Genomic DNA, 40,460 nt, shown 5'->3' with positions numbered 1-40,460 from the left:
CCCGCTAGTTGCTGCCCCCCACACAAAACGGACCCCCGCCCCCTCGTAAGCCCCCACGACCAGCAGGCTACAAAGAACGGCGTACGCCAATACTCAGAGCACCATAGCCGCCAACCACCCAAAGGCGAGCAACGGCAGGTTGTAGTGCAGGAACGTCGGCACCACCGTATCCCAGATGTGGTTGTGCTGGCCGTCGACGTTCAGGCCGGCGGTGGGGCCGAGGGTGGAGTCGGAGGCCGGGGAGCCGGCGTCGCCCAGGGCGCCGGCGGTGCCGACCATAGCTACGATGGCCAGGGGGCTGAAGCCCATTTGCAGGGCCAGCGGCACGTACAGGGCTGCGATGATGGGAATGGTGGAGAAGGATGAGCCGATACCCATGGTGATTAGCAGGCCTACCGCCAGCATCAGGATGGCGGCCAGGGGTTTGTTCTCTCCGATGGCGGCAACGGACCCTTCCACCAGGTTGGCGATGTCGCCGGTTTCCCGCATCACTTCCGCAAAGCCGTTGGCGGCGATCATGATGAAGCCGATCATGGCGAGCATTTTCATGCCCTCGGTGAACAGATCATCGGCTTCTTTCCACTTCACCACTCCCGACAGGTTGAACAGCACGAAGCCGGCCAGGGCGCCCAGGATCATGGAGCCCAGCCAGAGCTGGACCACGAAGGCGACCACGATGGCCGCCAGGGCCATGATCAGCGTGCGGGGGCTGTAGGACACGTTGACCCGCTCGGTCTTTGCGATCGCTTCCATGTTGTACTTGCGGTCTCCGCGGTAGCTGAAGAACACCGCGATCAGCAGGCCCACCAGCATGCCCAGGGCCGGCAGGGCCATGGCGGACATGACGTTCAGCTCACTGGCGTCGACCCCGTTGTCGGCCACGTTGGCCAGCAGGATTTCGTTCAGGTAGATGCCGCCGAAACCTATCGGCAGGAACATGTACGGGGTGATCAGGCCGAAGGTCAGCACGCAGGCGACGAGCCGGCGGTCCATGTTGAGTTTTGCCATCACGTACAGCAGCGGCGGTACCACCAGCGGGATGAACGCGATGTGGATCGGCAGGATGTTCTGCGAGGAAATGGCAATGGCCAGCAGCAGCCCGACAATCAGGAAACGGATGCCGGTGGCCGCCGTGCCGTCATCCTGTCGGCCCACGAGGGCCAGGGCACGGTCGGCCAGGGCGTGGGCGAGGCCGGATTTGCCGATGGCGACGGCGAAGGCGCCCAGAGTGGCGTAGGATAGCGCGACGGTGGCACCACTGCCCAATCCGCTATTGAAGGCTTCGATGGTGGCGTCCAGGGACATGCCGGCGATCAGGCCGCCGGAGATGGCACCTACAATCAGGGCAACGACAACGTGGATACGGCACAGGCTCAGTACGAGCATGATCAGCACCGCGGCAACAACGGCATTCATGGCAAACTCCGGGTAGGAATCATGGGTTGCTCTGGCCCCTTGTGGGGGCCGGCGTCATGAAAAGCGCGCTAATGTGCAGGAAATAACCGCCCGAGTCAAAACGGGATTCCCGAACTCAGTCGTCCATGCGGGCAAAGCGGGGAACCTGTTCGCCGGCGACTTCCACGGTCTCCCGGAACATGGCGAGGGGGCGCACCCAGAGGCTGTAGTCGCCGTACAGGCAGCGGTAGACCACCAGGGGCTCTTCGGTTTCACTGTGCCGGGCCACGCCGATCACTTCATAATCCTGGCCCTTGTAATGCCGGTAACGCCCGGGGCTTATGGTCGGTTTCTTGTCAGTCATGGTCAGCCCTTTCAGTTCTTGAGCTTGTACCTGCCGGGTCCGAGGAAGACCACGGCGACGGCGGTGAACAGGAAGAACAGCTGGAGTTCCAGCGCCAGCCCGCCGTTGCGGCCCAGAGCCAGCAGTTCATGGGCATGGACCAGGACGATGGCCACGACCATGTTGAACACGATAAGCATCGCACCGATTCGGGTCTGGTAACCCAGGATCACCATCAGCGGCGCAATCAGCTCGCCGATGAACACGCCAAAGGCCAGAAAAGCGGGCAGCCCGTGGCTGGCCAGCTCTGCTTCGATAAAACCGATGCCGTTGAGCAGTTTGGCGATGCCGTGAAACAGCATCAGTCCGCCCAAAGTCAGGCGCAGAATGAGTTTACCCAGATCGGCGTTTTCCAGCATGACGTCTCCTGTGGCTGATTGAAGTCTTGGAAAGCCGCCAAGGATACCGTCTAAACCAGACCTCCGCCCAGTGAAAACCGGATATGGTTCCGGATCAGCAGGTTTTCCCAGTACTGGCGCATCCAGTTCCAGGCCGCGTTGTTCACCTGCTCGACGAACGGATCCAGGTTCAGGTCGTAATAGTCCGGTGTGCCGGCGATCTGCAGTACTGTGACCGTGACCGAATCATCCAGCTCGTTGGCGAAGGGCTCGCCAATCAGCTCGTGAACCAGCAGGTTGGCCCGGGTGGCCTCGATGTCCACCAGTTCGCTCTGCCGGATTGAACGGTTGTTCTCGTGCATTTCTTCCATCAGCCGATGGCACAGGTAGGCGCGGATCAGCAGGCCGTCGAGCCCGTCGTAGCGGACCAGGAGTATTGAAGGCTGGGTAAAGTAACGGATGGCGGCGTCCACGAAGGGCCGGAACAGATCGGCTTTGCCCGCCTCACGGGCACAGGCTTCCACGCATTCGATCAGTCGTGGCGCCATCTCGATGTATTCAATGGCGAACTGGAACAGCGCAGTGGCCGGCTGGTAACCCTCGATCACCACGGACGACGGCAACCGCTCTGCCTTCTCGCGAAGCTGGCGGAGAAAGGTCCCGGATCGGGCTTCCTTGCGCCGGGCGTCGTCAATGATTTCGAGCACTACCTGTGGTGTCATGTGAGGAGATGCCAGTGTCTGTGCTAGTTGAGGTCGCAAGGCGCCTCCCGTTGTCTGCAACGAGTCAATCAGTGCAGCAGGAAGCGGTGCACTGTACCAACCCGCCTGCTGTTTCTGACTAGTGTAGTCGACATTTGTCCGCTTGCCGGTCCGTTGCCTGCAAATTACGACGCCGGCAAATTACCGTCCGGACAGGCCGGGGTCAGGACGGTTCGAACCAGCGGCCGGCCCGGGTGTGGGACCAGCTCAGCCAGCCCATCGTGATGGCCCGGGCGAGCATCAGGCAGATCAGGGAGAACCACAGACCGTGATTGCCCCAGCCGGTGGTCAGCCACCACACCGGCAGGAACACGCCCAGGGCGGAGAACAACATGGTGTTCTGCATGTCCCGGGTGCGGGTGGCGCCGATGAACACCCCATCCAGCAGGAAACCCCACACCGAGGCGAACGGCAGCAGCCACAGCCACGGCAGGTATTCCCACGCGGTCACCCGGACCGACTCGATGCCGGTCAGCAGTGCGATCAGATGCCGCCCACCGATAACAAAGACGATGGTCAGCAGTAGGGCGCCCCACAGGGACCATCGCAGGGCGCTGCGGAACACCACGCGGAACCGGCGCCGGCTGTCCTTGCCAATGGCCTCGCCGATCAGTGCCTCGGCGGCGTTGGCGAAGCCGTCCAGGGCGTTGGAGATCACCAGCAGGAAGGTGATGAGCACGGCATTGGCGGCGAGGATGGTATCGCCCTGGCGGGCACCCTGGGCGGTAAAGAAGGCCAGCACCAGTAACAGGGCGATAGTCCGCACCATGATGTAGCGGTTGACCCGCAGGATTTTCAGGTAGTCGGACACCTGCCCGAAGAGTTCCCGGGTCAGGCGCTGCCCTTCCGGCAGGCGGGTCAGCACAATGGCGAAGCCGATGGCGGCGGCACCGTATTCGGCAATCACCGTGGCGATGGCCACACCCCGGCTGTTCCAGCCCAGGCCGGTCACAAACAGCACATCCAGCACGATGTTGAGGCCGTTGGCGACGATCAGCATGATCATCGGCCCCCGGGGAAACTGCATGCCGATCAGCCAGCCCACCAGGGTGTACTGGCAAAGTACCGCTGGCGCACTCCAGATCCGGATGGCCGCGTATTCGGCCGCCAGTCCGGTCACATCCGGGCTTGGATTCATCAGCGCCAGGCCGATGCGGATCAAAGGTTGGTGAAACAGGATCAGCGACAGGCCGATGCCCACGGCAAGCAGCACCGAGCGCAATAGCAACGCCACCTGGCCAAAACTGTCCCGTTTGCCCCATGCCTGGGCCGCCAGGCCGGTGGTGCCCATGCGCATGAAACCGAAGGTCCAGTACAGGATGCTGAACAGGTTGGCGCCGACGGCGACCGCTCCGAGGTATTCCGGGCTCTCCAGATGGCCCAGTACGGCGGTGTCCACCAGGCCGAGCAGGGGCACGGTCAGGTTGGTGAGCATCAGGGGCCAGGCCAGTGCCCAGAGTCGCCGGTCGGTGGTGGCCAGTTGAAAAGTCATATTCGTTCTGATTCTTAAAAATCCCGGGTTAGCAGGTTTAGATTTAGCCGATTCTTTAGTGTTTTTTTGATCTGTGTCTATACTCGAATTTGGAGTATCCGTAAGCAGGCTTCCACTCTGGTTTGGCTGGTGTTTCTGCGAGTGCCGTCAAAACAGAGGGATAACGCAAAATCCGACAAGAATAATACTCTGTGGAGACACAGTATGCGCGTGCACGCTAAGCGGGCAGGTGCCCTGTTGGGTGGTCTTGTGTTCCCGACCTGGTCCATGGCGGACTGGACGATGAACATGACGCCCGGGGTAACCGGCACCAGTAATGATATTTTCAGCCTTCACATGACCATTCTGTGGATCTGCGTCGTTATCGGCGTGGTGGTCTTCGGGGTCATGTTCTGGTCCATCTTCGCCCACCGCAAATCCCAGGGCCACAAACCGGCGAATTTCCACGAGAACACGATGGTGGAGATTCTCTGGACCATCATACCGTTTGTCATCCTGGTGGTCATGGCGATCCCGGCTACGGCCACGCTGGTCGACATGTACGACACCACCGAGTCCGAGGTGGATATTAAGGTCACGGGTTACCAGTGGAAGTGGCAATACGAATATGTCGATCAGGACTTCGGCTACTTCTCCAACCTTGCGACACCCCGCGATCAGATTGAAAACCGGCAGGACAAGGGCGAAAACTACCTGCTGGAGGTGGATAACCCACTGATTGTTCCGGTCGGCAAGAAGGTTCGGCTGTTGCTGACCGCCAACGATGTCATTCATTCCTGGTGGGTGCCGGAATTCGGCGTAAAAAAGGATGCCATTCCGGGGTTCATCAACGAAACCTGGTTCCGGGTGGACGAGCCGGGTACCTATCGCGGCCAGTGCACCGAACTGTGCGGCAAGGACCACGGTTTCATGCCGGTGGTGGTCGAAGCCGTCCCGGAAGAGGAATTCAATGTCTGGCTGGCGGAGCAGAAAGACGCTGCCGCCAAAGAGCGTGAGCTGACCGAGAAGGACTGGACCATGGACGAACTCATGGCCCGGGGTGAGAAAGCCTACCAGACCGCCTGTGCCGCCTGTCACCAGCCTGATGGCAGCGGTGCGCCTCCGGCTTTCCCGGCACTCAAGGGCAGCCCGATTGCGACCGGGGACATGACCGCGCACATCGATGTTGTGGTCAACGGGGTTTCTGGTACGGCCATGCAGGCCTTCGGCAACCAGTTGAGCGAGGTGGACCTGGCGGCAGTGATTACCTACGAGCGGAACGCCTGGGGTAACAACACCGATGACATGGTCACGCCCAAGGAAATACTGGATTACAAGAACCAGCAGTAATCGACGCCAGATAATAACGATCACCAGCCACAATTAACGGCGGTAACGGGGGTTTTCATGAGTGCGGTTGCAGATACCCACGCCCAGGAACATCATCACGGCCCGGCCAAAGGCATCAGCCGCTGGCTGCTGACCACCAACCACAAGGACATCGGGACCATGTACCTGGTGTTCAGTTTCGCCATGTTCCTCCTCGGGGGAACCATGGCCATGGTCATCCGGGCAGAACTCTTCCAGCCCGGCCTGCAGATCGTGCAGCCGGAATTCTTCAACCAGATGACCACCATGCACGGTCTGATCATGGTGTTCGGCGCGGTCATGCCGGCGTTTGTCGGGCTGGCCAACTGGATGTTGCCGTTGATGATCGGCGCACCGGACATGGCTCTGCCACGGATGAACAACTGGAGTTTCTGGCTGCTGCCGTGCGCGTTCCTGATCCTGGTATCCACCCTGTTCATGGAGGGCGGCGCACCCAACTTCGGCTGGACCTTCTACGCGCCCCTGTCGACCACCTACGGGCCGCCAAGCACCACCTTCTTCATCTTTGCCGTCCATATCATGGGGATCTCCTCCATCATGGGCGCCATCAACGTGATCGCCACCATCCTGAACCTGCGTGCCCCGGGCATGACCCTGATGAAGATGCCCCTGTTCGTGTGGACCTGGCTGATTACCGCATTCCTGCTCATAGCAGTCATGCCGGTACTGGCCGGCGTGGTCACCATGATGCTGATGGACATCAACTTCGGCACCAGCTTCTTTGATGCCTCCGGCGGTGGTGACCCGGTGCTGTTCCAGCATGTGTTCTGGTTCTTCGGACACCCAGAGGTCTACATCATGATCCTGCCGGCCTTCGGTGCCGTGTCGCACATCATCCCGGCCTTCTCCCGAAAACCGCTGTTCGGCTATGCCTCGATGGTGTACGCGGTCGGCGCTATTGCCCTGCTGTCCTTCATCGTCTGGGCACACCACATGTTCACCGTGGGCGTGCCGCTGGCGGGGCAGCTGTTCTTCATGTACGCCACCATGCTGATTGCCGTGCCCACCGGGGTGAAGGTGTTCAACTGGGTGGCCACCATGTTCCGGGGTTCCCTGACCTTCGAGGCGCCCATGCTGTTTGCGGTGGCCTTCGTGATCCTGTTCACCATCGGCGGCTTCTCCGGCCTGATGCTGGCCATCGCCCCGGCGGACTTCCAGTATCACGACACCTACTTCGTGGTGGCTCACTTCCACTACGTACTGGTGCCCGGCGCCATCTTCGGCATCTTCGCCTCAGCCTATTTCTGGTTGCCCAAGTGGACCGGTCACATGTACGACGAGACCCTGGCCAAGACCCACTTCTGGCTGTCCTTCATCGGCATGAACCTGGCTTTCTTCCCCATGCACTTCCTGGGACTGGCCGGTATGCCGCGCCGGATTCCGGATTACGCCCTGCAGTTTGCCGACTTCAACATGGTCTCCAGTATCGGCGCGTTCATGTTCGGTGCGACCCAGCTACTGTTCCTGCTGATCGTGGTCAAGTGCATCAAGGGTGGCAAGGAGGCCGCGGCCAACCCCTGGGATGGTGCCGAAGGCCTGGAATGGACCGTACCTTCGCCGGCGCCCTATCACACCTTCGCCACGCCGCCGGAGGTGAAATAAGCCCCCGGCGGGGCCTGTGAAGGGGATAACAAAAACAAACGAAAACGGCTAAGCCATCGGAGACTGTTATGGCGGAAAACCAGACCTACTACGTTCCGGAACAGAGCAAATGGCCAATCGTTGCGACGGTCGGCCTCGGCGTCACCCTGTACGGTGTTGCCTCGATCATGGTGAACAGCAATCAGGGTGAGAGCACCACGGGTTCCTGGGTGATGTTCTTCATAGGTGCCCTGATCATGGCCTACATGCTGTTCGGCTGGTTTGGCAACGTGATCAAAGAAAGCCGGGCAGGCCTTTACAGCGACCAGATGGACCGTTCGTTCCGCTGGGGCATGAGTTGGTTCATCTTCTCGGAAGTGATGTTCTTTGCCGCTTTCTTCGGTGCCCTGTTCTATGTCCGGGTATTTGTCGTGCCCTGGCTGGGTGGTGAGGGGGACAAGGGCTCCTCCGCCATGTTATGGGAGGGCTTCAGCTCGGCATGGCCACTGGTCCAGAACCCCAATCCCGAGGCTTATCCGGGGCCCAGCGAGGTTATCGGTCCCTGGGGACTACCGCTGATGAACACCATGCTGCTGGTCACCTCGTCTTTCACGATCACCATAGCCCACCACGCCCTCAAGGCAGGTAACCGGGCCAAGACCAAACTCTGGCTGGGCGCCACCATTGCCCTGGCGGTCGTATTCCTGTTCGTCCAGGGTTACGAGTACATGCATGCCTACCAGGACCTGGACCTGACTCTGCAATCCGGCATCTACGGCAGCACCTTCTTCATGCTCACCGGTTTCCACGGCGCTCACGTGCTGCTGGGATCGCTGATGCTGACGGTCATGCTGGTGCGCATCTTCAAGGGCCACTTCACCGCCGATAACCATTTCGGGTTCGAGGCGGCTGCCTGGTACTGGCACTTTGTCGATGTGGTCTGGCTCGGCCTGTTCGTGTTTGTCTACATCATCTGACCGGTTGCGTGGTCAGGGCGTCGGATTCAGCGTCAGGCTGCCCTGCCACAAGGCAATCAGGATAACCAGCAGGAGCAGTATGCTGAGGGCGACCCGGACAGCAAGCGAATTGACAACCCGGTTGGTTTTGCCGCCATCCCGAATCAGGAAGAACAGCCCACTGAACAGGCTGGCGACAACGGCGAGCATCAGTACAACGATGACGGCCTTGAGCATGGGAATCCCTGTTGTTATAGGTTTCGGGGGTATCCGGAAACCGGAAGTTTGCGGTGCCGGTGGAGTCACTATAGCAAAGCATGGCTGATCCGCAGGTATCAAAACGAAAATGGCACTTTGACTGGCGTTTGATGCTGTTCAGCGGGTTCTTCCTGCCGGTGCTCATTGGTCTGGGCATCTGGCAGCTGGATAGGGCCGGCCAGAAGCAGGCCATGCTGGACAGCTGGCAGCAGCAGGCGGAAACCCTTCCCTGGCAGCAACTGATCGAAGGCGAAGTGCGTTCTGGCAAGCCGGTCCGGGTGACCGGGATGTACGGCGACCACAGCTGGTTGCTCGATAACCGGACCCGCGACGGTATTCCCGGATACGAAGTGATCACGGATTTCTATCCCCTGGAGGGGCCGCCGGTACTGGTGAATCGTGGCTGGATTCAGGCGCCTCGGAGGCGGGATCGTCTGCCCCGAATCGACACGCCGGATGGCCTGTTCACCCTGTCTGGCCGGCTGGCGGACTACCCGATGCCACCGGTGCTTACCGAACGGGACCAGGAAGAACAAGGGTGGCCGCGAAGGGTTCAGCGTCTCCCGAGAGAAGCGGCCGCGAACGAGGTGGAAGGATTACCGGCGCTGATGATCCGTCTCGATAGTGGCCAACAGCCCGGAGCGTTCCGGACCGACTGGGCGCCGGACCTGATGGGACCGGGAACCCATTATGGCTATGCAGCTCAATGGTTTGCGCTCGCGGTGGCACTGACTATATTGACTGTAGCGGCGAGTTATCGAAAGACAGGAGCCAATAATGACAATGACAATGGCTGACAAGGGTACCCAGCACCACGAGTCTGACCAACCGACAACTGAACAGGTTCGCCGGGGGCGTCGGACGGCCTTTCTGCTGTTTACCCTTGGCTTCGGCCCGATGATTGTGGCCACCGTGATGTTCTACACCGGCTGGCTCAATCCGGCGGGACACACCAACAATGGCACTCTGGTTCAGCCGGTGGTTCCAGTCCAGGCGCTGCATCTCCAGACAGAGGCAGGTGAACCCCTTGAAGCACGATTCGGGCCTGATAAGGTCGACCCGGCGTGGCTGCTGATGGTGGTCGCCGGTGATTGCGGCAGCAACTGCCAGGAACTGCTGTATCTTGCCCGGCAGGTCAACATTGCCCTGGGCAAGAATGCCAACCGGGTATCCCGGGCCGCGGCTCTGGGTTCAGTGCCTTCGAATCTGTCTGCCAAATGGTCACAGGAATACAACCTGATGGAACGGCTGGTGCCGGCAGAGGGCACAACCCCGGCCTGGCCGACCGGCATCAATCCCGCCAGTGAGTCCCGGATCCTGCTGGTGGACCCCTTCGGCAACGTGATGATGCATTACGGTTCGGAGCACAGTGGCAAGGACATGCTTGAGGATCTCAAGCACCTTCTCAAACTGTCCCAGATTGGCTGAGGCCGGAGGTGGTGCCAGTGAATCAGTCCGTTCGCCCCGAGGTTTCGACCGCCGGTGTGCACCGCACCATGGCGCGCTGGGCAACCATTGCCGCCTGCCTCGCCGTTGTTGTGATCATGCTGGGCGCCTGGACGCGGCTGGTACACGCCGGCCTGGGGTGCCCGGACTGGCCGGGCTGTTACGGTTTCCTGACCGTGCCCCAGAGCGAGTCCAGCATTGCCATCGCCAATGCCCGCTTCCCGGAAACTCCGGTGGATGTGGAAAAGGGCTGGCCGGAAATGATTCACCGGTACGCCGCCGGAACCCTGGGCCTGGTGGTCTTCGGGTTGGCCGCCTTTGGACTCCGGCATCGCAGGATTGGCGTGCCGGTCAAGTTGCCCCTGTTCATCGCCGGATTCATCGTTCTCCAGGGCGCGTTCGGCATGTGGACCGTCACCCTGAAACTCTGGCCCCAGGTGGTCGCACTGCATTTGCTGGGCGGCTTCACCACCCTGAGCCTGTTGACCCTGCTGAGCCTGCGCCTGTGGCGAAGGGCCAAAGCGGCACCCAGACCTCCGGCCGCTCCGGGTCTCGCCCGGTTCCGGCTCTGGCTCTATGGCGGAGTGTTGCTGGTGGTCCTGCAGATCGCCCTGGGTGCCTGGACGGCCGCGAACTATGCCGCCGTGGCCTGCACCGACCTGCCCACCTGTCAGGGCCAGTGGTGGCCGGAGGGCATGGACTTCCGCCACGGCTTTGACGTCGCCCAGCACGTGGGTCCGAACTACCTGGGTGGCCAGCTCACAGCCGACGGCCGGGTGGCCATTCACGTGACCCACCGCCTCGGAGCGATGGTCGTGCTGGCGTACTTCACCGTCTTGCTGGCCCTGATGTGGCGGCGGAGGGAAGCCAGCGGCCTGGACGGCTCGATTCAGCTGGTGGCCGTGGTTCTGGCCGCGCAGATTGCCCTGGGGCTGGCCAACGTCATTCTGCACATTCCCCTGTCCATAGCGGTGGCCCATAACGCCATGGGTGCCGGACTGCTGCTGTCCGTGATTCATCTGGTCTGGCGTCATCACCTTCTGCTCCGGACCCAGACCGCAAGCGCAACCCACACTACAACGATAAAACGAGAGGTAACGGCATGAGCGAGCAAGTGAAGGCGCTGCCGGCCCGGAATACTGCGAGTGTTTCCGGCAAGACCATTTCCTGGCGGGATTACCTGGAGCTGACCAAGCCCCGGGTGGTCGCGCTGATGATCCTTACCTCCGTGATCGGCATGTTGCTGGCGGCCCCGGGTGTGCCCGGCTGGAGCGTACTGCTGTTCGGTAACCTTGGCATCGCCCTGCTGGCCGGTGCCGCCGCCGTGGTCAACCACGTGGTGGACCAGAAGATCGACACCGTCATGGCCCGCACCCGCAAGCGGCCGGTGGCCACCGGCAAGATTTCCCCGGTGGATGCCATCGTATTTGCGACCCTGCTGGCCTGCGTCGGCATGGCCATCCTGATGTTGATGGTCAATCACCTGACCGCCTGGCTCACGCTTGCCTCTCTGGTCGGTTATGCCGGCGTCTACACCCTGTTCCTCAAGCGTGCCACGCCCCAGAACATCACCATCGGCGGCCTCGCCGGCGCGATGCCCCCGCTGCTGGGTTGGACAGCCGTGACCGGCCAGGTAGAAGGCCACGCCTTGCTGTTGGTCCTGATTATCTTCGCCTGGACCCCGCCCCATTTCTGGGCCCTGGCCATCCATCGCAAGGAAGAGTACGCCAAGGCCGGCATCCCCATGCTCCCGGTCACCCACGGCAACAAATACACCGAGCTGCATATCCTGCTGTACACCCTGATGCTGCTTGCCGTGAGCCTGCTACCTTTTGTCACAGGCATGTCCGGCGGCATCTACCTCATCGGCGCCCTGGCCCTTGGTCTGCGCTTCCTGCAGTACGCCATCCGGCTCCTGAAGGGCGATGATCGCCGAGTTGCCCTCAATACCTTCAAGTATTCCATCACTTACCTAATGGCTCTGTTTGTGGTACTCCTTGTAGATCATTTCGTTTTCTTTTAACCCGAGGCACACAGTCTGAAGGAGTGGGCGGGGGTATCTTTTCTGGCGGGAACAATTGTCTGAGCGCAGCGAGTTTTTTGTTCCCAGAAGAAAAGATACCCCCCCCCGCTCCCAGCCCCGGAGTTCGGCATTGGAGTACTGATGAATCGGTCTGTGCGGATTACGCTCGTTGCGTTGCTGTTGATTGTTCTTCTGATTTTCGGGCTGGTGGTTGCCCGTCAGGTGTATCTGGTTGGCGGGGATCCTCAGCCGGCGCCGGATCTCTCCGAGTTCAATACCTACGTTTATGATCAGGCGAAACCGCTCGCCGAGTTTACCCTCACCAACGAGAATGGTGAGATGGTCACACAGGAAGATCTGAAGGGACGCTGGACCTTTGCCTTTGTCGGCTACACGAACTGCCCGGATATCTGCCCGGCGGCGATGGCCAATCTGCGTCAGCTGGATCAGCGGCTGCCCCCGGAATTGCCGCAGCCGGATTACCTGTTGATCAGTGCTGATCCAGAGCATGACACGCCGCAGAAGCTGAAAGATTACACCGGTTTCTTTGGCGAACACTTCCACGGTTTGACCGGGGACCTGGAAACCACCCGTGCACTGGCCAAGAGTCTTAGTGCGGTGTTCGTTCACCGTGAGGTGGACGGGGAACTGCTGGTGGACCACAGTGGTCATTTTGCCCTGCTGAACCCGGAGGGGCAGCTGCAGGCACTGATCCAGCCACCGCACCGGCCGGAGGAACTTGCGCAGGCCTTCGAGCGGATTTATCAGTGGGCCAAAGCCAATCGGGAACGGACAAGCTCCTGATTGATTGGTGGTTTTGGCCAAGGTCCAAAAGACATCCGGGCAGGGGTGGCTTAGACTGTTGGGCTGATTAACTGACCGCCGGACTGTTTGCCGATGCCAACCCAGACTTCAACGCCGCCAAAAGAACTGTTTTCCGTCCTTGCCGCCGGTGCAGTGGTGTTGCTGGTGGTTCACGGTCTCGGCCGGTTCATCTATACCCCGCTTTTACCCTACCTGGTGGAGGATGGCCAGTTCAGTGCCGCCAACGGCGCGGCGGTGGCCACCTGGAATTACCTCGGTTACCTGATGGGCGCGATGCTGGCAATTCGCTGGCATCGGATTGACCAGATCCGCACACTCCTGCCTGTGTCCCTGGTCTTGCATGTGATCACGACCCTTGCGATTACCCAGACCGATAACCTCACCCTCATTTCTGCCATCCGTACGCTGAACGGTGTGGCCAATGGCATGGTCTTTGTCCATGCCCCGGCCTTGATCCTGGAATGGCTTGTATTGCGCAACCGGGCGTCAATCAGTGGTCTTGTGTATTTTGGTGTGGGTATCGGGCTGCTGTTATCCAGCGGTCTGGTGACAGGCACGGCAGATTGGCTGCAAGGTGCCCAACGGTGGTGGCCCGCGGCGCTGTTGTCAATTCCCCTGGCCTGGTGGGGGGCGGTTCGGTTGATTCGTCTTGATATTCCGTTCGCCAGTCATGACGACTCGGGCAAGGTCGTTAAACCAACGCCACTGCTGGACCGGGCCAGCATCCCGCTCTTTCTGTCGTACGCCGGCGCGGGACTGGGCTACATCCTGCCCATGACCTTCCTGCCACTGCTGGCCAAGATCGAACTGCCGTCCGGCCACTGGTTGCTGGATGGTGCCTGGGTCATCGTGGCGTTGTGCACCATCCCCGCCGCCTGGATCTGGAACCGTGTGGGCGGGACAATCGGCGATCTGCCTGCATTGAGGCTCAATTTCCTGATCCAGCTGCTGGGTGTTCTGGTAGCGGTGGTATGGCCGGGCGATGTCGGCCTGTTTCTGTGCGCTGTCCTGGTGGGCAGCACGTTCCTGGGTACCGTGCTGCTGACCCAGCGTATCGGTCGTGCCCTGCATCCGCACCAGGGGCCCAGGCTGTCGGCCGCCATGGTCGCGCTTTACGGCTTCACCCAGATGGTCGGGCCGTGGCTGACCAAGCAGTGGCTTGATGCCGGAGGCACCCTGGTTTCGGCGTTCGGAATTGGTGTCGGAGCTCTGGCATTCGGGCTGTTTTTCGCATTCTTCGTGCCCCGGCCGGAACTCTGGCATGCGCGTGAATCCTGAACTCGACGCCAACACCATGTTACCCATAGACCGGATCCTCCCGGACCTGAAAACGACCCTGGAGACCAACACCACCGCCCTGTTACAGGCCCCTCCGGGCGCCGGTAAGACCACCCGGGTACCCCTGGCCCTGCTGGACGCTCCCTGGTGCCAGTACCGCAAGATCCTGATGCTGGAGCCGAGGCGGCTGGCGGCACGATCGGCGGCACGGTTCATGGCCCGACAGCTGGGAGAAAAACCGGGCCAGACGGTGGGCTATCGGACCCGGCTGGATACCCGGGTTTCCGGCACCACCCGGATCGAGGTGGTCACCGAGGGCATCCTGACGCGGTTGATCCAGAGCGATCCCATGCTGGAGGACTATGCCGCTGTTTTGTTCGATGAATTCCATGAACGCTCCCTCCAGGCGGACCTGGGTCTGGCCCTGGTCCGGGAGTCCCAGCAGGCCCTGCGGGAAGACCTGCGCCTGCTGGTGATGTCGGCCACGCTGGAAACGGCGCCGATCGCCCGGGTACTCGGGGATGTGCCGGTGATCAGCAGCGAGGGGCGGGCGTTCCCGGTGGAGGTGCTGTATCGGCCTTTGCCGCGGAACACACGGATAGTCGACCAGGTGGTGGCGGTGGTGCAGGAAGCTCTTCGCGACCAGACCGGTTCCCTGCTGGTATTCCTGCCCGGTGCCGGCGAAATCCGCCGGGTGGCGCAGCAGCTGCAGGGACAGATACCGGATCAGGTCATCCTGGCGCCCCTGTACGGCAACCTGAGCGGTGAAGACCAGGACCGGGCCATTGCGCCGGCGACAGACGGTACCCGCAAGGTGGTGCTGGCGACTGCCATAGCGGAGACCAGTCTGACCATCGAGGGGGTGCGGGTGGTCATCGATGCCGGTCAGCAGCGCCGGGCCGTGTTTGATGCCAACAGCGGTATGACCCGGTTGGTGACCGGCCGGATGTCCAAGGCCTCGGCGGAACAACGCAAGGGCCGGGCCGGGCGGGTGGAGCCCGGGGTGTGCTACCGGCTCTGGAGTGAATCGGAACAGTTTGGCCTGGCGGAGTTCACGCCTCCGGAAATCCGGGAGGCGGATCTGGCGCCACTGGTACTGGAGCTGGCCCAGTGGGGTGCCCGCTCGCCAGACCAGGTGGACTGGATTGACGCTCCTCCCCGGCCTCACTGGCACCAGGCGGTGGCCCTGTTGCAATGGCTTGATCTGCTCGATGACGACGGCGGCATCACCGACCACGGCAAGGCCGCGCGGGATCTGGGTATCCACCCTCGCCTGGCCCATATGGTGATTCGGGGGCGGGTGCTGGGTTTCGGCGGGCTGGCGGCGGAACTGGCCGCCCTGCTGGGGGAACGGGATCTGCTGGGACCCGGCGAAGGTGCGGACCTGCACCAGCGGGTGCGCCTGCTGCGTGGTGAGATGGGCGACCGGCGTGTGGATCCGGCCCGGCTGAAAGCCGTGCGGCAGGCGGCGAAACGACTGGATGCCGGGGCGCTGCAGGGTCCGGAACCCGGAGAGGCCCTGGTTGGCCGGCTGCTGGCCCAGGCGTATCCGGATCGGATTGCCCGCCGGCGTCCCGGATCGGCGCCGCGTTATCAGCTGAGCAACGGCAAGGGGGCGGTGTTGCGCGAGGGGGACCCGCTCGCCCGCCACGACTGGCTGGTGGCTGCTGATCTGGATGGCAAGGCCCGGGAGGCGACCATTTACCTGGCGGCACCAGTGGATCTGCCGGATCTGGAACAGGATCTGGCCGACCACATCATCGAACAGGATGAGGCCATCTGGGACGACCGGCGGGGTACCGTGATTGCCCGCAAGGTCCGGAAACTCGGGGAGCTGGTGCTGGCCGAACAGGCGCTGCGCCAGGTGGATCCCGCCCTGATCCAGCAAGGCCTGCTGGATGCAGTGCGAACCAAAGGCCTGGACAGTCTGCCCTGGACACCCGAGGCCCGGCAGTGGTGTGCCCGGGTGGGCCTTTTGGCGGAACAGTACCACGGCGACTGGCCTGACACCGGGCATGAGGCTCTGCTGGCGAGCCTGGACACCTGGCTCGGCCCGTTCCTTGCCGGCCTGCAACGCTGGTCCGATCTCGCCAGGCTCAATCTGCTCCAGGCCCTGACCTCACTCCTGGATTACCAACAGCAGCACCAGCTGGAGACCCTGGCACCCAGGTCCCTGACCATTCCCACCGGACAGAAAGTCACCCTGGACTACACCCCGGATCATGGTCCGGTGCTGGCGGCCAAGCTCCAGGCCCTGTTCGGATGGACCGAAACCCCGAAGGTGGCCGGCGGCCAGGTGCCGGTGGTGATCCATCTGCTGTCCCCGGCCCGGCGGCCCCTGGCGGTTACTTCGGACCTGGCCAGTTTCTGGCGCAATGCCTATCCGGAAGTGCGCAAGGACATGCGGGGCCGATATCCCAAGCACCCCTGGCCGGAAGACCCGTTCACCGCCGAGGCTCAGCAGGGAACGAAAAAACGCCCTGATCGCTGACCCGTCCGGTGACCAGATGCACGGGTATGGTTTCAAAGTAGATATTGCGGGTCCGGATATGGGCACCGGTGGGACCACCGAGCTCATCCGGCGCCATTTCCTCCAGTACCACCGACTGACACGTGCCCGGGCTGTCCTTGAAGCTGTCGGCCAGTACCCAGAGGGGTTTGCCCTGGTCCCGGGCGGCGAGGGCGAGCAGATAGGTGCCGCTCTTGTTCACGAAGTGCTGGTCCGAAAGCCAGGTGTCGCAGCCACTGAAGACGATATCCGCCTCGGCCATGAACCGTCCGGTCTGGGCATCGGTGATCAGGGTCACGGGAACGTCCAGTTGGTCCAGTTCCCGGGCCAGCGTAAACCCTTCGTTGCCGGGACTGCTCTGGGTGCAGATGACCGAGAAAGGTTGCTGCCGTTCAGCCAGCAACCGGAACAGGGCCACCACCTGGGAGCTTCGGCTGTGGGTCAGGATGGTCGCCTGTTCCGGCACCAGTTCAAAGGCGCTGAGGGCAACCCGCTCGTTGGCCCGGGCCAGTTGTTCCAGTACCGAGCGGACCACCGGGGCAGCCTGCTCCGAGACATTGCTGCTGTCCCGCCAGGGGCCGAACAGCTCCTGGCAGCGCGCTATGGCGTTGGCCAGGGGCACCATGCTCGGGCGGGCCCGGGTCAGTTCATCCAGCACCCGGTCCAGCAGGCTGGCGGGCACCGTGCCTGAGGTTAGCCAGTCCCGGACCGCCGCAAGCGCGCTCGCTGCCAACTGGGCGGCGCCGGCCTTTTGGTCCTCCCTGACGGTCTCAACGATAGCGCGGGCCCTTGCATCCACTTCCATCCCTCCGCTTCATTGCTGTTGTATGATGTAACAGAGGGTAGCAGGGTTTTCCCTGGCATGGTTCCGGTGCCACCTGCTCCGGCTGACGGAAAATACCCCTTGCCAGATGCCGGAAGCTGAATAAAATGCGTTCAGTTTTCCATCAGGCCGTTACCATGCACCTTGTTTCCTTCAACGCGTTCCGCACCCTCGGTTTTCCCGATACCACCGTGCTCAAGCCCGAGCACTACCTGCAGCAGAAGGCGTTGCTGCAGGAGGCAGACTGGGTGCTGTTTCCGGAGTACTGGCAACTGAACGCCCTGGTCCACGGCCTCAAGTGCCGGGTTTTCCCGAGCATTGCCAGCTACCGGATCGGCCATGACAAGGTCGAGATGACCCGCGCCTTTCAGACCGTGGCGCCGGAGCATACGCCCTGGACCATGATCGAGGCCAACGGGCCACTGGAACGGGACATGATCTGGGATGCCATGAGCCTGCCCTTCGTGGCCAAGCTGCCCAAGGCGAGTATGGGCGAGGGCGTGTGGCTGATTGAGACCCGGGAGGACTGGCGCCGTTACTATGAGCGCACCGAGGTGCTCTATGCCCAGGAATACCTGCCCATCGACCGGGATGTCCGGGTGGTGGTAATCGGTGACGAGATACTGACAGCATACTGGCGGACCCAGGCTGACCAGGGCTTCTACAATAATGTGGCCCGGGGTGGTCAAATCGATAACAGCCCGGTGCCCAAGGCGGCAACCGACCTGGCCCTGCGGCTTGCCCGGGAGCTGGGAGTGGATCATGCCGGGTTCGACATCGTCCTGGTGGAGGGCTACCCCTACGTTCTGGAATTCAACCGGCTGTTTGGCAACAAGGGCCTGGACCAGGGTACCGACCTGCAGCAGGCCATTCTCCGCTACCTGAGGCGACAGACCGAACCCCGGGATCCGGATGGTCCCACCGGGCCACCGCTGTGGCCGGTGGCGATCTGAGCGCGCGCCTTCGCGCCAATTTCCGTGCCATAAGCCACCGGCCCTGCCTGTTTTACTCATGGGTAGATATGCGCATTTGCGGTGATCTGAGAAAAGCCCGATGATCGCGCCATCTTACGGGTGCTGCAGCGTTGCTGTAGCGCCTTTTTTTATGCCTGTTTGCCCTGTGGAGGGATACACCACCCATGACCGAAGCCGTTAACGCCAACATCGCCGACTACTACGATGCCGAGACCTTCAAGCGGATCAAGAATTTTGCCGACACCAAGGAAACCCCGTTCGTGGTGATCGATACCAAAACCATCGACCGCCAGTACAACGAGTTGGTGGAAGGTTTCCCCTACGCCAAGGTCTACTACGCGGTGAAGGCGAACCCGGCGCCCCAAATCCTTACCATGCTGCGGGACAAGGGTGCCAACTTCGACATTGCGTCGGTGTATGAACTGGATAAAGTGCTGGCCCTGGGTGTGACAGGAGACCGGATCAGTTACGGCAACACCATCAAGAAGGCGAAGAACATTCGCACTTTCTATGAGAAAGGTGTCCGGATGTTTGCCACCGACTCCGAAGCGGATCTGCGCAACATCGCCAAGGCCGCTCCGGGCTCGAAGGTATACGTGCGTATCCTGACCGAGGGCACGCTAACTGCCGACTGGCCGTTGTCCCGCAAGTTCGGCTGTCAGACCGACATGGCCATGGATCTGCTGATCCTGGCCCGTGACCTGGGCCTGGTGCCCTACGGCGTGTCTTTCCATGTAGGTTCCCAGCAGCGGGAAATCGGTGCCTGGGATGCGGCGTTGAACAAGGTGAAGGTGATCTTTGAGCGTCTGATGGAAGAGGACGGCATCGAGCTCAAGATGATCAACATGGGCGGTGGCTTCCCGGCCAACTACATCACCCGTACCAATGAGCTGGGGGTGTACGCTGAGGAGATTGCCCGTTTCCTGCGCGAGGATTTCGGTGAGGAGTTGCCGGAGATTATCATCGAGCCGGGGCGGTCACTGATTTCCAATGCCGGGGTGTTGGTGAGCGAGGTGGTGCTGATTTCCCGGAAGTCCCGTACCGCCCTGCACCGCTGGGTCTATACCGATGTGGGCAAGTTCTCGGGGCTGATCGAGACGCTGGATGAGGCGATCAAGTTTCCGATCTGGACGGAGAAGTCCGGTGAGGGCGAGGACTGTGTGATTGCGGGGCCGACCTGTGACAGTGCCGATATCATGTATGAGCACCACAAGTATCCGCTGCCGCTGAATCTGGCCATCGGGGATCGGATGTACTGGCTTTCTACGGGAGCCTATACGACCACTTACAGTGCTATTGAGTTTAATGGGTTTCCTCCGCTTGAGGATTACTACATCTGATTGGCGGAGTCTGGCTGAGTGACATGGGGGGCTGGCCGAGGCAAGGGGTGCTTGTCCTTCGGGCACAAAGAACTCGCTTCGCTCAGACAATTGTGCCCTGCGGAAAAGCACCCCTAGCCTCGGCCTTTCGGCCATTGGTGGGGATTCCGCTGGGGGATTGCTCTGCCTCTTCGGGGTCTGAAGAAAGCCTTCTTCTGACCCCATCTTGGATGCTCTTTCACCCGATTTCCCGTCCCGCTCAGGGGTCTGAAGAACTCGTTCTTCTGACCCCAACTTCACTCACCTCCCCCTCCGCCTCAGATCCAACGTAAACGCCAGCGGCAGAACCACCACGCTATAACCAATCATCACCATCACCGCATGGCGCACATCTCCGGTCCAGTCGGCCAGCAGTCCGCCCAGCATCGGCACGGAGAACGCCAGGGTATAGCCCACCAGGAAGGTGCCGGCGGACAGGCGGCCGGTTTCTTCGGAGCTGACCAGCAGTGGCGGCAGTGCCACCAGCAGGATCAACAGGATGCCGGCAACAAAGCTCATCAGGGTGGCACTGGCGATGGACCACCAACCATCGAGGGCGATGGCGCCTGCGGTGCCGAGGATGCTGAGAGCGGCCATGGTCACGATCAGGGCTCGGCGTCCGACCCAGGCGCGGGCGAATTTGAGCATGGTCAGGGAGGCGAAGACCTGGGCGATGTTGAACCAGAACAGGGCTTCGGAGAGTTTGTCGAACTGGCCCTGCTGTTCGAGCAGGTTGCCCATGTAGGCGTTGAGGCCGAAGAACATGGAGCCGGAGAGCCCCAGCAGCAGGCCGAGTTTCAGGGTCAGGGGGTTGCTCCAGTCCGGGAGCCAGGCGGATTTGCGGACCGGGCGGGCCAGGTCCCGTCCGGGCAGGAACAGGGCGGCGGCGACCAGTAAGGCGGGCAGCGACCAGGCAATCAGGGTGGCGCGCCAGCTGTTGTCGAGCAGGGGCATGAGTACCGGCAGGGTGATGCCGGCACCGATGAATTCGCCCATGAGCATGCCGTTCATGTAGATGGCAGTTCCCAGGGCCAGGTGATGGGGCTGCAGCCACCGTGGTAGCAGAGCCGGGAGGGCCGGTTGCATCATGGCCACACCGAGGCCCATGACGGCGCTGGCGATCATCAGGGTCATGGTTTCAGGGGCCAGGCCGCGGCTGGCGGAGCCGATCACCATGATGACCATGGCCAGTGCCAGGGTGTTTCTCGGTCCGATGCGGGAGATGGCCAGGGAGCCGGGCATGGCGCCGATGGCAAGCATCAGGATGGGCAAGGTAGTCAGGGCACCGGTCAAGGCCTTGGAGAGGGCGAGTTCCTCGCCGATAAAGGGAGCCAGAGGCGGCGCCACCAGGACAGGGATGCGCAGGTAAACGCCGGATAGCCAAAGCAACACCGCCACCGGCAGCAGTCGGGCTGGCGGTGGCGGTGTGTTCGCGGCCTGGAGTTCAGCCACGGTATGCCGGATCAGTCTTCGCTGGTGTCCGGCAGGTAGGCGCCGTCTTCGTCGTGGACTTCGCGGCCAGTGACCGGCGGGTTGAAGGCACAGATCAGGCGCATGTCCTCGGTGCCACCCCGCAGGGTATGCTGGTCATGCTTGTCGAGTGCATACAGGGTACCGTCGGTGATCTCGTGAGTCTCGCCGGTTGCCTTGTCGGTGATGGTGCCATTGCCCGCCACGCAGTAGACGGCTTCCAGGTGGTGCTTGTACCAGAGGTTTAGTTCAGCACCCGCCGGGATGATGGTCTCGTGGAAGGAAAAGCCCATGCCGTCCTTTTTCAGCAGCATGCGGCGGCTGGTCCAGCCCGGGCCGTGAACTTCGCGCTCGGTACCGATGATGTCTTGCACTCGTACAATTTTCATTCGCATTCCTCATTTTGTGATGGAATAGCCATACAGTATAAACATGCGCCTCAGGCCCGGTTCAACCGCCAGTCGTCATAAGCCGACATCGCCTGCTCGATGGCCGCAGTCAGATTTTCCCTCTGCTGGTGGGTCAGGGGCCGCTGTTTCCGGCACCGGTCAAAGGCCCGCTGAATCTCCCGCCGGCTGGTCTTGTCGAGCTGTTCCAGCCAGTGATGATCGGCCGGCTCCAGTTCCAGCAGGTCCCGTCCGGCGTGGTTCCGGTGGCTGATATGCCACCAGTGGTCCACGGCCCGCCCTAATACAACATAGCCGAACTGGCTGTCCTGTACAGGCCCGAAACTGGCGGTTTTCAGGCCGTCCTTCAGGGGCCCGATGTTCAGTGCCGGAAGCAGCAGCCGGTCGCCGTAGAAATAGCTGCCGGCTGCGCCAATCAGGCCGCCGACCAGGGCTCCGGTCCCCATGGAGGAGCCCAGGGTCATGGCATCAATACCGGCGCCGCCCACAGCCCCGGCGCCAAAGCCTGCGGTGGCCAGGTAGCGCTTGCTGACCGCCCAGTGTTTGCGGGTGTCCTCGGAGAACAGGTCATGCTGGCTGTGCCACTGGAGTTCGGCTTCCTGGCGCCGGATGCGCTGGTGCTGGTACAGGTGCTCGATGTCGATGCGCAGGGTCTGTTCCCGCTTGCGCTGGTGCTGGTACCAGCGGTCCCGCAGGGTTTCCGCGAGGCTGGCATCGCTGGTTTCGGCCACCTGGTTCAGGGTCAGGGTGCGTTTTTCCTGGTAGGACATCAGGTCTTCCAGGGCCCTGGCAATCAGGCCGGCAGACTGGTGCCTGCGCTGGTGACGCTGTTCGGACAGGAACCGGGTGGCCCGTTCCAGCGGTTTCTCCCAGTCCGGCTCCAGTTGGCCGAATGCCCGTAACAGGCTCAGATGTTGTTCGAACGGGGCGCGAACGGCGTCGAATTTGCGGACTACCTGGAAGAACTGGCCGAGCGCCGACTGCCAGGTGTCACTGTAATCATCCTCGCCGATACTGTTGATCAGGGCCAGACTCGGGCGGCCGGTCCAGCGCAGGATGGTCATCTCTGCTTCGTGCTCGGCGCTGTAGGGCACCGAACCATCCACCACGTAGATGATCCCGGCTCCTGCCACGATCGGCGCCAGCAGTTCGCATTCATCGACAAACCGGTCATCGCCCCGGTGCTGAAGCACAAAGGCCCTGACCGTTTCCGGGTGGTCCGAGGCGGAGATGCTGTGGGCTTCCAGCCATTGCAGCACCCGCCGGGGGCGCTGGAAGCCGGGGGTGTCCACCAGGGTGTAGAGTTTCTGGCCGTCGACGGTCAGCGGATAGTCCTGTCGGGCCCGGGTGGTGCCGGGCTCCAGGGCAATGGCGATGGCGTCGTTCTGGGACAGGGTGGCCACGACACTGGACTTGCCCTTGTTCGGGTGGCCGACGACGGCGAACACCGGTGCTGTGGTCATGGCTGGACGCTCCCGGCCAGGTAGGGATCCGGCTCGTCGGTGGGTGGCAGCGCGACCGAGGCAAAACCCGGGGCCAGGCGCTCGGTGAATCGGAGCCAGGGTTGCACCAGGTGTGTTTCCGGGGGCCGGTTCGGGTCGCTGGCCAGGGGCAGCAGGGTCACCCGGGCACCGGATGGCCAGCGCTCGCGTGCGGTCTCCAGGAAGTCGTGCAGCTCCCCGGTGGGTGGTTCCCAGCTGCGGGTGACGACAATCACGGCGGGCGCCTTCTGGCCGGCCAGTTGGTCGCCCACCTGCGCCAGTACCTCGTCGTCCTGGGCCAGGGTGGCCCGGCCTCCGGCCCGGAAAATGCGGGTATCCGGCGCCTGCAGGCGCTGGGGCAGTTCCGGTTCCCCGGCTCCGGCCCAGCAGATCATGATTGGTGTGTCCGGCAGCAGGTCCGGGCGTGATCGGGTCCGGGTATCGGGCAGGTCGGCGGCGTCGTTGTGGCTGCTGCCGGTATCCAGGGTGGCGGTTTCCATCCGGTACAACAGTGCCTGCATGCCCGGATGACGGGCCAGCAGCCGGGCGGCGCGATGGCGAAGCAGACCCTGGCTGAGGATCAGCAGGAGTACCCGCGGTATCACAGTCCAGGTCAGCCAGAGCATGACCACGAAGGGCCACCACTGGCCCCAGCGGGAAGGATCAATCCCGGTGGTGCCCGACGCGGCCCGGAAGAAACGGGTGGCCTCCACCAGCTCCAGGGACGGCACGGCTGCGGGCCAGAGCCAGGACCAGGGCGTGGCCAGGTTATTGACCAGGCTGTGGTAGCCGGAGGCCGCGGTATCCAGGGTGGTGCTCCAGCCGAAGGCCAGATCCTGGACCACGACCATCACCAGCAGGGTGGCGAGGCCGGCAAGGCTGAAAGCAACACCGCCGGCATGGGCAGCGCGGGCCATGAGCAGTGGCTGGAGCCGGGCCCGGGTAGGGCTGGCGTGGTCCCGGTGAAAGCGTCTCAGCAACCAGCGCCAGGGTTGCCAGCCGACCAGTGCCTGCACGGTGGTAGCCAGCGCCAGCAGCAGCTGGAACAGGACAAACGCCAGGATCACGGTGATGTTGATGCGCTGGCCGCCGTCATAGAACAGCAGGCCGAGCATTGTGAGGATGCCGATCAGGCATCCGGCGGCCACGAAGCCGCCGTTGACCCGACGCCAGAGCCGGAGCTCGCGGCCGCCGGCGGTGACGGTGCCGCCCGGACCGGACAGACGATCCATGTGTGCCAGCCAGTGCGAGGCGTCGGGGGTTATTCCCTGCTGCTCGCAGTCGAGGGCAAAGCGACGGTCCCGTCGGTGGAGGAAAGCGGAGGGCTGGTCCCTGTCCCGCTGGATACGGTCGTCAAAATCCAGCAGCAGACGAAGGGGATTCTGGCTCATGCAGTGTCCTGGTGGCAAATTCGGTCATTGGTGCTTTGCTGTTAGCATATAGGCAATCCCGATCCTGATACCAGCCAATGGAAGCCCATGCCCCACCACCTGATGAATCTGCGCCACGTGCCCGATGACGAAGCTGACGAAATCCGGGCCCTGTTCGACGAACACGGGGTTCGCTATTACGAGACGCCCCCGAGCCGCTGGGGTATCAGTATGGGGGGCTTCTGGGTGCATGATGACGATGAGGCTGCCCGGGCGCGGTCGTTGCTGGACGAATACCAGAGGCAGAGGCGAGACCGGCAGCGGGAGGATTTTGAAGCGCGCCAGGCCCGGGGTGAAGTGGGTTTCTGGCATAGCTTCCGCCGGAAGCCGGTGACCATCCTTGCCGCCTGTGTCGCCATCCTGGTAATCCTGGCGTTAACCCTCGCGCCGTTCGTTGGTCTCGGCTAGATCACCGCTGCTGACTGGGCCGGCCACCGAAACGGACCAGGAATTCCGTTGCCTGCTCCACGGCATTGCCGGCGGTCAGGAAGCTGGTGATGTGGCCCCGCAGGTGCATCAGATAGAGCTCGGAGTGTACCCCTTTCGCCAGCAAGGCATTGTGGAAGTCCTCCGCCTGCTCCGGCGGTACCAGCATGTCCAGATTGCCGTGGAACAGGAAGAACGGGGGCGCATCGGGGAAGACATGGGCAATGGGTGAGGCCAGCCGGTAGGTCTCTGGCTTCTCCTGCTCGGTACCACCCAGGAACTGGCGGACTAGCCGCCCCGAATCGAACCGGCGCAGATCACTGGGGATGCCGCCGGCCACCACCGCAACCGGCCGGGCCCCGGGCCCGCCGTGGGGTTTGCTCAGGGGGTTCCCGGGATCGCTGGTCAGGGCCAGCAGGCTCACCAGATGGGCGCCGGAGGAGAACCCGAAGGCGCTGATGGCATCCGGATCAATCCGGTAGGTTGTTGCCTGCTCCCGCAACCAGCGCATTGCCACCTGCAGGTCATGGAGCTGCGCCGGGAAGGTGTACTCCGGAGCAAAGCGGTAATCGATGTTCATCACCGCGAAGCCACGCCCGGCCAATTCCTCGGCAATCCAGGTCATGTCTTCCCGGGAGCGTCGCTCCCAGCCACCACCATGAACCAGCAACACCGCCGGGGCCAGGTCCGGCCGCTGTGGCAGGTAAAGGTCCGCAAACAATGGTTCGGGCCAGTCATCCGGCGAGAAACGGACCGGGGAGCGCACCTCGAAGTCCGTCTCCGGCAAGGCGGCCACCGGCTCCTGGCGTGCGTTGTCATGGCTGGCGCACCCGGCCAGCAAAAGGCCGCCCAGAATCAGGGCGGCCAGGTTTGCACTCCAGCGTTGGTTCACCCGCAGGGCTCCTGTCATTGCTATCTGTCAGGACAATTTACGAGCGATTTCCGGTTGCGGATGCGCTCGGGTCTCGCCCGACGAAGGCGGGGCACGAAGGCGGGCACTCGCGCGCGGTAATCCCGGTAGATCGGCCCGACCTGACGCTCGAGATCGGCCTCCTCCACGGGGGTGATCACCAGGATGTAGCCGGTCGCGATGGCCGCCATCAGCAGGTGACCGAGGCTCATGTCCGGGGCTGCCCAGAACACGATCATCCAGCCCAGGCTGATGGGGTGTCGTGCCAGCCCATACAGGAACCGTGCGGAGAACGGAACTTCGGTCGGTGGCAGAGACCGCAGGTGCCGCCAGACCTGGCGCAGGCCGAAGAATTCGAAGTGATTGATATGGAAGGTCGCTGCCACCATGACGACCCAGCCAAGGCTGTGCAAGGCGTAGACAAACGTCCGGGCGCTATCGCCTTCTAACTGCCAAAGGCTGTATGGCAGCGGTGTCCAGGTTGTCAGCACCAAAAGCAGGGTCAGGCCGGCAACCAGCACGTAGGTGCTGCGTTCCAGCGCCGGAGGCAGGATACGGGTCCAGCGGCGCTTGAAACCTGGGCGGGCCATGACCGAGTGCAGGCCGAAATAACCGAACAGCAGCAGAGTGTTGGCCGCGATGGCGGCCAGTCCGTCCCCTGGCGCACCGGTGTCGATGCCCCAGGGCCCGAGGTTCAGCAGGAATCCGGCCAGGGCCAGTAGTGCCAGGAAGCCCAGGCCATAGCTGGCCAGGGCAAAGAGCAGAAACAGGGCCTTGATCATGACTGCTCCCCCTCGCCGGGCCGGGCGATGAAGTAGACATTGAACGGGTCGTGGTCGAGCCGGTGGGACCGGATGTCACCGAATCCGGCCTGCCGGAGCATCAGCTCTGCCCGCTCCTCGCCCCACAGGGTACCCAGGCCCGGCCCTCCCTGGGCCAGTGACACCGGCGTGCAGTGGGCGCAGGAAATGGTGTAGAGCAGCGGCCCCAGGGGGTGATCCAGGTTGTTTTGCAGGAAGCTGGAACCGGCGATGTCCTGCATCAGGTAGATGCCGCCGGGCTTGAGGGCCCTGGCGATACCCCGCAACAACGCCGCAGGGTCGGCCTGGTCGTGGACGGCATCGAAAGAGGTAATCAGGTCGTAGTGACCGGGCTCGTTGAAATCCCGCAGATCGCGGGCGGCGAAGTGCAGGTTGGTCAGCTCCAGTCTCTCGGCTTCGGCCCGGGTCGGTCCGAAGGCTTCCTCACAGAGGTCGTAGCCCTGGAACCGGGTGTTCGGGAAGGCCTTCGCGAGGGTCAGCAGGGCAAGTCCCCGGCCACAGCCGGCGTCGAGTACCGAGATGCCCTGCTCCAGACGGCTCCGGAGTTCCGGGACCAGTGGCAGGATGTGGTCGAACAGGGCGCACACCACGGTCTGGTGGCTGTCTTCCGCCATCACCTCGTGAAAGCAGGGGTAGCGGTGATAAGGCAGGCCTTCGCCGGTGTGGAAACACTCTGTCAGGGGCTCTTCCATACTGGCGATCACGGGAATGAAGCGGGCCGTCACCGCCAGGTTGTCGGGGCTCGCACTGCGGGTCAGGTAGGCGGCATGGGCCGGGTCCAGGCTGAAAGTTCCGGCTTCCGGCTGGTAGTCCACGATACCGCCGGTGACCATCACCGACAGCCATTCCCGCACATAGCGCTCGTTCAGGCCGCAGGCGTCGGCAATCTGCTGGCTGGTCGAGGGCGGCAGACTGGCCAGGGTATCGAACAGTCCGAGCCGGTGGCCCAGGGAGGTCATGGTCACCACGGCGGCGTGGTTGACCATGGTGGCGAACTGTTCGCCGAAGGCTTCCGGCGTCCGCGGTTGCCGGGTGTCGAGTTTCAGGGGGGCGTTCATGTTGGTGCTCCTTCCGGTGTTGTTGTGGATGCCCCCTGATCGTGCGCGCTCTGTTCCTGGTGTCCTTCAGCGTAATCGGTCAGATTCTGTCCGAATCCGCCACCGGATCCCCGGACTTGCGTTTTTTGCCCCATGGCGGATGATTTGGACAGGAACGCGGAGGAAATCTCCATGGCGAATGACAGCAAGACCGGCCGGCCGGTGCAGATCGGCATCCTGGCCATGCCCCAGGCGACCGCCTCGCCGATCTATGGCATGCAGGAGCTGCTGGGTTCGGCGGGCAGGGACTGGAGTCTGCTGGTGGAGGGGGAAGCCGGCACGCCCCTGATCCGGGCGGAGATCGTGTCGGTGGAAGGTGAGCCCATGGAATTGGCTAACGGCGCCCTGGTGCGACCAACCCGCCGGCTGGACCGGGATTATTGGCCCGATGCCTTGTGCATTCTGGAGGTGATGTTCGACCCGGCGGAGGAGCCGGATGGACTGTTCGAGCGCGAGGTGGCCTGGATCCGGGACTACTGGGACAGGGGCGGGCTGCTGGCCACCGCCTGCACCGGCGCGGTCCTGCTTGGCGAGGCGGGGCTGCTGGCGGGCCAGGATGCCACCACCCACTGGGGCTTCTGCGAGTTCATGGCCAGCCGTTATCCGGGCGTCCGCATGCATCCCGAACGGGCCATGGTCGCCTCCGGCACCGGACAGCGCCTGATCATGTCCGGCGGCGGCACGTCCTGGATGGATCTGGGCCTGTACCTGATTGCCCGCTTCTGCAGCCAGGCCGAGGCGATCCGCGTCGCCAAGGTGCACCTGATCGAATGGCACGAGGACGGCCAGCAGCCGTTCGTTGCCATCAACCACCAGCGCCAGTCCAGTGACGCGGTGATTGCCGAATGCCAGCGCTGGCTGGCGCATCATTATGACCAGCCCTCACCGGTGGCCGGCATGATCAGCCTCAGTGGCCTGAGTGAGCGCTCTTTCCATCGCCGCTTTCGCCAGGCCACCGGGATGACCCCGATCGAATATGTTCTGACATTGCGGCTGGAGGAAGCCAAACAGATTCTCGAGACCAGTCACTTGTCGGTGGAAGCGGTGGCGGAGATGGTGGGCTATCAGGACGCGGCGTTCTTTTCCCGGAAATTCCAGCAGCGGGTGGGGCTGACACCGGCCCAGTACCGGAGGAAGTTTGCCGGCGTTGGTCGTCTTCAGCAGCAACCTGGATTACCTGCCGGTTGATCCTGTCCGGATCCCCTGACAGTGTCCGGAACCGGGGACAGGTCCCGCCGGCGGCGCGGCTATCGGCCTGACTCCCTGGTTAACCTTTCCGATTGTCCGGAAATCCGGAAGCTGCATCCTTCCCGTGGGTGGTTAATCCCTGAAAACGCCGGAAAATCAATGGCCTGTTGTTTTGGCACAGGATCCGCATGGCTGCGGCAGAGGCGGCGGAACTGCCGGCCTCGGGTTTGCCAACAAAAACAAACAGGGAACGATTATGAAACGATTCATGCTCTGCGCCTTGATCGGCGCTTCGGGGGTTGCCGTAGCCGCGCCACCGTTCAACGAGCGCCCGGATTTCCTCCAGGGACCTGTCCAAAGCACCTGGTACGATGGTGTTACCAACGACCTTCTCAGCGCAGGCCTCGGCGCCTCCGGTCTCCAGAACCCCACGCCGCCCGCCTTCGATGATGCCCTCAATCCGACCCCGGCCGAGTTGCGACGCCTGGCAATCTACAACAACTACCGGGCGCTGGTGGATACCGTCCCCGGGGGCGGTTACGGCAGATTTTTCGGGCCAGCAACAGGAACTGACGGCGAAGGCCTGATCGCGGGCCATGAGTACCTGGCCTACATGACGGTACCGGGCAGTGACACCCCGGTGACGGTGATAGCCCAGGTACCGGACAATTTCGACCCCCGCCAGCCCTGCCTGGTGACGGCACCCTCCTCCGGCTCCCGGGGCATCTACGGGGCCATCGGCACCGCCGGTGAGTGGGGCCTGAAAAAAGGCTGTGCCGTAGTTTACACCGACAAGGGGACGGGTACTGGCGCCCACAACCTGGCCACCAACACGGCGCAACGAATCGACGGCACCCTGACCCCGGCCGATGAGCCGGTCCAGTTCCGGGCGGAGCTTTCCGATCAGGAACGCGCCAAATTCAATGCAGACTGGCCGGACCGTTTTGCCTGGAAGCATGCCCACTCCAGGGCCAACCCCGAGGCGGACTGGGGCCGGCACGTGTTGCAGTCCATCGAGTTCGGTTTCTATGTGCTCAATGAAGGGTATGGCCGGGCATTGGGTAACGGTGAAATCCTGGCCACCATCCGTCCCCGCAACACCCTGGTGATCGCCTCCAGTGTGTCCAATGGCGGCGGCGCCTCGGTGCGGGCGGCGGAGCTGGACGACCGGGGTCTGATCGACGGCATTGCCGTGTCCGAGCCGAATCTCAATCCGGTGGTGGATCGCAGCTTCACCATCCGCCAGGGCGATGGGCCGGTGATCAGTGATCACAGCCGGAGTCTGCTGGATTACACCACGGCGCTGGCGGTCTACCAGGGCTGCGCCAACCAGGCACCCGGAATCCGGGACCAGGCGCCGCTCAACAGTCTGTTCAATCCGCCGGCCGTGGGCGAGAACATCTGTCAGTCCCTGGCCAGCAAGGGCCTGGTGACTGGCGTGACGGTGGAGGAGCAGGCCGCGGATGCCCTGAGGATCCTCAACGAGGAACTCGGTATCCAGCCGGAGCAGAACCTGCTGGCGCCGGTGCACTTCGGTCTTTCCGTGGCCCAGAGCATTGGCATGACCTACGCCAATGCCTATGGCCGCGCTGGTGTCGAGGACCGGCTGTGTGGCATCAGCCTGGCGGCCACCGACGCTTTCGGTGCGGTCACGCCCCTGTCCCCGGCCAGTGAGGCGGCGCTCTTTGCCACCAGTAACGGCATTCCGCCCACCGGTGGCGTGAATCTGGTCAACGATGGTGCCGTGGGTCAGCCGACGCTACTGGCGGCCAGTGTGTCCACGAGCTCTGGGCTGGCGGATCACGGCCTGGATGCGCTCCTGTGCCTGCGTGCGCTTGCCACCGGCGAGGACCCGGTCACCGGCGATCCGCTGACCGGCGAACAGGCGCTCTGGTCCGATCGCATAGCGGAGGGTATCTCGGCTGTCCGCGCTAACGGAGATCTGCAGGGCAAGCCGGCGGTGTTCGTCACGGGCCGGGCCGATGCCATCCTGCCCATCAACCATACGTCCCGTCCCTATGTGGGCCTGAACCGGCGGGTCGAGGGCAAGCACAGCGGGCTGCGTTACTATGAAATCCTCAACGCCCATCACCTGGATGTGCTCAACGGCTTTCCCGGCATTGCCGAGCGCTACGTGCCCCTGCATCACTACTATTTCCAGGCGCTGGACCTGGTCTGGGCACACCTGGCGGACAAGCGGCCGTTGCCGCCGAGCCAGGTGGTCCGCACGGTGCCCCGGGGCAGTCTGACCATGCCATTAAGTGAGGCCAACCTGCCTGTGATCAGTCCCGAGCCTGCACCTCAGGACCGGATCGTCTTTACCGGGAGCCAGCTCCGGATTCCCGAGTAATGCCTCAACACCTTGCCCCGGCCCCGTGCCGGGGCCTCAGCCGTTTGCCCCTTTCCCGGGGTGGTCATATACTCTCGGCGAGGTGTCCGGTTTTCCGGATACCCGGGTGCTGTTGTGATGATCAATCCTGAGAGCGGTGGTGCACATTCCATGACACAGTTGTTTGGCGACCGGAGCCCGCGCGGGTTGACCCGCGAACTGATCGAGGCGCTGTTTCCCATGTTCGAGGAAGCCAGCGCCGGTGCCATCGCCGTAGACCGGGAGGCCCGGATCACCTGGATCAACCAGAGCTACGCCCAGTTGCTGGGATTGGGCGATGTTGCCGATGCCATCGGCAAACCGGTTCGGGTCGTGATCCCTCATACCCGCATGCCGGAAGTGGTGGAGACGGGCAAGCCGCTGCTGCTGGACATCATGGAACACGACAAGCAGCAACTGGTGGTTACCCGTGTGCCCTATTACGATGATGGCGGCGAGCTGGTCGGTGCCGTGGCTTTCGTCCTTTATGACGATTTGCAGCCCCTGACACCGCTGGTCAGCAAGTACCGACGGTTGCATCAGGACCTGGCGGCGGCACGCAAGGCGCTGGCGAAAAAGGCCCGGGGCACCCGCTACAGCTTGGGGGATTTTGTCGGCGCAAGTCCGGCCGCGCTGGAAGTGAAGCGCCGGGCTCGTCTGGCTGCCGGACGGGACATGCCGGTGCTGCTGCTCGGCGAGACCGGCACCGGCAAGGAAGTGCTGGCCCAGGCTATCCACTCGGTCTCCACCCGCACCGACAAGCCCTTCGTGGGCGTGAACGTGGCGGCGATTCCCGATAATCTGCTGGAGGCCGAGTTCTTCGGCGTCGCCCCCGGCGCCTACACCGGTGCAGACCGGCGTACCCGCGACGGCAAGTTCCAGCTGGCCAACGGCGGCACCCTGTTCCTGGACGAGGTGGGCGATATGCCCCTGCCACTGCAGGCCAAACTGCTGCGCGCCCTCCAGGAAGGGGAGATCGAACCGCTGGGGTCGAACAAGGTGGTGCCCGTGGATGTGCGGGTAATTGCCGCCACCAGCCGCAACCTGGAAACGATGATTGCCGAGGGCAGCTTCCGGTCGGATTTGTACTACCGTCTCAACGTTCTGGAAATCCCCATCCCGCCCTTGCGTGACCGTCTGGCCGACCTCGGGGTGCTTTGCGAGGCGCTGCTGGAGGATATCGGTGATGGCCTCGATGTCCGTGGCGAGATCACCGACGCCGGTGTTTCGGCCCTGGCCGGTTACGACTGGCCCGGCAATATCCGGGAATTGCGCAACGTGCTGGAGCGGGCCCTGACCATGGGCGAGGACGGCGGCCTGCTGGATGCCGATGCCATCTTCAAGGTACTCCCGCGCAACGGCAACCGCCCGGTATCGACCCTGACCCCGCGCCCCGTCCGGCCTCTGGGCCAGACCATGGCGGAAGCCGAGGCCCAGGCCATCGAAGAGGCCCTGGTTGCCGCCCGTGGCAACCGGACCCGAGCGGCCAAGCTGCTCGGAATCTCCCGCTCGGTACTCTACGAAAAGCTTGCCAAGATGTCCTGATATCCGGACGAGCGTCCTGATATCCGTACAAATACCTACGACCCTGGTCTGAAGGTGTCCGGATATTCGGACGCATCTCTCCTTCAATGTCCTCCGTTGTTTTTTCTAACTATATGAAATATATGTGGAATTGCGATCTGGCACGCCCCCTGCTATGCCTTGGTTGCAGGACGTCAGAACAACGCAGACAACAAGACTGACGATTATTGTTGGACCCACCGCTTTCCCTGTCCGTCTCGTTTTCTGCGATGTCTGACTACACTCAGATCAGGCCTGCCAGTTTTTTGCTGTCTGGCCCACGAAAACAACAATGCTAGGAGACTTGCCAATGAAACTCTTCAAGGCCCTCACCGGGATCGCCGGTGCGATCGCCCTGACTACGGGTTCCGCCGTTGCCGATGACCTGCGCTGGAAAATGCCCGTAGCCTTCGCTACCAACCTTCCGGGCCTGGGTTCTCCCGCCGCCTGGGTTGCAGAAAACCTCACCACAGCTTCCGATGGCAGCATTCAGGTCCGGGTCTACGAACCGGGCAAGCTGGTTCCGCCGTTCGATATTCTCCAGGCTGTGTCCGATGGCAAAGTATCGGCCGGTTATACCTGGATCGGCTACGACCAGGGCAAAGTGCCTGCGATTCCCCTGTTTGCAGCGGTGCCCTTCGGCATGAAGCCTCCGGCCTACATTGGCTGGTATTACTTCGGTGGCGGTCATGAAATGCTGCAGGAAACCTATGCCAACAAGGGCTTCAACGTTCATGCACAGCTGTGCGGCATCATCGGGCCTGAAACAGCGGGTTGGTACTCCAAACCCATCAAAACACTGGAAGACTACAAAGGCCTGAAGATCCGCTTTGCCGGCCTCGGTGGCAAGGTCCTCGAAAAACTGGGCGCCTCCGTGACCATGATGCCTGGCGGCGAGCTGTACCAGGCACTGGAAAAGGGCACCATTGATGCCACTGAATTCTCCATGCCCGCCATCGACCAGATCCTCGGCTTCAACCAGGTCGTCAAGTACAACCTGTTCCCGGGCTGGCACCAGCAGTTCACGGCCCAGTACATGCTGATCAACAAGGATGAGTGGGCACGAGCCACCGAGGCCCAGAAGGCGCTGGTTGAGGCTTCCTGCACCGCGGCAACCACCCGTGGTCTGGCCGAGGGTGAGTACAAGAACGGCAAGGTTCTGGCCGAGTTCCAGGACAAGGGCGTTCAGGCTGACCAGATCCCCCGCGATGTTTTGCTCAAGTTGCGGGAAGTAACCGAGGAAGTTCTTGAGGAAGAAGCCTCCAAGGATGCCGACTTCAAGCGTGTTTACGAGAGCCAGCAGGAATTCATGGAATCCTACAAGGTGTGGGATACCCGCGCCTATGTTCCGGCGGACCTGTAAGGTTCGGGGCTGACCCTGAGCATCGGAAGCAATTCCGGTGCTCCCTGATCAAGTCTGGATGGCCCTGCGGGGCCATCCTTGTTTCACGGCAGGCTTTCTGAACGAGGAACTGTTGTATGGCAGTGTCTGATAAAGGCTCACCGCCCGATGTGCACGCATCGGCGTCGGACGCCGGTCAATTTATTCATCATCACACCGAGTTCCCGACCACCCGGCTCAGTCAATTCATGGACGGTGTGATTTCTGCGATAGGCAAGAGTGCTTCCTGGCTCTGGTTTGTGGTCACCGGCGTGATCATCTATGCAGTGGTGGGTCGCTATGCCTTTGGCATGGGGTCGGTAACCCTGGAGGAAGTCCAATGGCATCTGGCCGGCGCCGGTTGGTTGTTGGGCTTGGGCTATACCCTGGTAACAGATGATCATGTGAGGGTGGATGTCATCCATGAACGCCTGTCATTGAAAGGCCAGGCCTGGATAGAACTCTTCGGTCTGGTGTTTTTGTTGTTGCCATTTCTGGTGCTGGCGGTCTGGGAAATGATTCCCTATGCCTTCAGTTCCTGGGAACAGGGTGAGACCAGCCAGGCACCCGCTGGCCTTCCCTATCGCTGGATCCTCAAGGGCGTTCTGGCATTGTCATTTGTGCTTCTCATTATCGCTGCCCTGTCCCGTCTGCTGAAAGTTACTGCCCTGCTTTTCGGCTTTCCGAAGCCAATCCGGGTCGAGTCCGATGATAACAAGAAAGAGGATGCGTCCTGATGGAGCTTGAAACCCTTTTCGTAATCGGCATGTTCCTCACGTTCGGGGCGCTGTTGATGACCGGTTATCCGGTTGCGTGGGTATTGGGTGGCACCGCGGTTATCTGGACCGTCGTCGGTGTCGTCGCCGTCGAGAATTTCGGTGCCAATCTCTGGTTTGATTACCAGTCTTCCATGGGTCTTGTCCCCGAACGAATATGGAAAGTGGTAAGTAGCGAGACCCTTGTGGCCCTGCCCATGTTTATTTTCATGGGCATCATGCTTGACCAGTCCGGTGTGGCCGAGCGCCTGATGAACAGCATGGTCAAACTGTTTGGCGCCGTCCGCGGTGGCTACGCAGTAACCGTGATCGTCATCGGCGTACTGCTGGCTGCGACTACCGGTATCATTGGCGCATCCGTCGTGCTCCTGGGCATGCTGTCCCTGCCGGTGATGATGGAGAACAAGTACAACAAGGGGTTTGCCGTGGGTACTGCCTGTGCCACCGGGACCCTGGGTATTCTGATTCCGCCTTCCATCATGCTGGTTCTGATGGCTGACCGCCTGGCGGTTCCCGAAGCGTCAGTAGGCGACCTGTTCATGGGCGCCTTCTTTCCCGGCCTGATGCTGGGTGCCATGTACGTCGCCTACGCCATCATTCGTCCCATGCTGCAACCGAACATTGCGCCGGTACCGGCGGGCACCGAGAAAGTGAGCTGGAGCATCGTCTGGGAAGTGGCGAAAGCCGTTGTACCGACGGCCGCGCTGATCCTGGGTGTGCTGGGCTCCATCTTTGCCGGCATAGCAACGCCAACGGAAGCTTCCGGTGTTGGCGCTCTGGGCGCCTTGCTGTTGGCCCTGATGTCTCGCCGACTGAACCTGAAAGTGCTCAACTCCTCCATGCAGCAGACAACCCGCACGGCTGCGTTCATCTTCGCCATCTTCCTGGGCGCAACTGCGTTCTCTGTGGTCCTTCGGGGGCTGGGTGGCGACCAGGTGATCGAGGATGCCCTGCTGGGCCTGCCCTTCGGTCCCTACGGCGTTGTTCTCACCATCCTGTTTGGTGTCTTCCTGCTGGGCTTCTTCCTGGACTGGGTGGAGATCACCCTGATCATCCTGCCTCTGGTGGCCCCGGTCGTGCAAAGCCTGGGCTTTGACCTGGTCTGGTTCACCATCCTGTTTGCCATGTGCCTGCAGACGTCGTTCCTTACGCCCCCGGTCGGCTTCGCCCTGTTCTACATTAAAGGGGTAGCGCCACCGGAAATAAAGGTGACGGATATCTACCGGGGCGTGGTGCCGTTCATCATCATTCAGCTGGTAGCACTGGCGATCGTCTTCCTGGTACCGGAGATTGCAACCTGGCTGCCTAGCGTGGCTTACGACTAAGGAGAAAACAAAAATGCGTCTGGAAAATCGTATTGCCCTGATCACCGGGGCCGGTCGGGGCATCGGCCGCGCCATCGCCGAGGCCTATGGTCGTGAAGGCGCGAAGGTTGCCGTAGCCGACCTGACACTCGAGTCCGCCCGGGAAACCGTGGCGGCCATCGAGCAGGCGGGTGGCACCGCCATGGCACTGAAAATGGATGTCACCAACGAAGAAGAAGTTGACGTAAACGTAAACTATGTGGTTAAACAGTGGGGTGGTCTGGATATCGCTATTGCGAACGCCGGCATCCAGCACATCGACCCGGTGCACAAGCTTGCTTATTCCGATTGGAGCAAAGTCATGAATGTGCATCTCGATGGCGCATTCCTGGTGACCCGCGCGGCACTCAAGCACATGTATGAAAGCGGCGGTGGCACCATGCTGTATATGGGGTCGGTGCACTCGTTGGAAGCCTCCCCTCTGAAGGCGCCCTATGTGGCGGCCAAGCACGGCATGCTGGGGCTTTGCCGGGCGGTGGCGAAGGAGGGTGCCGAGCACGGGGTGCGCAGCAATATCATCTGCCCCGGGTTCGTACGCACGCCCCTGGTGGACAAACAGATTCCGGAACAGGCCAAAGAGCTGGGTATTTCCGAACAGGAAGTGATCAGCAAAGTCATGTTGAAAAACACTGTGGACGGGGAATTCACCACCCTGGAAGACGTGGCGGAACTGGCCGTTCACCTGGCCGCCTTCCCGTCCGCTGCCCTGACCGGCCAGTCCATCGTGGTCAGTCACGGTTGGCATATGCAGTAACACTCAGGAGAGACGGATGAGTAATACAGAACAATCACCGGTAGTCTGGTCTCCCACGGACGACACCCTGACGCACTCCCGCATGGGCCGGTTAAAGGCCTGGCTGGAGCAGCAGGGCTTCGGTCCGTTTGCCGACTACCATGCCCTGCACCAGTGGTCCATCGCTGAGCTCGACACCTTCTGGCAGAAGGTCTGGGACTACTGCGACCTGGTCTGTGACACCCCCGCGGACAAGGTGCTGGGCAAGCGGGAAATGCCCGGGGCGCAGTGGTTCCCCGGCATGAAGCTGAACTTCGCCGCCAACCTGCTGCGGCTGGCGGACGGCGACCATGCCGACAAAGAGGCGGTGGTGGCCTACTGCGAAACCCGCCCGGTCCTGCGCAAAACCTACGCCGAACTCAAAGCCGACGCCGGCGCCCTGGAGGCCTTCCTGCGCAGCAAGGGGATCGGGCAGGGCGACCGGGTCGCGGGTGTGGTCACCAACGGCTACGAGGCCATGGTGGGCATGCTGGCCGCCACCAGCATGGGCGCGATCTGGAGCTCCGCCTCCCCGGATTTCGGCATCGGTGCCATCAACGACCGCTTCGGGCAGATTGAACCGTCGGCCCTGATCGTGGTGGACGGCTACGGCTACGGCGGCAAGGTATTCGCTCGCCAGGACGACTTCGCCGACTTGATCGCCGGCCTGCCGTCTCTCAAGACCGTGGTCAGCATCCCGCAGCTGCCGGACGAAGCCCCCATTCCCGGCGAGCTGGTCACCACCTGGGACGACGCGCTCACCTTCGGTGAGGGACAGGCTCCCTCCTTTACCCCGATGGACCCGGACCACCCCGTCTACATCCTGTATTCCTCCGGTACCACCGGCAAACCCAAGTGCATCGTCCACGGCACCGCCGGCCTGCTGGTCAACCACGCCAAGGAACTGATGCTGCACGGCGACGTCGGCCCCGAGGACCGCTTCCTGTACTTCACCACCTGCGGCTGGATGATGTGGAACTGGCAGGCCTCCGCCCTGCTGACCGGCGCCGCGGTGATCACCGTCGACGGCTCCCCGGGCTACCCCAGCCTCAGCTTCCTGTGGGACACCGTGGCCGAGGAAAAAGTCACCCACTTCGGTACCAGCGCCCGTTTCATCGCCGGCTGCCGCAAGGCCGAACTCCAGCCCGCGAAAACCCTCGACCAGAGCGCCCTGCGCGTAGTGTTCTCCACCGGCTCCCCCCTGCTGCCGGAAGACTACGACTGGATGTACACCGACGGCGCCCCGAACGTGCTGCTCGGCTCCATCGCCGGTGGTACCGACATCTGCGGCTGCTTCGTCGGCTCCACCCCGCTGCTGCCGGTACGCCGCGGTGAAATCCAGTGCCGCTTCCTCGGCGTCGACGCCGTCGCCTACGGCGATGACGGCAAACCGGTCAGCGAAGGCCGAGGCGAACTCGTCTGCCGCCAGCCCCTGCCGTCCATGCCCGTGTGCTTCTGGGACGACCCGAACGGCGAGCGCTACCGCGACGCCTACTTCAACACCTTCCCCGGCGTCTGGGCCCACGGCGACTTCATCGAATTCACCGAACACGGCGGCGCCATCATCTACGGCCGTTCCGACGCCACCCTCAACCCCGGCGGCGTCCGCATCGGCACCGCCGAAATCTACCGCCAGGTGGAAACCATTCCCGAGGTTAAAGACAGCCTCGTGGTCGGCCGCCAGATCGAAGGCGACGTGGAAGTCGTCCTGCTGGTGGTCCCCGCCGACGGCCAGGACGTCACCGACGACCTGAGAAAACAGCTCAAAACCCGAATCCGCGAAGGCGCCAGCCCCCGGCATGTGCCCAAACACATCGTCCAGGTGCCGGACATTCCCTACACCCGTAGCGGCAAGAAGGTAGAGCTGGCGGTGGCCCGGCTGATCAATGGCTCGAAAAAAGCCGACAACCGGGATGCCCTGGGTAATCCGGAAGCCTTGGACCAGATCCGGGAGCGGCTCCAGCAGGCCAATTTGTTGCCGGAAGGTTAGAGAACCTGGATGGCCTGGCATGGCGTATTGTTGACAAAACCGTGTTGAAATACGTCGTGTCGGACCTTGGTTCGGGGGCTTAACTGGGTGGTCTGAAGAGCGGTGGTGTGGCCGCCTCCCAAAACTGTGCGGAGCCATGGATGGCGGAGCCCAAGCGCCCCATGGACGGGCTTGAGCGGGTTTTGGGAGGCGGCCACACCACCGCGATACTCCCAAACCAGAAAAATCATAATGTTAGAAAATTTCGTAAATTCCCGCCATTTCATCGTCCTGTAACCGAAGATCCGGCATTTTTAGTCCGTTCTAATACTAAGATCGTAACCAAAAATTACGAAAAAATGGTATCTTAGTAGGTCTATCAAAAGTTCCGAAATCAGTCATGGCACAGGCCGGACGTCCAAAAGACGCCTGACCCTGCAATGACCGTCCTGAACCCACCCATTAGCCTGAGGACGAAAATGACATCATCCAAAGCCAAGATTGTCTACACACTGACCGACGAGGCCCCCGCCCTCGCCACCCGGTCACTGCTTCCCATCCTGGAAACCTTCGCCAAGCCGGCTGGTATCGACTTCGAAACCAGTGATATCTCTCTCGCGGCGCGTATCCTGGCAGCGTTTCCCGACTACCTCGAGGAAGACCAGCGGGTTCCGGATGCCCTGGCTGAATTGGGTGAGTACACCAAGGATCCGGACGCCAACATCATCAAGTTGCCGAACATCTCCGCGTCCATCCCCCAGCTGCGCGCAGCCATCAAGGAGCTGAACGAGCAGGGCTACAAGGTGCCCGAGTACAAGGAGCATCCGGAGACCGACGAAGAGAAGGAAATCCACGCCCGTTACTCCAAGGTCCTGGGCAGTGCCGTCAACCCGGTACTGCGCGAAGGTAACTCCGACCGCCGTGCCCCGGCCGCGGTCAAGGCCTTCGCCCGCAAACACCCGCACACCATGGGTGAGTGGAGCCCGGCCTCCCGTACCCACGTGGCGCACATGCGTGGTGGCGATTTCTACTCCAGCGAGCAGTCTGTGACCCTGGACAAGGCCACCAACGCCCGCATCGTGTTCGAGAACAAAAAGGGCGAGCAGACCGTCCTGAAATCCGACCTGCCGCTGCAGGAAGGCGAAGTGCTCGACGGCATGTTCATGAGCAAGAAAGCGCTGGTGAAGTTCTTCGAGGATGCCATCGAAGACTGTGAGAAGACCGGTGTCATGTTCTCCCTGCACGTGAA

The 40,460-nt window shown here is 62.3% G+C and carries 36 protein-coding genes; 22 read left to right on the top strand and 14 right to left on the bottom strand.

What is annotated here, in order from left to right:
* Positions 1-93 precede the first annotated feature (93 nt).
* The 5 genes from ACESMW_RS11080 to ACESMW_RS11060 all read right to left on the bottom strand — a co-directional run bounded on the left by ACESMW_RS11080 (position 94) and on the right by ACESMW_RS11060 (position 4,389).
* Positions 94-1,416, bottom strand: a complete 1,323-nt coding sequence (locus tag ACESMW_RS11080) for a Na+/H+ antiporter family protein (RefSeq protein ID WP_372987098.1) — start codon at positions 1,414-1,416, stop codon at positions 94-96.
* Between the two features lie 115 nt (positions 1,417-1,531).
* Positions 1,532-1,759 (bottom strand): DUF1653 domain-containing protein, encoded by a 228-nt coding sequence (locus tag ACESMW_RS11075; RefSeq protein WP_372987097.1) that lies wholly within the window; start codon positions 1,757-1,759, stop codon positions 1,532-1,534.
* Positions 1,760-1,770: 11 nt separating this feature from the next.
* Positions 1,771-2,157 (bottom strand): DoxX family protein, encoded by a 387-nt coding sequence (locus tag ACESMW_RS11070; protein ID WP_372987096.1) that lies wholly within the window; start codon positions 2,155-2,157, stop codon positions 1,771-1,773.
* Positions 2,158-2,207: 50 nt separating this feature from the next.
* Entirely contained in the window at positions 2,208-2,858 is a 651-nt protein-coding gene (locus tag ACESMW_RS11065) for a hypothetical protein (RefSeq protein ID WP_372987095.1), read from the bottom strand.
* A gap of 202 nt (positions 2,859-3,060) precedes the next feature.
* The gene (locus tag ACESMW_RS11060; RefSeq protein ID WP_372987094.1) at positions 3,061-4,389 is read right to left on the bottom strand and encodes an MATE family efflux transporter; all 1,329 of its coding nucleotides are present in this window, start codon (positions 4,387-4,389) and stop codon (positions 3,061-3,063) included.
* Between the two features lie 204 nt (positions 4,390-4,593).
* Here ACESMW_RS11060 and coxB point away from each other — a divergent pair, with 204 nt between their 5' ends.
* The 3 genes from coxB to ACESMW_RS11045 all read left to right on the top strand — a co-directional run bounded on the left by coxB (position 4,594) and on the right by ACESMW_RS11045 (position 8,315).
* Positions 4,594-5,718 carry a cytochrome c oxidase subunit II gene (coxB, locus tag ACESMW_RS11055; protein WP_372987093.1) on the top strand — a complete coding sequence of 375 codons (1,125 nt, stop codon included), beginning with the start codon at positions 4,594-4,596 and terminating at the stop codon, positions 5,716-5,718.
* A gap of 57 nt (positions 5,719-5,775) precedes the next feature.
* Positions 5,776-7,359 (top strand): cytochrome c oxidase subunit I, encoded by a 1,584-nt coding sequence (ctaD, locus tag ACESMW_RS11050; RefSeq protein WP_372987092.1) that lies wholly within the window; start codon positions 5,776-5,778, stop codon positions 7,357-7,359.
* Between the two features lie 68 nt (positions 7,360-7,427).
* Positions 7,428-8,315, top strand: coding sequence for a cytochrome c oxidase subunit 3 (locus ACESMW_RS11045; protein WP_372987091.1), 888 nt, complete (start codon positions 7,428-7,430; stop codon positions 8,313-8,315).
* A gap of 12 nt (positions 8,316-8,327) precedes the next feature.
* Here ACESMW_RS11045 and ACESMW_RS11040 read toward each other — a convergent pair whose 3' ends face one another.
* Positions 8,328-8,531 carry a twin transmembrane helix small protein gene (locus ACESMW_RS11040; RefSeq protein WP_091998536.1) on the bottom strand — a complete coding sequence of 68 codons (204 nt, stop codon included), beginning with the start codon at positions 8,529-8,531 and terminating at the stop codon, positions 8,328-8,330.
* Between the two features lie 80 nt (positions 8,532-8,611).
* Between ACESMW_RS11040 and ACESMW_RS11035 the strand changes: the two genes are divergently transcribed.
* From ACESMW_RS11035 to hrpB, 7 genes are all read left to right on the top strand, one after another.
* Positions 8,612-9,349: an SURF1 family protein gene (locus ACESMW_RS11035; RefSeq protein WP_372987090.1), complete on the top strand. Its 738-nt coding sequence runs from the start codon at positions 8,612-8,614 to the stop codon at positions 9,347-9,349.
* Positions 9,330-9,980 carry a hypothetical protein gene (locus tag ACESMW_RS11030; protein ID WP_372987089.1) on the top strand — a complete coding sequence of 217 codons (651 nt, stop codon included), beginning with the start codon at positions 9,330-9,332 and terminating at the stop codon, positions 9,978-9,980. The genes ACESMW_RS11035 and ACESMW_RS11030 overlap by 20 nt, the downstream gene beginning before the upstream one ends.
* Positions 9,981-10,048: 68 nt before the next feature.
* Positions 10,049-11,104: a COX15/CtaA family protein gene (locus tag ACESMW_RS11025; protein WP_372987101.1), complete on the top strand. Its 1,056-nt coding sequence runs from the start codon at positions 10,049-10,051 to the stop codon at positions 11,102-11,104.
* Positions 11,101-12,021 carry a heme o synthase gene (cyoE, locus tag ACESMW_RS11020; RefSeq protein ID WP_372987088.1) on the top strand — a complete coding sequence of 307 codons (921 nt, stop codon included), beginning with the start codon at positions 11,101-11,103 and terminating at the stop codon, positions 12,019-12,021. Before ACESMW_RS11025 ends, cyoE begins: the two co-directional genes overlap by 4 nt.
* A 141-nt stretch (positions 12,022-12,162) precedes the next feature.
* On the top strand, positions 12,163-12,825 hold the full coding sequence (locus ACESMW_RS11015) for an SCO family protein (protein ID WP_372987087.1): 663 nt from the start codon (positions 12,163-12,165) through the stop codon (positions 12,823-12,825).
* 93 nt (positions 12,826-12,918) lie between these two features.
* On the top strand, positions 12,919-14,124 hold the full coding sequence (locus ACESMW_RS11010) for a YbfB/YjiJ family MFS transporter (RefSeq protein WP_372987086.1): 1,206 nt from the start codon (positions 12,919-12,921) through the stop codon (positions 14,122-14,124).
* 16 nt (positions 14,125-14,140) lie between these two features.
* Positions 14,141-16,615, top strand: a complete 2,475-nt coding sequence (gene hrpB / locus ACESMW_RS11005; RefSeq protein ID WP_372987100.1) for an ATP-dependent helicase HrpB — start codon at positions 14,141-14,143, stop codon at positions 16,613-16,615.
* Here hrpB and ACESMW_RS11000 read toward each other — a convergent pair.
* A complete protein-coding gene (locus ACESMW_RS11000) occupies positions 16,569-17,438 on the bottom strand; it encodes a translation initiation factor eIF-2B (RefSeq protein ID WP_372987085.1) in 870 nt (289 codons plus the stop codon). The genes hrpB and ACESMW_RS11000 overlap by 47 nt on opposite strands.
* Before the next feature lie 155 nt (positions 17,439-17,593).
* Here ACESMW_RS11000 and ACESMW_RS10995 point away from each other — a divergent pair, with 155 nt between their 5' ends.
* Both ACESMW_RS10995 and ACESMW_RS10990 read left to right on the top strand, forming a co-directional pair.
* On the top strand, positions 17,594-18,409 hold the full coding sequence (locus ACESMW_RS10995; RefSeq protein WP_372987099.1) for a RimK family alpha-L-glutamate ligase: 816 nt from the start codon (positions 17,594-17,596) through the stop codon (positions 18,407-18,409).
* Positions 18,410-18,594: 185 nt separating this feature from the next.
* The gene (locus ACESMW_RS10990) at positions 18,595-19,770 is read left to right on the top strand and encodes a type III PLP-dependent enzyme (protein WP_372987084.1); all 1,176 of its coding nucleotides are present in this window, start codon (positions 18,595-18,597) and stop codon (positions 19,768-19,770) included.
* 279 nt (positions 19,771-20,049) lie between these two features.
* Here ACESMW_RS10990 and ACESMW_RS10985 read toward each other — a convergent pair whose 3' ends face one another.
* The 4 genes from ACESMW_RS10985 to ACESMW_RS10970 are packed head-to-tail and all read right to left on the bottom strand — an operon-like array spanning position 20,050 to position 24,537.
* The gene (locus tag ACESMW_RS10985; RefSeq protein WP_372987083.1) at positions 20,050-21,240 is read right to left on the bottom strand and encodes a CynX/NimT family MFS transporter; all 1,191 of its coding nucleotides are present in this window, start codon (positions 21,238-21,240) and stop codon (positions 20,050-20,052) included.
* Positions 21,241-21,251: 11 nt separating this feature from the next.
* A complete protein-coding gene (locus tag ACESMW_RS10980; protein WP_343812972.1) occupies positions 21,252-21,647 on the bottom strand; it encodes an ectoine synthase in 396 nt (131 codons plus the stop codon).
* Positions 21,648-21,697: 50 nt separating this feature from the next.
* Complete coding sequence (locus ACESMW_RS10975) at positions 21,698-23,128, bottom strand: GTPase/DUF3482 domain-containing protein (RefSeq protein ID WP_372987082.1); 1,431 nt, start codon at positions 23,126-23,128, stop codon at positions 21,698-21,700.
* The gene (locus ACESMW_RS10970) at positions 23,125-24,537 is read right to left on the bottom strand and encodes a DUF2868 domain-containing protein (protein ID WP_372987081.1); all 1,413 of its coding nucleotides are present in this window, start codon (positions 24,535-24,537) and stop codon (positions 23,125-23,127) included. The genes ACESMW_RS10975 and ACESMW_RS10970 overlap by 4 nt, the downstream gene beginning before the upstream one ends.
* 87 nt (positions 24,538-24,624) lie before the next feature.
* Between ACESMW_RS10970 and ACESMW_RS10965 the strand changes: the two genes are divergently transcribed.
* Entirely contained in the window at positions 24,625-24,984 is a 360-nt protein-coding gene (locus ACESMW_RS10965) for a DUF6164 family protein (protein WP_091998572.1), read from the top strand.
* A 1-nt stretch (position 24,985) separates the two neighbouring features.
* On the opposite strand, the gene ACESMW_RS10960 is transcribed toward ACESMW_RS10965, so the two are convergent.
* The 3 genes from ACESMW_RS10960 to ACESMW_RS10950 are packed head-to-tail and all read right to left on the bottom strand — an operon-like array spanning position 24,986 to position 27,791.
* Positions 24,986-25,894, bottom strand: a complete 909-nt coding sequence (locus ACESMW_RS10960) for an alpha/beta hydrolase fold domain-containing protein (protein WP_372987080.1) — start codon at positions 25,892-25,894, stop codon at positions 24,986-24,988.
* 20 nt (positions 25,895-25,914) lie between these two features.
* Positions 25,915-26,694 (bottom strand): methyltransferase family protein, encoded by a 780-nt coding sequence (locus tag ACESMW_RS10955; protein WP_372987079.1) that lies wholly within the window; start codon positions 26,692-26,694, stop codon positions 25,915-25,917.
* A complete protein-coding gene (locus tag ACESMW_RS10950; RefSeq protein WP_372987078.1) occupies positions 26,691-27,791 on the bottom strand; it encodes a class I SAM-dependent methyltransferase in 1,101 nt (366 codons plus the stop codon). Before ACESMW_RS10950 ends, ACESMW_RS10955 begins: the two co-directional genes overlap by 4 nt.
* Before the next feature lie 171 nt (positions 27,792-27,962).
* Here ACESMW_RS10950 and ACESMW_RS10945 point away from each other — a divergent pair, with 171 nt between their 5' ends.
* The 9 genes from ACESMW_RS10945 to ACESMW_RS10905 form a co-directional block, all read left to right on the top strand.
* Entirely contained in the window at positions 27,963-29,018 is a 1,056-nt protein-coding gene (locus tag ACESMW_RS10945; RefSeq protein WP_372987077.1) for a GlxA family transcriptional regulator, read from the top strand.
* A 256-nt stretch (positions 29,019-29,274) separates the two neighbouring features.
* Complete coding sequence (locus ACESMW_RS10940) at positions 29,275-31,368, top strand: 3-hydroxybutyrate oligomer hydrolase family protein (protein ID WP_372987076.1); 2,094 nt, start codon at positions 29,275-29,277, stop codon at positions 31,366-31,368.
* 150 nt (positions 31,369-31,518) lie between these two features.
* Positions 31,519-32,931, top strand: coding sequence for a sigma-54 interaction domain-containing protein (locus tag ACESMW_RS10935; protein WP_372987075.1), 1,413 nt, complete (start codon positions 31,519-31,521; stop codon positions 32,929-32,931).
* Positions 32,932-33,259: 328 nt separating this feature from the next.
* Entirely contained in the window at positions 33,260-34,312 is a 1,053-nt protein-coding gene (locus ACESMW_RS10930; protein WP_372987074.1) for a TRAP transporter substrate-binding protein, read from the top strand.
* Between the two features lie 116 nt (positions 34,313-34,428).
* The gene (locus ACESMW_RS10925; protein ID WP_372987073.1) at positions 34,429-35,067 is read left to right on the top strand and encodes a TRAP transporter small permease subunit; all 639 of its coding nucleotides are present in this window, start codon (positions 34,429-34,431) and stop codon (positions 35,065-35,067) included.
* Positions 35,067-36,431 carry a TRAP transporter large permease subunit gene (locus ACESMW_RS10920; protein WP_372987072.1) on the top strand — a complete coding sequence of 455 codons (1,365 nt, stop codon included), beginning with the start codon at positions 35,067-35,069 and terminating at the stop codon, positions 36,429-36,431. Before ACESMW_RS10925 ends, ACESMW_RS10920 begins: the two co-directional genes overlap by 1 nt.
* Positions 36,432-36,444: 13 nt before the next feature.
* Positions 36,445-37,224 (top strand): 3-hydroxybutyrate dehydrogenase, encoded by a 780-nt coding sequence (locus ACESMW_RS10915; protein ID WP_372987071.1) that lies wholly within the window; start codon positions 36,445-36,447, stop codon positions 37,222-37,224.
* A gap of 16 nt (positions 37,225-37,240) precedes the next feature.
* Positions 37,241-39,232 carry an acetoacetate--CoA ligase gene (locus tag ACESMW_RS10910; RefSeq protein WP_372987070.1) on the top strand — a complete coding sequence of 664 codons (1,992 nt, stop codon included), beginning with the start codon at positions 37,241-37,243 and terminating at the stop codon, positions 39,230-39,232.
* 458 nt (positions 39,233-39,690) lie between these two features.
* A partial coding sequence (locus tag ACESMW_RS10905; RefSeq protein WP_372987069.1) for an NADP-dependent isocitrate dehydrogenase occupies positions 39,691-40,460 on the top strand: 770 nt, incomplete at its 3' end.

Origin of the sequence: Marinobacter sp. (assembly GCF_041690455.1) — a bacterium.
Taxonomy (GTDB): domain Bacteria; phylum Pseudomonadota; class Gammaproteobacteria; order Pseudomonadales; family Oleiphilaceae; genus Marinobacter.
This window is presented reverse-complemented; position numbering and strand designations above follow the sequence as displayed.

What these genes read in the sequence shown, in the direction of transcription:
- coxB (WP_372987093.1), top strand. Translation starts at nt 4,594, where the DNA reads ATGCGCGTGCACGCTAAGCGGGCAGGTGCCCTGTTGGGTGGTCTTGTG.
- ACESMW_RS11045 (WP_372987091.1), top strand. Translation starts at nt 7,428, where the DNA reads ATGGCGGAAAACCAGACCTACTACGTTCCGGAACAGAGCAAATGGCCA.
- ACESMW_RS10955 (WP_372987079.1), bottom strand. Translation starts at nt 26,694, where the DNA reads ATGATCAAGGCCCTGTTTCTGCTCTTTGCCCTGGCCAGCTATGGCCTG.
- ACESMW_RS11015 (WP_372987087.1), top strand. Translation starts at nt 12,163, where the DNA reads ATGAATCGGTCTGTGCGGATTACGCTCGTTGCGTTGCTGTTGATTGTT.
- ACESMW_RS10915 (WP_372987071.1), top strand. Translation starts at nt 36,445, where the DNA reads ATGCGTCTGGAAAATCGTATTGCCCTGATCACCGGGGCCGGTCGGGGC.
- ACESMW_RS10995 (WP_372987099.1), top strand. Translation starts at nt 17,594, where the DNA reads ATGCACCTTGTTTCCTTCAACGCGTTCCGCACCCTCGGTTTTCCCGAT.
- ACESMW_RS11000 (WP_372987085.1), bottom strand. Translation starts at nt 17,438, where the DNA reads ATGGAAGTGGATGCAAGGGCCCGCGCTATCGTTGAGACCGTCAGGGAG.
- ACESMW_RS10975 (WP_372987082.1), bottom strand. Translation starts at nt 23,128, where the DNA reads ATGACCACAGCACCGGTGTTCGCCGTCGTCGGCCACCCGAACAAGGGC.
- ACESMW_RS11065 (WP_372987095.1), bottom strand. Translation starts at nt 2,858, where the DNA reads ATGACACCACAGGTAGTGCTCGAAATCATTGACGACGCCCGGCGCAAG.
- ctaD (WP_372987092.1), top strand. Translation starts at nt 5,776, where the DNA reads ATGAGTGCGGTTGCAGATACCCACGCCCAGGAACATCATCACGGCCCG.
- ACESMW_RS11075 (WP_372987097.1), bottom strand. Translation starts at nt 1,759, where the DNA reads ATGACTGACAAGAAACCGACCATAAGCCCCGGGCGTTACCGGCATTAC.
- ACESMW_RS10925 (WP_372987073.1), top strand. Translation starts at nt 34,429, where the DNA reads ATGGCAGTGTCTGATAAAGGCTCACCGCCCGATGTGCACGCATCGGCG.
- ACESMW_RS11080 (WP_372987098.1), bottom strand. Translation starts at nt 1,416, where the DNA reads ATGAATGCCGTTGTTGCCGCGGTGCTGATCATGCTCGTACTGAGCCTG.
- ACESMW_RS10940 (WP_372987076.1), top strand. Translation starts at nt 29,275, where the DNA reads ATGAAACGATTCATGCTCTGCGCCTTGATCGGCGCTTCGGGGGTTGCC.
- ACESMW_RS10970 (WP_372987081.1), bottom strand. Translation starts at nt 24,537, where the DNA reads ATGAGCCAGAATCCCCTTCGTCTGCTGCTGGATTTTGACGACCGTATC.
- ACESMW_RS10910 (WP_372987070.1), top strand. Translation starts at nt 37,241, where the DNA reads ATGAGTAATACAGAACAATCACCGGTAGTCTGGTCTCCCACGGACGAC.
- ACESMW_RS10980 (WP_343812972.1), bottom strand. Translation starts at nt 21,647, where the DNA reads ATGAAAATTGTACGAGTGCAAGACATCATCGGTACCGAGCGCGAAGTT.
- ACESMW_RS11040 (WP_091998536.1), bottom strand. Translation starts at nt 8,531, where the DNA reads ATGCTCAAGGCCGTCATCGTTGTACTGATGCTCGCCGTTGTCGCCAGC.
- ACESMW_RS10920 (WP_372987072.1), top strand. Translation starts at nt 35,067, where the DNA reads ATGGAGCTTGAAACCCTTTTCGTAATCGGCATGTTCCTCACGTTCGGG.
- ACESMW_RS10990 (WP_372987084.1), top strand. Translation starts at nt 18,595, where the DNA reads ATGACCGAAGCCGTTAACGCCAACATCGCCGACTACTACGATGCCGAG.
- ACESMW_RS10950 (WP_372987078.1), bottom strand. Translation starts at nt 27,791, where the DNA reads ATGAACGCCCCCCTGAAACTCGACACCCGGCAACCGCGGACGCCGGAA.
- ACESMW_RS11030 (WP_372987089.1), top strand. Translation starts at nt 9,330, where the DNA reads ATGACAATGACAATGGCTGACAAGGGTACCCAGCACCACGAGTCTGAC.
- ACESMW_RS11035 (WP_372987090.1), top strand. Translation starts at nt 8,612, where the DNA reads ATGGCTGATCCGCAGGTATCAAAACGAAAATGGCACTTTGACTGGCGT.
- ACESMW_RS10945 (WP_372987077.1), top strand. Translation starts at nt 27,963, where the DNA reads ATGGCGAATGACAGCAAGACCGGCCGGCCGGTGCAGATCGGCATCCTG.
- ACESMW_RS10935 (WP_372987075.1), top strand. Translation starts at nt 31,519, where the DNA reads ATGACACAGTTGTTTGGCGACCGGAGCCCGCGCGGGTTGACCCGCGAA.
- ACESMW_RS11025 (WP_372987101.1), top strand. Translation starts at nt 10,049, where the DNA reads ATGGCGCGCTGGGCAACCATTGCCGCCTGCCTCGCCGTTGTTGTGATC.
- ACESMW_RS10930 (WP_372987074.1), top strand. Translation starts at nt 33,260, where the DNA reads ATGAAACTCTTCAAGGCCCTCACCGGGATCGCCGGTGCGATCGCCCTG.
- ACESMW_RS10965 (WP_091998572.1), top strand. Translation starts at nt 24,625, where the DNA reads ATGCCCCACCACCTGATGAATCTGCGCCACGTGCCCGATGACGAAGCT.
- hrpB (WP_372987100.1), top strand. Translation starts at nt 14,141, where the DNA reads ATGTTACCCATAGACCGGATCCTCCCGGACCTGAAAACGACCCTGGAG.
- ACESMW_RS11060 (WP_372987094.1), bottom strand. Translation starts at nt 4,389, where the DNA reads ATGACTTTTCAACTGGCCACCACCGACCGGCGACTCTGGGCACTGGCC.
- ACESMW_RS11010 (WP_372987086.1), top strand. Translation starts at nt 12,919, where the DNA reads ATGCCAACCCAGACTTCAACGCCGCCAAAAGAACTGTTTTCCGTCCTT.
- ACESMW_RS11070 (WP_372987096.1), bottom strand. Translation starts at nt 2,157, where the DNA reads ATGCTGGAAAACGCCGATCTGGGTAAACTCATTCTGCGCCTGACTTTG.
- cyoE (WP_372987088.1), top strand. Translation starts at nt 11,101, where the DNA reads ATGAGCGAGCAAGTGAAGGCGCTGCCGGCCCGGAATACTGCGAGTGTT.